General features: G+C 68.4%; 48 protein-coding genes and 3 tRNA genes (2 of these 51 running past the window's edge). 31 read left to right on the top strand and 20 right to left on the bottom strand.

Annotation, left to right across the window (positions count from 1 at the left end; all coding sequences use genetic code 11):
- Both ACWH95_RS05510 and ACWH95_RS05505 read right to left on the bottom strand, forming a co-directional pair.
- A protein-coding gene (locus ACWH95_RS05510) for a lactococcin 972 family bacteriocin (RefSeq protein ID WP_136033263.1) crosses the window boundary here: on the bottom strand, window positions 1–283 show its 5' portion. It extends 71 nt beyond the left edge of the window; only the first 283 of its 354 coding nucleotides appear in the window; the start codon lies at window positions 281–283; the stop codon falls past the left edge of the window.
- Between the two features lie 302 nt (window positions 284–585).
- Window positions 586–668 (bottom strand) — tRNA-Leu (locus tag ACWH95_RS05505).
- A gap of 144 nt (window positions 669–812) precedes the next feature.
- Here ACWH95_RS05505 and ACWH95_RS05500 point away from each other — a divergent pair.
- Genes ACWH95_RS05500 through pknB form a run of 7 tightly spaced genes read left to right on the top strand, consistent with a single transcriptional unit; the run spans window position 813 to window position 9,668 of the window.
- Entirely contained in the window at window positions 813–1,535 is a 723-nt protein-coding gene (locus ACWH95_RS05500) for an FhaA domain-containing protein (RefSeq protein WP_136035625.1), read from the top strand.
- Window positions 1,535–2,050 carry an FHA domain-containing protein FhaB/FipA gene (locus ACWH95_RS05495; protein ID WP_136033230.1) on the top strand — a complete coding sequence of 172 codons (516 nt, stop codon included), beginning with the start codon at window positions 1,535–1,537 and terminating at the stop codon, window positions 2,048–2,050. The genes ACWH95_RS05500 and ACWH95_RS05495 overlap by 1 nt, the downstream gene beginning before the upstream one ends.
- 7 nt (window positions 2,051–2,057) lie before the next feature.
- Window positions 2,058–3,362: a PP2C family protein-serine/threonine phosphatase gene (locus ACWH95_RS05490; RefSeq protein ID WP_136033227.1), complete on the top strand. Its 1,305-nt coding sequence runs from the start codon at window positions 2,058–2,060 to the stop codon at window positions 3,360–3,362.
- A complete protein-coding gene (locus tag ACWH95_RS05485) occupies window positions 3,359–4,744 on the top strand; it encodes an FtsW/RodA/SpoVE family cell cycle protein (protein WP_136033224.1) in 1,386 nt (461 codons plus the stop codon). Before ACWH95_RS05490 ends, ACWH95_RS05485 begins: the two co-directional genes overlap by 4 nt.
- A 1-nt stretch (window position 4,745) precedes the next feature.
- Window positions 4,746–6,200, top strand: a complete 1,455-nt coding sequence (locus tag ACWH95_RS05480; protein WP_136033222.1) for a peptidoglycan D,D-transpeptidase FtsI family protein — start codon at window positions 4,746–4,748, stop codon at window positions 6,198–6,200.
- A complete protein-coding gene (locus ACWH95_RS05475) occupies window positions 6,197–7,936 on the top strand; it encodes a serine/threonine-protein kinase (RefSeq protein WP_136033220.1) in 1,740 nt (579 codons plus the stop codon). The genes ACWH95_RS05480 and ACWH95_RS05475 overlap by 4 nt, the downstream gene beginning before the upstream one ends.
- Window positions 7,937–7,976: 40 nt before the next feature.
- On the top strand, window positions 7,977–9,668 hold the full coding sequence (gene pknB, locus ACWH95_RS05470; RefSeq protein ID WP_136035627.1) for a Stk1 family PASTA domain-containing Ser/Thr kinase: 1,692 nt from the start codon (window positions 7,977–7,979) through the stop codon (window positions 9,666–9,668).
- Between the two features lie 24 nt (window positions 9,669–9,692).
- Here the strand turns inward: pknB and ACWH95_RS05465 are convergent, their stop codons facing one another.
- Genes ACWH95_RS05465 through ACWH95_RS05455 form a run of 3 tightly spaced genes read right to left on the bottom strand, consistent with a single transcriptional unit; the run spans window position 9,693 to window position 11,298 of the window.
- On the bottom strand, window positions 9,693–10,325 hold the full coding sequence (locus tag ACWH95_RS05465; protein ID WP_454120321.1) for an anthranilate synthase component II: 633 nt from the start codon (window positions 10,323–10,325) through the stop codon (window positions 9,693–9,695).
- Window positions 10,322–10,477, bottom strand: coding sequence for a hypothetical protein (locus ACWH95_RS05460; protein WP_168387293.1), 156 nt, complete (start codon window positions 10,475–10,477; stop codon window positions 10,322–10,324). Before ACWH95_RS05460 ends, ACWH95_RS05465 begins: the two co-directional genes overlap by 4 nt.
- Window positions 10,478–10,503: 26 nt before the next feature.
- Window positions 10,504–11,298 (bottom strand): class E sortase, encoded by a 795-nt coding sequence (locus tag ACWH95_RS05455; protein WP_136035631.1) that lies wholly within the window; start codon window positions 11,296–11,298, stop codon window positions 10,504–10,506.
- A gap of 101 nt (window positions 11,299–11,399) precedes the next feature.
- On the opposite strand from ACWH95_RS05455, the gene ACWH95_RS05450 reads away from it, so the two are divergent.
- The 3 genes from ACWH95_RS05450 (at window position 11,400) to ACWH95_RS05440 (ending at window position 11,944) form a co-directional block, all read left to right on the top strand.
- Window positions 11,400–11,639 (top strand): cell division protein CrgA, encoded by a 240-nt coding sequence (locus ACWH95_RS05450; RefSeq protein ID WP_136033213.1) that lies wholly within the window; start codon window positions 11,400–11,402, stop codon window positions 11,637–11,639.
- A gap of 130 nt (window positions 11,640–11,769) precedes the next feature.
- Window positions 11,770–11,843: transfer RNA gene (locus ACWH95_RS05445), tRNA-Ile, on the top strand.
- A gap of 25 nt (window positions 11,844–11,868) precedes the next feature.
- Window positions 11,869–11,944 (top strand) — tRNA-Ala (locus ACWH95_RS05440).
- A 189-nt stretch (window positions 11,945–12,133) separates the two neighbouring features.
- Here ACWH95_RS05440 and ACWH95_RS05435 read toward each other — a convergent pair.
- The 3 genes from ACWH95_RS05435 to ACWH95_RS05425 all read right to left on the bottom strand — a co-directional run bounded on the left by ACWH95_RS05435 (window position 12,134) and on the right by ACWH95_RS05425 (window position 22,645).
- Entirely contained in the window at window positions 12,134–20,869 is an 8,736-nt protein-coding gene (locus tag ACWH95_RS05435) for a DUF7507 domain-containing protein (protein WP_454120319.1), read from the bottom strand.
- A 151-nt stretch (window positions 20,870–21,020) separates the two neighbouring features.
- A complete protein-coding gene (locus tag ACWH95_RS05430; RefSeq protein ID WP_136033712.1) occupies window positions 21,021–22,145 on the bottom strand; it encodes a M24 family metallopeptidase in 1,125 nt (374 codons plus the stop codon).
- A gap of 50 nt (window positions 22,146–22,195) precedes the next feature.
- A complete protein-coding gene (locus ACWH95_RS05425) occupies window positions 22,196–22,645 on the bottom strand; it encodes an iron chaperone (protein WP_136033714.1) in 450 nt (149 codons plus the stop codon).
- Window positions 22,646–22,782: 137 nt separating this feature from the next.
- Between ACWH95_RS05425 and ACWH95_RS05420 the strand changes: the two genes are divergently transcribed.
- Window positions 22,783–23,205, top strand: a complete 423-nt coding sequence (locus tag ACWH95_RS05420) for an NUDIX hydrolase (protein ID WP_136036487.1) — start codon at window positions 22,783–22,785, stop codon at window positions 23,203–23,205.
- Between the two features lie 10 nt (window positions 23,206–23,215).
- On the opposite strand, the gene ACWH95_RS05415 is transcribed toward ACWH95_RS05420, so the two are convergent.
- Both ACWH95_RS05415 and ACWH95_RS05410 read right to left on the bottom strand, forming a co-directional pair.
- The gene (locus tag ACWH95_RS05415) at window positions 23,216–23,671 is read right to left on the bottom strand and encodes an aminoacyl-tRNA deacylase (RefSeq protein WP_454120657.1); all 456 of its coding nucleotides are present in this window, start codon (window positions 23,669–23,671) and stop codon (window positions 23,216–23,218) included.
- A 23-nt stretch (window positions 23,672–23,694) separates the two neighbouring features.
- A complete protein-coding gene (locus ACWH95_RS05410) occupies window positions 23,695–24,192 on the bottom strand; it encodes a DNA helicase (RefSeq protein ID WP_136033719.1) in 498 nt (165 codons plus the stop codon).
- Window positions 24,193–24,338: 146 nt separating this feature from the next.
- Between ACWH95_RS05410 and ACWH95_RS05405 the strand changes: the two genes are divergently transcribed.
- On the top strand, window positions 24,339–24,896 hold the full coding sequence (locus tag ACWH95_RS05405) for a peptidylprolyl isomerase (RefSeq protein WP_136033721.1): 558 nt from the start codon (window positions 24,339–24,341) through the stop codon (window positions 24,894–24,896).
- A gap of 21 nt (window positions 24,897–24,917) precedes the next feature.
- Entirely contained in the window at window positions 24,918–25,808 is an 891-nt protein-coding gene (locus tag ACWH95_RS05400) for a rhomboid family intramembrane serine protease (RefSeq protein WP_136036486.1), read from the top strand.
- 158 nt (window positions 25,809–25,966) lie between these two features.
- Here ACWH95_RS05400 and ACWH95_RS05395 read toward each other — a convergent pair whose 3' ends face one another.
- The 3 genes from ACWH95_RS05395 to ACWH95_RS05385 are packed head-to-tail and all read right to left on the bottom strand — an operon-like array spanning window position 25,967 to window position 28,835.
- The gene (locus tag ACWH95_RS05395; RefSeq protein ID WP_247638039.1) at window positions 25,967–26,896 is read right to left on the bottom strand and encodes a DUF4097 family beta strand repeat-containing protein; all 930 of its coding nucleotides are present in this window, start codon (window positions 26,894–26,896) and stop codon (window positions 25,967–25,969) included.
- Complete coding sequence (locus ACWH95_RS05390; protein WP_136033727.1) at window positions 26,893–27,582, bottom strand: LuxR C-terminal-related transcriptional regulator; 690 nt, start codon at window positions 27,580–27,582, stop codon at window positions 26,893–26,895. The genes ACWH95_RS05395 and ACWH95_RS05390 overlap by 4 nt, the downstream gene beginning before the upstream one ends.
- Window positions 27,570–28,835: a histidine kinase gene (locus ACWH95_RS05385; protein ID WP_452312991.1), complete on the bottom strand. Its 1,266-nt coding sequence runs from the start codon at window positions 28,833–28,835 to the stop codon at window positions 27,570–27,572. Before ACWH95_RS05385 ends, ACWH95_RS05390 begins: the two co-directional genes overlap by 13 nt.
- A gap of 117 nt (window positions 28,836–28,952) precedes the next feature.
- On the opposite strand from ACWH95_RS05385, the gene ACWH95_RS05380 reads away from it, so the two are divergent.
- A complete protein-coding gene (locus ACWH95_RS05380; RefSeq protein WP_206252150.1) occupies window positions 28,953–29,663 on the top strand; it encodes a VIT1/CCC1 transporter family protein in 711 nt (236 codons plus the stop codon).
- Between the two features lie 65 nt (window positions 29,664–29,728).
- Here ACWH95_RS05380 and ACWH95_RS05375 read toward each other — a convergent pair whose 3' ends face one another.
- The 7 genes from ACWH95_RS05375 to dnaA all read right to left on the bottom strand — a co-directional run bounded on the left by ACWH95_RS05375 (window position 29,729) and on the right by dnaA (window position 39,698).
- On the bottom strand, window positions 29,729–30,133 hold the full coding sequence (locus tag ACWH95_RS05375) for a DUF3566 domain-containing protein (protein WP_136033734.1): 405 nt from the start codon (window positions 30,131–30,133) through the stop codon (window positions 29,729–29,731).
- Entirely contained in the window at window positions 30,130–32,688 is a 2,559-nt protein-coding gene (gene gyrA / locus ACWH95_RS05370; RefSeq protein ID WP_136033736.1) for a DNA gyrase subunit A, read from the bottom strand. The genes ACWH95_RS05375 and gyrA overlap by 4 nt, the downstream gene beginning before the upstream one ends.
- 51 nt (window positions 32,689–32,739) lie before the next feature.
- Window positions 32,740–34,821: a DNA topoisomerase (ATP-hydrolyzing) subunit B gene (gyrB, locus tag ACWH95_RS05365; protein ID WP_454120318.1), complete on the bottom strand. Its 2,082-nt coding sequence runs from the start codon at window positions 34,819–34,821 to the stop codon at window positions 32,740–32,742.
- Window positions 34,822–34,939: 118 nt separating this feature from the next.
- Window positions 34,940–35,443 (bottom strand): DUF721 domain-containing protein, encoded by a 504-nt coding sequence (locus ACWH95_RS05360; protein WP_136033739.1) that lies wholly within the window; start codon window positions 35,441–35,443, stop codon window positions 34,940–34,942.
- Window positions 35,436–36,629: a DNA replication/repair protein RecF gene (recF, locus tag ACWH95_RS05355; protein ID WP_136033741.1), complete on the bottom strand. Its 1,194-nt coding sequence runs from the start codon at window positions 36,627–36,629 to the stop codon at window positions 35,436–35,438. The genes ACWH95_RS05360 and recF overlap by 8 nt, the downstream gene beginning before the upstream one ends.
- A gap of 59 nt (window positions 36,630–36,688) precedes the next feature.
- The gene (gene dnaN, locus ACWH95_RS05350) at window positions 36,689–37,831 is read right to left on the bottom strand and encodes a DNA polymerase III subunit beta (RefSeq protein ID WP_136045157.1); all 1,143 of its coding nucleotides are present in this window, start codon (window positions 37,829–37,831) and stop codon (window positions 36,689–36,691) included.
- 478 nt (window positions 37,832–38,309) lie between these two features.
- Complete coding sequence (dnaA, locus tag ACWH95_RS05345; protein ID WP_136033745.1) at window positions 38,310–39,698, bottom strand: chromosomal replication initiator protein DnaA; 1,389 nt, start codon at window positions 39,696–39,698, stop codon at window positions 38,310–38,312.
- A 315-nt stretch (window positions 39,699–40,013) separates the two neighbouring features.
- Between dnaA and rpmH the strand changes: the two genes are divergently transcribed.
- The 17 genes from rpmH to ACWH95_RS05260 all read left to right on the top strand — a co-directional run.
- Window positions 40,014–40,151 carry a 50S ribosomal protein L34 gene (gene rpmH, locus ACWH95_RS05340; protein WP_022879826.1) on the top strand — a complete coding sequence of 46 codons (138 nt, stop codon included), beginning with the start codon at window positions 40,014–40,016 and terminating at the stop codon, window positions 40,149–40,151.
- Between the two features lie 6 nt (window positions 40,152–40,157).
- Window positions 40,158–40,508, top strand: coding sequence for a ribonuclease P protein component (gene rnpA / locus ACWH95_RS05335; RefSeq protein ID WP_454120317.1), 351 nt, complete (start codon window positions 40,158–40,160; stop codon window positions 40,506–40,508).
- The gene (gene yidD / locus ACWH95_RS05330) at window positions 40,505–40,855 is read left to right on the top strand and encodes a membrane protein insertion efficiency factor YidD (protein ID WP_136033749.1); all 351 of its coding nucleotides are present in this window, start codon (window positions 40,505–40,507) and stop codon (window positions 40,853–40,855) included. Before rnpA ends, yidD begins: the two co-directional genes overlap by 4 nt.
- Before the next feature lie 3 nt (window positions 40,856–40,858).
- Complete coding sequence (gene yidC / locus ACWH95_RS05325) at window positions 40,859–41,929, top strand: membrane protein insertase YidC (protein ID WP_136033750.1); 1,071 nt, start codon at window positions 40,859–40,861, stop codon at window positions 41,927–41,929.
- A complete protein-coding gene (locus tag ACWH95_RS05320; protein ID WP_136033753.1) occupies window positions 41,926–42,417 on the top strand; it encodes a Jag family protein in 492 nt (163 codons plus the stop codon). The genes yidC and ACWH95_RS05320 overlap by 4 nt, the downstream gene beginning before the upstream one ends.
- On the top strand, window positions 42,417–43,082 hold the full coding sequence (gene rsmG / locus ACWH95_RS05315; RefSeq protein WP_378803098.1) for a 16S rRNA (guanine(527)-N(7))-methyltransferase RsmG: 666 nt from the start codon (window positions 42,417–42,419) through the stop codon (window positions 43,080–43,082). Before ACWH95_RS05320 ends, rsmG begins: the two co-directional genes overlap by 1 nt.
- Window positions 43,083–46,240: 3,158 nt before the next feature.
- Window positions 46,241–47,113: a ParA family protein gene (locus ACWH95_RS05310; protein WP_378878037.1), complete on the top strand. Its 873-nt coding sequence runs from the start codon at window positions 46,241–46,243 to the stop codon at window positions 47,111–47,113.
- Window positions 47,113–48,081: a ParB/RepB/Spo0J family partition protein gene (locus tag ACWH95_RS05305; RefSeq protein ID WP_136045153.1), complete on the top strand. Its 969-nt coding sequence runs from the start codon at window positions 47,113–47,115 to the stop codon at window positions 48,079–48,081. The genes ACWH95_RS05310 and ACWH95_RS05305 overlap by 1 nt, the downstream gene beginning before the upstream one ends.
- 60 nt (window positions 48,082–48,141) lie before the next feature.
- A complete protein-coding gene (locus tag ACWH95_RS05300) occupies window positions 48,142–49,590 on the top strand; it encodes a sugar porter family MFS transporter (protein ID WP_454120316.1) in 1,449 nt (482 codons plus the stop codon).
- Window positions 49,591–49,599: 9 nt separating this feature from the next.
- On the top strand, window positions 49,600–49,935 hold the full coding sequence (locus tag ACWH95_RS05295) for a tryptophan synthase subunit alpha (protein WP_454120315.1): 336 nt from the start codon (window positions 49,600–49,602) through the stop codon (window positions 49,933–49,935).
- Between the two features lie 457 nt (window positions 49,936–50,392).
- Window positions 50,393–51,580, top strand: a complete 1,188-nt coding sequence (locus ACWH95_RS05290) for an exo-beta-N-acetylmuramidase NamZ family protein (protein ID WP_454120314.1) — start codon at window positions 50,393–50,395, stop codon at window positions 51,578–51,580.
- Window positions 51,581–51,693: 113 nt separating this feature from the next.
- Window positions 51,694–52,650 (top strand): GNAT family N-acetyltransferase, encoded by a 957-nt coding sequence (locus ACWH95_RS05285; protein WP_454120313.1) that lies wholly within the window; start codon window positions 51,694–51,696, stop codon window positions 52,648–52,650.
- Window positions 52,651–52,674: 24 nt separating this feature from the next.
- Window positions 52,675–53,979, top strand: a complete 1,305-nt coding sequence (locus tag ACWH95_RS05280) for an extracellular solute-binding protein (protein WP_136033767.1) — start codon at window positions 52,675–52,677, stop codon at window positions 53,977–53,979.
- Between the two features lie 66 nt (window positions 53,980–54,045).
- Window positions 54,046–55,020, top strand: coding sequence for a carbohydrate ABC transporter permease (locus ACWH95_RS05275; RefSeq protein WP_205812707.1), 975 nt, complete (start codon window positions 54,046–54,048; stop codon window positions 55,018–55,020).
- On the top strand, window positions 55,020–55,907 hold the full coding sequence (locus ACWH95_RS05270; protein WP_136033769.1) for a carbohydrate ABC transporter permease: 888 nt from the start codon (window positions 55,020–55,022) through the stop codon (window positions 55,905–55,907). Before ACWH95_RS05275 ends, ACWH95_RS05270 begins: the two co-directional genes overlap by 1 nt.
- A gap of 24 nt (window positions 55,908–55,931) precedes the next feature.
- Complete coding sequence (locus ACWH95_RS05265; RefSeq protein ID WP_136033771.1) at window positions 55,932–56,618, top strand: PIG-L deacetylase family protein; 687 nt, start codon at window positions 55,932–55,934, stop codon at window positions 56,616–56,618.
- On the top strand, window positions 56,615–56,988 hold the 5' portion of the coding sequence (locus ACWH95_RS05260; RefSeq protein ID WP_240744642.1) for a GNAT family N-acetyltransferase. Its footprint extends 277 nt past the window's final position; 374 of the gene's 651 nt are visible here — the first part of the coding sequence; the start codon lies at window positions 56,615–56,617; its stop codon lies beyond the right edge, outside the window. The genes ACWH95_RS05265 and ACWH95_RS05260 overlap by 4 nt, the downstream gene beginning before the upstream one ends.

Raw genomic sequence — 56,988 nt, 5'->3', positions numbered from 1 at the left:
CGTTCTGGTCTGAAGACCGAACGATGGAACCCGTGCTGTTCTTCACGCTCGACCGATGCTTCTTGGAGGCGTGGTAGTAGCTGCTGTCGTTGCCACGGTTCGACCCGTTCAGGTTCTCGTGCACGCCGTACCAGTGCTTGCCTCCGCCAGCAGCCGCTCCTTCCACCTTGGAGCTTGCGGCCCAGCCGTAGCCCAGGTCGTGGGCGCTCGCGGACACGGTTCCTCCGGCCACGATGCCGACTGCCAGCAGACCCGCCAGCAAGGATGCAGTGCGCTTCTTCATCGAAATAACCAATCTGTCATCACACACGGATGGCGATTTACCCCCCGGTCAGAGAACGGTCCCGCATGGCCACGCCGAAGTCTCGCGTAGCTCAGCTTCTCGCCTCGTGTGACGACTCTCCCAGGATTGGTGTCTTCCGCGGTCGGCACCGCTGGCCCCTTTTTGGGTGCTGCGACGAGTTCCTTACGAACCTTGTTGCACACCGGATCCATGTCGGTGGCGCCCGACAAGGCACGGTGAGCTCGCATAAACGTCGAAAGAGCCGGTCAAGAACAATGCCTGACCGGCTCTTTCACTCGCTGTGCGCGAGGGGGGACTTGAACCCCCACGTCCATACGGACACTGGCACCTGAAGCCAGCGCGTCTACCATTCCGCCACTCGCGCGAGTGTCTCGTTCCGAAGAACTCAACTTCCCGAGGATATCACGCGTTTTCGGTCGCGTTGCACACGCCCCGGGGGGCCGCGGCGGCGTTCCCCCAGGTCACCTGGCTACGATGTCCCTACCGGTCGGCATGCCAGAGGAGCCCAGTGGGACTACTTGACAGCTTTGAGAAGGGTCTCGAGCGCGCAGTGAACAGCGCGTTCGCGAAGACCTTCCGCAGCGGCATACAGCCGGTGGAGATCGCCTCGGCTCTGCGCCGCGAGGCCGACACGAAGGCCGCGGTCGTCAGCCGCGACCGCATCCTCACCCCCAACAACTACGTGGTGCGGTTGAGCCCCGACGACGCCGACCGCATGCGTGGTCTCGGCGGCGCCCTCACCGACGAGCTGCACGCACTGCTCACGACGCACGCGAAGTCCCAGGGCTACAGCTTCGCCGGGCCGCTGTCGCTCACGCTCGAAGCCGACGAGAAGGTCGCGACGGGCACGGTGCGCGTCAACTCCGGCACGGTCGAGGGCCGCGTCGACTGGCAGGCCGTGGTCGACGTCGACGGCCGCCGCCACGCGCTCACCCGGGCTCGCACGGTGATCGGCCGAGGGTCCGACGCCGACATCACGATCGCCGACGCGGGCTCGAGCCGCAAGCACGCGGAGATCCTGTGGGACGGCGAGCGCGCCATGCTCCGCGACATGGGCTCCACGAACGGCACGAAGGTGAACGGCCAGAAGCTGCGCGAGGCCGCGCTGCCCTCCGACACCACGATCACGATCGGCCGCACCGACCTGGTGTTCCGCATCGTCCCCGTCGCCGCCCCCTCGCGCCCCCCGCGCCCGGGCGACGACGCGACCAGGGCGTTCGGAGCCTTCTGATGAGTGAACTCGTCCTGCTCCTGCTCCGCATCGGCTTCCTCGTCCTGCTGTGGTTCTTCGTGTTCGGTGTCGTGTACTCCCTGCGCGCCGACCTGTTCGGGGTCAAGGCGCGCAAGCTGCCCGCCGAGGCCGCCGCCGGCGCTCCGGTCGCCGCCGCGCCGGCCGCCCCCGCGAAGCCCTCCTCGTCGTCGCGCCCGTCGTCCGGCCCCGCGACCGTGGCGACCGCGAAGCGTCTGGTCATCACGTCGGGGCCGAAGGCGGGGCTGGAGCTTCCGCTCGGCGCCGACTCGATGACGATCGGCCGATCCAGCGAGTCCGCCCTCGTCATCCGCGACGACTACACCTCCAGCCACCACGCCCGCCTCCTCCTGCGCGGGGACACATGGGCGATCCAGGACCTCGACTCCACGAACGGCACCTTCGTCGCCGGGCAGCGCGTGACCGGGGGACCGGTCGCCCTCAGCCTCGGCACCCCCGTCAAGGTGGGCGCCACGACGTTCGAGCTGAGGGCCTGACGCCGGCATGGTCTTCGAGGGCTCGAGCGTCGCGATCTCCCACACCGGGAAGGTCCGCTCCAACAACCAGGACTCCGGGTACTCCGGGGCGAACCTGTTCGTCGTCGCCGACGGCATGGGCGGTCACGCCGGTGGAGACGTCGCCTCGAGCATCGCGATCCAGCGCCTGGAGCCCCTGGACCAGCCCTACTCCTCGACGGAGGATGCGCAGGCCGCGCTGCAGGCCGCAGCGACGACCGCCGCGGGCGACCTGATCCGTGCGGCGAAGGACCGACCGGAGCTCGCGGGCCTCGGCACCACGCTCAGCGCGATCATCATGGTCGACGAGTACGCGGTGATCGGGCACATCGGCGACTCGCGCATCTATCTCTACCGTGACGACGCGCTCACGCAGATCACGGCCGACCACACGTTCGTGCAGCGCCTGGTCGACTCCGGTCGCATCACGCCGGAGGAGGCCCGCTACCACCCTCGCCGCTCGGTGCTCATGCGGGTGCTCAGCGACATGGACTCCGACCCCGAGCTCGACATGTTCGTCATGCACACGCAGCCCGGCGACCGGTGGCTGCTGTGCTCCGACGGACTGTCCGGTGTGGTCGACGAGGCGCGGATCCTCAAGGCCATGCAGCTGGGGCTCGCCCCGGGTCGCACGGCCGACAACCTCCTCAAGCAGGCGCTCGACGGGGGCGCGCCCGACAACGTCACGATCGTGCTGGTCGACGTGGGCGGGCAGCATCCCATCCACTCGGGCACCGCGACGATCGTCGGCGCCGCCTCCAACCCGTCCGGTGTGTACGTGCCGCCGGTGCGCGCACCGCGCAGCAACTGGCTGCACCCGGTGCGTCAGGCCGCGAACGAGCCAAGCCACTTCGAGCCGGCGCCCGAGTACCTGGAGGAGCTGATCGAGGAGGACCGGCGCCGTGCCAAACGCCGCCGCCTCGGCTGGATCGCCGGAGTGCTCGTGGTGATCGCGATGCTGGCCTTCGCGGCCTTCGCCGCCTACAGCTGGACGCAGACGCGGTACTTCATCGGCGCCGACGACGACAGCGTGGTGATCTTCCAGGGCGTGCAGCAGAACATCGGCCCGATCACGCTGTCCACCCCGGTGGAGGACACCGACATCCTCCTCGCCGACCTACCGCCGTATCAGCGAGCCTCGGTCGAGCGCACGATCTCGGCCCGCTCGCTGTCCGACGCGATGGCTATCGTCGACCGGCTGCGCACGGGCGCCGAGGCGAACGTGATCGAGCAGACCCCGCTGCCCACGCCGGCGCCCACCCCGAGCGACACTCCGGCGGGGGGTGACGGATGAGCACCGACGTGCAGGCCGACACCACCGTCATCAAGGCCCTGCGGCGCCTGCGCATGCCGCAGACGCAGCGCAACCGGGAGTTCTGGCTGCTCCTGTTCGCGTGCGCCATCAGCGGCGCCGCGCTGACCCTCGTGCAGCTGGGCGCCCTGGGCGTGATCGACCCGATGATCCTGGCGATCGGCGGCGGTCTGGCCGTGCTGGCGTTCGCCCTGCACATCGTGCTGCGCTTCGTGGCGTCCGACGCCGACCCCTTCGTGCTGCCGATCGCGACCCTGCTGACCGGGCTGGGCGTGGCGATGATCTACCGGATCGACATCGCGTTCAAGAACACCGGGTGGGACGCCTACTCCACCAAGCAGCTGGCGTGGACGGCGATCTCGCTCGCCGGTGCCATCGCGGTCGTGATCCTGCTGCGCAACTATCGTGTGCTCTTCCGGTACACGTACATCTTCGGCCTCGCGGGCATCCTGCTCCTGCTGCTGCCGTTCGTCCCCGGGCTGCGCATCGCCGACGCGAACGCGCAGGTGTGGGTGTCGCTCGGCGGCATCTTCGCGTTCCAGCCGGGCGAGCTCGCGAAGATCTGCCTCGCGATCTTCTTCGCCGGCTACCTCGTGCGCACGCGCGAGAGCCTCACGTCGGTCGGCAAGCGCGTGCTCGGCATCACGTGGCCGCGCATGCGGGAGCTGGGCCCGGTGCTGGTCGTGTGGGCCATCTCGCTGGGGATCATCGTGTTCCAGCGCGACCTCGGCACGGGAACGCTGATCTTCGGCATGTTCGTCGCGATGCTGTACGTCGCCACCGGCAAGACCAGCTGGGTGCTGATCGGGCTGGGACTCGTGGTCGCCGGTGTCGCCGTCGCCACGCAGATCCTCAGCTACGTGCGCGGCCGCTTCATCAACTGGCTCTTCCTGTTCGACTCGTCGCAGGTCGACCCCGACGTGGCCGGATACCAGCCGATGCAGGGCCTCTTCGGTCTCGCCCGCGGCGGCCTCATCGGAACCGGATGGGGCCAGGGACGCCCCGAGATCACGCCGCTCGCGCACAGCGACTACATCATCACGAGCCTCGGGGAGGAGCTCGGGCTGATCGGGCTGTTCGCGATCCTGTGCCTGTACATGGTGTTCGTGAGCCGCGGTGTGCGGATCGGTCTCGCGGGTCAGGACGACTTCGGCAAGCTGCTGGCGACGGGACTGTCGTTCACGATCGCGCTGCAGGTGTTCATCATGGTCGGCGGTGTCACCCGACTGATCCCGCTGACGGGTCTGACCACGCCGTTCCTCGCGGCCGGCGGCTCCTCGCTCGTCGCGAACTGGCTCATCGTGGCGCTGCTGCTGCGCATCTCCGACGGCGTGCGCCGTCAGCCCCGGGTGGTGATCGGCTGACATGACCAGGGAACTCCGCCGCCTCAGCATCATCATGCTGTTCATGTTCATCGCGCTGTTCGCCGCGACCAGCTGGATCCAGGTCGTCGAGTCCGACAGCCTCGCGCAGAACCCCCACAACAAGCGCACCCGTCTGGACAGCTTCGAGATCCAGCGCGGCGCGATCATCGTCGACGGCGCGGCGATCGCGAGCTCGACGCCCAGCGACGACCAGTACCGCTTCCAGCGCGTGTACACCGATCCGGCGCTGTGGGAGACGGTCACGGGGTACTTCAACCCCGCGCTCGGCTCGACCACCGGCATCGAGAAGGCGATGAACGCCGACCTCTCCGGCACCGGCTCCAACGCGTTCTTCTCCGAGATCGAGCGCATCCTGTCGGGTCAGCCGCAGCGCGGGTACAGCGTCGAGCTGTCGCTGAACACGGCCGCGCAGCGGGCTGCCGCCGAGGCGCTCGACGGTCTGCAGGGCGCGGTCGTGGCGATGGACCCGAAGACCGGGCGCATCCTCGCGATGGTGTCGACCCCCGGCTTCGACACGAACCTGATGGCGACGCACGACGCGAACGCCGCGAACGCCACCTATGACCAGCTGGTCGCCGACCCGGGCAAGCCCCTGTCGAACCGCGCGATCGCCGGCGACCTGAACCCCCCGGGCTCCACGTTCAAACTCGTCACGGCGGCCGCGGCATACGCGAGCGGCAAATGGACGCCGGAGTCCACGCTGCCCAACCCCGCGCTGTACACCCTGCCCGGCTCGTCCAACCGCGTGTCCAACGCGTGGGGCGGCACGTGCGGTCCCGGTGCGACCGTGACGATCGCCGAGGCCATCCGCCTCAGCTGCAACATCCCGATGGCGGAGCTCGCCGTGGAGCTCGGCGACGACGCGATCCGGGAGATGGCGGAGAAGTTCGGCTTCAACCGGAGCTTCGACACGCCGCTCGCCTCGACCCCGTCCAGCTACCCGCGGGCGCTCGACGACGCGCAGACCGCGCTCAGCGGTTTCGGGCAGGGACAGGTCACCGCGACACCGCTGCAGATGGCGATGGTGTCGGCCGGCATCGCGAACGACGGCGTGGTCATGAACCCGCAGATGGTGGATGCCGTGATCGGCAACGACCTGTCGGTGATCAAGGCCTTCCAGAACAGCGAGTTCGGGCGGGCGATGGAAGCCGATGTGGCGAACGAGATCACCTCCGCCATGGTCGCCAGCGTCTCAAACGGCGCGGCCCAGGGTGCAAGAATAGACGGGGTCGACGTGGCCGGTAAGACGGGCACGGCAGAGAACGGAAACAGGCCGCATACGCTGTGGTTCACCGGGTTCGCCCCGGCGGACGACCCATCGGTCGCCGTGGCGGTCGTCGTCGAGAACGGCGGCGGGCAGGGACAATCAGGGAGCGGTGACACCATCGCCGCTCCGATCGCGAAGAAGGTCATAGAGGCGGTGCTGGGCAGATGAGGCCGACGCAGGGTGTGTCGTTCGGTGGTCGTTACGAGCTGCAGTCGCGGATCGCGATCGGCGGCATGGGCGAGGTCTGGGAGGCGACGGATCACGTCATCGGGCGTACCGTCGCGATCAAGATCCTCAAGGACGAGTACATGGGGGACCCGGGGTTCCTCGAGCGGTTCCGCGCGGAGGCACGGCACGCCGCCCTCGTCAACCACGAGGGCATCGCCAGCGTCTTCGACTACGGCGAGGAGAACGGCAGCGCCTACCTCGTCATGGAGCTCGTGCCGGGTGAGGCCCTCTCCACGATCCTCGAGCGCGACGGCGCGCTGAGCGCCGACAAGACGCTCGACATCGTGGCGCAGACGGCGTCCGCCCTGCAGGCCGCGCACGCCGCCGGCCTGGTGCACCGCGACATCAAGCCGGGCAACCTGCTGATCACGCCAGACGGCCGCGTCAAGATCACCGACTTCGGCATCGCTCGCATCGCCGACCAGGTGCCGCTGACGGCGACCGGTCAGGTGATGGGAACCGTGCAGTACCTGTCGCCCGAGCAGGCGTCCGGCCACCCCGCATCTCCCGCGACCGACACGTACTCGCTGGGCATCGTGGCGTACGAGTGCCTGGCCGGCAAGCGTCCGTTCACGGGCGAGTCGCAGGTGGCGATCGCGATGGCGCAGATCAACGAGCAGCCGCCGCCGCTGCCGCCGACCGTGCCGATCCCGGTGCAGAACCTCGTGATGGCGATGATCGCCAAGAAGCCCGCCGACCGCCCGTCCTCGGCGGCGACCGTCGCGCGGGCCGCACAGGCGCTGCGGCGCGGAGACCTGAACTCGGCGGCGATCGCTGTTCCGGCGATCGCGACGGGCGGGATCGCCGGCGACGACGACGCCACGCGCATGCTGACGGCGTCGAACGACGGTGCCACGCGCATCCTCCCCACCACCGCGCAGCTGCCCACCGAGGAGGCCGTCGCGGAGGAGGAGAAGAAGAAGAAGAAGCGCAGCGCCTGGACCTGGCCGCTGATCGCCCTGATCGCCCTGCTGATCATCGTGCTCGTGGGCACGTTGTGGGCGATGTTCGGCAACCGGGGGGAAGATCCGAAGCCGTCCGACTCGCCGACCACCGCGCAGACCACGCCGCCCCCGTCGCCCTCCACGAGCCCGACGCCCGAGGTGACGCGCGTCGACGTGGCTGCGCTGAACCTCAACGGCATGGACTGCGCCACGGCGACCGCGACGCTGGCCGACGCGGGCTTCACGAACAACGTCACGTGCGCCGACGGCGACCCCGCCCCGAGCGACGCGGAGGTCGGTCAGGTGTACCGGGTTCAGCCCACCGGGAACGTCGAGACCACGACGCCGATCGCGTTGACCGTGTACGCCGCACGCACCCCGCTGCCCACGCCGACCGACACCCCGACGCTCACGGGCGACCCGGTCGCGGGCAGCACGGTCACGGTGGCCTGGGGCACCGGTTTCACGTGCCCGAGCGGCACCACCCTGTCGGGCTACGTCGTGTCGCTGCAGAACGGCTCGTTCGTCTCGGGCGGCCCGAACTTCCAGCCGACGCAGCGCAACACGCAGGTGAAGGTCGGCGACGCGGTGGGCCAGCAGCTCATCGTCACCTACCAGGCCATGTGCTCGGGCGGCGACCAGCGCACGTCGAACGCGTCGCCCCCGCTGTCGGTCACCATCACGGCCCCGGACGATGGCGAGGGTGACGGTGGTGGCGGCGCCGAAGGGTAGCCTGTAGTCCAGCTGTTTTGTAGTTTCAGGGGGGTCATCCGTGTCGACAGAGCCACAAGTCATCGCGGGCCGGTACCGCGTCGACGAGCTCATCGGGCACGGCGGAATGGCGAAGGTGTACCGCGGGTACGACCTGACCCTCGGTCGCGAGATCGCGATCAAGATCCTCGACCCCGAACTGGCCAGGGACACGAGCTTCCGCACGCGGTTCCGGCTGGAGGCGCAGGCGGCGTCGCGCATGTCCCACCCGTCGATCGTGCGGGTGTACGACGCGGGCGACCCGTCGACGAGCGACCCCTCGTCCGATGAGCCGCCGTACATCGTGATGGAGCTCGTCAAGGGCACCCTGCTGAAGAAGATCATCGCCGAGGGTCCGGTGCCCGTGGCCGACGCCGTCCGCTACGTCGACGGGATCCTCGAGGCGCTGGACTACTCGCACCGCGCGGGTGTGGTGCACCGCGACATCAAGCCCGGCAACGTGATGGTGACCGACAAGGGTCAGGTCAAGGTCATGGACTTCGGCATCGCCCGCGCGGTGTCCGACTCCTCCTCGACGGTCGCGGAGACCACGCAGATCATCGGCACCGCGGCGTACTTCTCGCCGGAGCAGGCCAAGGGCGAGCCGGTCGACGCCCGCGCCGACCTGTACTCCACCGGCGTGGTGCTGTACGAGCTGCTCACCGGGCGCCAGCCGTTCCGCGGCGAGTCTCCGGTCGCGGTGGCGTACCAGCACGTGAGCGAGACACCGATCCCTCCGTCCGAGGTGAACGAGGAGTCCCCGGCGGCGCTCGACCCGATCGTGCTGCGCGCGCTCGCGAAGGACCCGTACCAGCGCTTCCCCGACGCGGCGCACTTCCGCGCGGCCCTCGACTCGGCCGTGACCGGTGCCGCCCCGACGCGCAAGCAGATCGGCGCGCTCACCAGCGAGCTGTATGGCCCGAACCCGCGTCAGGCGCAGGAGACGGCGCGGTCGCTGCGGCAGCTCAGCAGCGACACCACCATGACCCGCACGCAGTCGGGCCCGCCGGTCGCGTGGATCTGGGCGGGCGTCGCGCTGCTGGCGGTGCTTCTGGCGTCGGTCCTGTTCTGGGTGGTCACCATCAGCATGCGGCCGTCCGAGGTGCCCAGCACGTCGAGGGTCGTGCCCGACCTGACCAATGTGGCGTCGGAGCGTGCGCAGGACGACCTGGCCAAGCTCGACCTCTCGTCGAAGATCGTCATCGAGTCCAGTCCCGACATCGCCGAGGGCAACGTGATCCGCACGGATCCGGAGAGCGGGGTGTCGGTCGAGCAGGGGTCCACCGTCACGCTCTACGTGTCGTCCGGCGAGGAGACCGTGGTGGTGCCGAAGCTCGAGGGCATGTCCCTGGCCGCGGCCACCGAGGCGCTGGAGAAGGCGGGGCTGCAGCTCGGCACGGTCACCCAGCGCAACGACAAGGGCCTCGCGGCGAACACCGTGATGACGGCCAGCGAGAAGGCCGACACCGAGGTGGCGCCGAACACGGTCGTGAACCTCGAGGTCGCCAGCGGCAAGGTCACCCTGTCGGATGTCGTGGGCTGGTCGGTCGATTCCGCATCGAAGGCGCTCACGGATCTCGGGCTCACCCCGGTGCCGATCGAGGAGAGCGACTGCCCCGCCACCGACCCGGCCACCGTGCACTCGATGTCGGTCGCTCCGGGCGACGTGCCGATCAACTCCTCGGTCGAGCTGCGCTACTGCACCGGTTCCTGACGCGCAGCCGTCCGACACCCGGGGTCAGCGCGTGAGCGGGTGCAGTCGTTCTGCTCGCGACACGGCGTCCGGGTCGCCGCACAGTCGCAGCCAGTTCGCCAGCAGACGGTAGCCGCCCTCGGTGAGCACGCTCTCCGGGTGGAACTGCACCCCGTGGAACGGGAGCGTGCGGTGTTCGAGCGCCATCACCGTGCCGTCCGCCGTCCGTGCGGTCACCGCGAGCTCGGCGGGCAGGTCGCGCTCCGCGAGGGCGAGGGAGTGGTAGCGGCCTGCCGTGAACGGCGAGGGGATGCCGTCGAACAGCGCCGAGCCGTCGTGCGCGACCGCCGACACCATGCCGTGCATGATCTCCGGGGCGCCGGTCACGGGGGCACCCAGGGCCGCGCCGATCACCTGGTGACCCAGGCACACGCCGAGCGTGGGAACGGCGGAGCGGGCGGCGAGGCGTACCGCATCGAGCGAGACGCCGGCGTCGTCGGGCGAGCCCGGCCCCGGCGACAGGAGCAGCGCGTCGTGCGCGGTGAGCAGTCCCTCGACCCGCGCCGCATCGACCTCGTCCGCCTCGACGATCGTGGTGTCGGCACCGAGCTCGTGGAGATAGCCGATCAGGGTGTGCACGAAGCTGTCGTGGTTGTCCACGACGAGCACGCGGGTCATTCGACGTCGACCTCACCCGGGGAGATGAACGGGCTGATCCAGGGGAACACGTACCAGAACAGGGCGTAGAGCACGGCGGCGACCACGACCAGCAGGATGAGCACACGCAGCCACCAGGGACCGGGCAGCAGGCGCCAGAGTGCGGCGTACATGGGTGGTGTCTCCTGATCGTTCGTGGTCACACCGACGGAGCGGCGGGAGGGGGAGGCGGGTCGGTCAGTGCGGACGGCGGCCCTTCGGCGCGCGGCTGGAAGCTCTCGAACACGCCGTAGGCGACGATCCGCTCGGCGAGCGAGTACAGGGGGGAGCACGCCGTGAGGGTGATGTACTGCTCGCCGGTCTGCTGTGCGGGCATCTGCGGCACGTCGGCCAGCACGTCGGTCTGCGTGGGCGTGACGTACTCGAGCGTGCGGAAGCGGTACGTGTACCAGCCGTCGGGGGTCTCGACCACGATCGCGTCGTTCAGTTGCAGCTTGTCGAGCTGGTTGAACGGCTTGCCCCAGGTGGTGCGGTGGCCCGCGAGGGAGAAGTTGCCGACCTCGCCGGGCATCTTCGAGTCGGTGTAGACCCCGATGCCCTTCTGGTCGAGCGTCCTGGCCCGGCTGGTCCCGCCGTAGATGCCGAAGTTGTACTCGGCGCCGAAGCGCGGGATGTGCATCTGCCCGAACCACGCCCCGTCGGCGGGGGCGGCGGGCACCGGCGCCTGGTACACCGTGGTGCCGTCGTCGGTCTCGACCTTCGGCGGCAGTGCGGGGGGATCGGCCGCCGCGAGCTGCTGCGAGATCGCCGCACCCTCGTCGTTCTTCTGGGCGGCGATGATGATGTCGCCGATCCACATCTGCCATGCGACGAAGAGGAGGACGAGGACCCCGGCGGTGAGCAGCAGTTCGCCGAGCACGCTCGCGAACGTGGCGCGCGACCGGGGCCGCTGCCGACGTCCGTGGCGCCCCCCAGGCACGGCGGATGCAGTCATGGCGTGATCTTATCCGTCGACACTGAACACGGGCTCGTGCGGAGGCACGCGTCTGTGACCGCCTCTCGTGGGCGCAGAGGTCTCCCGGGTACAATGACGGCATGGCACGTGACCGCAAGACCGAAGAACCCGTCGTCGAGCGCGCCGAGGGCGACGCCGCTCCCAACGCCGTCTGGTTCAAGCCGGTGATGATCGGCTTCATGCTTCTCGGTCTCGCGTGGATCCTCGTGTTCTACATCTCGGGGATGCAGTTCCCGATCCCGGGCCTCGACAACTGGAACCTCGCGATCGGTCTCGGCATCGCTCTCATCGGGTTCCTCATGACCACACGCTGGCGCTGACCAGCCCCTTCTCTTCCGAAGCCCCCTCGCCGCGCGAGGGGGCTTCGTCGTGCCGGCGGTGGTGTGCATCGGGCTCCTCGCGCTCGATTCGGATTTTCCGAGATTCTCCGGTAAAGTCTTGGAGGTTGACGGGGCTATAGCTCAGGCGGTTAGAGCGCTTCACTGATAATGAAGAGGTCCCAGGTTCAAGTCCTGGTAGCCCCACCGTTCAATTCAAGAAATCCCTCACGGGGCCTTAGCTCAGTTGGTAGAGCGCCTGCTTTGCAAGCAGGATGTCAGGAGTTCGAATCTCCTAGGCTCCACCACCTCGGGTCTCCTCTCTCCCGCGCACCGACCCCCTTCCGGTCGTGCTTCGGCATCGATCCTCACCACCGTGGCGTCGTGCTGCCGGTGTGCTCCGACTCATCCAGGCCGCGCCCCGTCGGAGCCCGGTCGGACCGCCCCACGATGTGGGTGCGCCCGACCGGGCCCCGTCGCTCGGCCCCCCGGTCGAGCTATCCGATGTCCGTCGGGCGGCGGCGCGCTCCCCTCCGGACGACGACCAGCGTGACTCCGCCCAGGATCAGGGCGAGCGCGAGCAGTGCCGCGGCCGTCTGATCCCGACCACCCGTCGTCGGCAGTCGTGCGGGTTCCGGTGTCTCCGGATCCGTGGGCGTGCTCACCGTCGACGGGTCGCTCGTGATCGGATCATCGGTCCCCGTACGTCCCGTGGCGGTAGCGACGTTGGTCAGGTCGCCACCGGTCGCTTCCGCCGCGGTCACGACATGGTCGGCCGTACAGAGAGCCTGCTCACCGGGCGCCAGAGGCACGAGCGGGCACGTGATGGCGTCGCCGCGCTCGTCCAGCATCGGGTCGTCGATGCCCAGATTCTCGATCGTGACGTTGCCCGTGTTCGCGACGGTGAAGGCGTAGTGGATCACTTCTCCCTCGTCGGCGGCGCGGTCCCGGTCGGCGTCGTCGATCACGGCCGTCTTCACGAGGGTCATCGACGGCACCTGATCAGTCGGCGTCACGACGGTGTCGGGTTCGGACGGGACGGGGTCGCCTCCGGGAGGCGTGCCGGTCGCGGTCGCGGAGTTCTCGACCCCGCCCGCGTCGACGTCGGCCTGCGTGATGACGTACGGCGCCGCGGTGCAAATCGCGACCTCTCCGGGGGCGAGCGTGGTGACGTCGCAGGTGACGGTGCCGACCTTCGGGTCGTTCACCCCGACATCGGCCAACGGGACGTTGCCCGTGTTCGTGATCGTGAACGAGTACGCGATCGTGTCACCCACATCGGTCAGGCCGTTGCCGTTGACATCCACGGGGGCGCCCGCGGTCTTGTCGATCGTCGAACTCGGGGCGGACGCGACAGCCGGGGTGGTCGTGCTGTCGGGGTTGGACGGGACCGGGTCGCCGTTCGGATCCGTCCCCGACGCGGTGGCGATGTTCGCCACCTCACCCGCCTGCTCATCGTCGGCCGTGACCGTGTAGGTCGGTGCGGTGCAGTTCGCGACCTCGCCCGGGGCAAGGGTCGTGACATCACACGTCACCGTCCCGACCTTCGGGTCGCTCACGGCGATGTCGGTCGCCGTCACGGTCCCCGTGTTCGTCACGGTGAAGGTGTAGTCGATCGTGTCGCCCTCATCCGTGATGCCGTTCGCGTTCACATCCACCGGAGCACCGGCGACCTTGTCGAACGACAGTGATGGCACCTGATCGACCGGCGTCACCACCGTGTCGGGCTCAGACGGCACCGGGTCCTCCCCGGAAGGTGTACCCGTCGCGGTCGCGGAGTTCTCGACCCCGCCCGCGTCGACGTCGGCCTGCGTGATCGTGTACGTCGCCCCGCAGGTCGCGACCTCACCCGGGGCGAGCGTCGTGACATCGCACGTCACGGTGCCGACCTTCGGGTCGTTCACACCCACATCCGCGAGGGGAACGTTGCCGGTGTTCGTGATCGTGAACGAGTACGCGATCGTGTCGCCCACATCGGTCAGTCCGTTGCCGTTGACATCCACCGGGTCACCCGCGGTCTTGTCGATCGTCACCCCCGGGGCCGAGGCCTCCGACGGGGTCGTCGTCGAATCCGGGTCGGAGGGGACCGGGTCGCCGTTCGGATCCGTCCCCGACGCGGTGGCGGTGTTCGCCACCTCACCGGCCCGCTCATCCGCCGCGGTCACCGTGTAGGTCGCCGCCGAGCAGCTCGCGACCTCACCGGGGGCCAGGGTGGCGACATCACACGTCACGGCACCGGCCTTCGGGTCACTGACCGCGATGTCCGTCGCAGTGACCGTACCCGTGTTCGTGACCGTGAACGTGTAGTCGATCGTGTCGCCCGCATCCGTGATGCCATTGGCGTTCACATCCACCGGGGCACCGGCGACCTTGTCGAACAGCAGCGACGGCACCTGATCGACCGGCGTCACGATCGTGTCGGGCTCCGAGGGGACCGGATCCTCCCCGGGAGGCGTACCCGTCGCGGTCGCGGAGTTCTCGACCCCTCCCGCGTCGACGTCGGCCTGCGTGATGACGTACGGCGCCGCGGTACAGGTCGCGACCTCGCCGGGAGCGAGCGTCGTGACGTCGCAGGTGACGGTGCCCACCTTGGGGTCGTTCACACCCACATCCGACAACGGGACGTTGCCCGTGTTCGTGACCGTGAACGAGTACGCGATCGTGTCGCCCGCATCGGTCAGGCCGTTGCCGTTGACGTCCACCGGGTCACCCGCGGTCTTGTCGATCGTCGAACTCGGCGCGGACGCCTCCGACGGGGTCGTTGTCGAATCCGGGTCGGACGGGACCGGGTCACCGCCGGGCTCCGTCCCCGTGGCGGTAGCGGTATTCGCGACCTCGCCCGCCGCCTCATCCTCGGCCGTGACCGTGTAGGTCGCCGCCGTGCAGCTCGCAACGGCCCCGGGCGCCAGGGTGGTGGCGTCACAGGTGACCGTCCCGACCTTCGGGTCGCTGACGGTGATGTCGGTCAGGGTCACGTTGCCGGTGTTGGTCACCGTGAACGTGTAGTCGATCGTGTCGCCCTCATCCGTGATGCCGTTCGCGTTCACGTCCACCGGAGCACCCGCGGTCTTCTCGAACGACAGCGCCGGCGCGGCCGGGACGGCCGGGGTGGTGGTGCTGTCGTCGTCGGTGGGTGCCGGGTCGCCCGCGGGGTCTGTCGCCGAGGCGGTCGCGGTGTTCGCGACCTCGCCGGCGGCCTCGTCATCCGTGGTGACGGTGTACGCCGGGGCGGTGCAGGTGGCGACCGCGCCCGGTGCCAGGGTCGTCACATCGCAGGTCACCGTGCCGACCTTCGGATCAGCGACCGCGACATCGGTCAGGGTCACGTTGCCGGTGTTGGTCACGGTGAAGGTGTAGTCGATCGTGTCCCCGGCGTTGGTGAGGCCGTCCCCGTTCACGTCGACCGGCGTGCCGGCCACCTTGTCCAGCTCGAGCGCCGGGGTCTGGTCGGTGGGGGTGGTCGTCGTGTCGGGCTCAGACGGAACAGGGTCCTCTCCGGGCGGGGTGCCCGTGGCCGTGGCGGAGTTGTCGACGGAGCCGTTGTCCACGTCGGCCTGCGTGATCACATACGGTGCCGCGGTGCAGTTCGCAACCGCACCGGGGGCGAGCGTGGTGACATCACACGTCACCGCGCCGACCTTCGGATCGTTCACCGTCACATCGGCCAGCGGCACGTTGCCGGTGTTGGTCACCGTGAACGTGTACGCGATCGTGTCGCCCACATCGGTGACCCCGTTGCCATTCACATCCACCGGGGAACCCGCGGTCTTCTCGATCGTCGAACTCGGAGCCGACGCCTGCGACGGCGTCGTCGTCGAATCCGGGTCGGACGGAACCGGGTCACCGTTCGGAGCCGTCCCCGACGCCGTCGCCGTGTTCGCCACCTCACCCGCAGCCTCATCCGCCGCCGTCACCGTGTACGGCGCCGACGCACACGAAGCGACCGCACCCGGCGCGAGCGTCGTCACATCACACGTCACCGCACCCACCTTGGCGTCCGTGACCGCGACATCCGTCACCGTCACGTTGCCGGTGTTCGTCACCGTGAACGTGTACGCGATCGTGTCACCTTCATCCGTGATGCCGTTCGCATTTACATCCACCGGCGTCCCCGCCGTCTTCTCAAACGACAGCGCCGGGGTCTGGTCGGTGGGGGTGGTCGTCGTGTCGGGCTCAGACGGAACAGGGTCCTCTCCGGGCGGGGTGCCCGTGGCCGTGGCGGAGTTGTCGACGGAGCCGTTGTCCACGTCGGCCTGCGTGATCACATACGGTGCCGCCGTGCAGTTCGCAACCGCACCGGGGGCGAGCGTGGTGACATCACACGTCACCGCGCCGACCTTCGGATCGTTCACCGTCACATCGGCCAGCGGCACGTTGCCGGTGTTCGTCACCGTGAACGTGTACGCGATCGTGTCACCCACATCGGTCACCCCGTTGCCATTCACATCCACCGGGGCACCAGCGGTCTTCTCGATCGTCGAACTCGGAGCCGACGCCTCCGACGGCGTCGTCGTCGAATCCGGGTCGGACGGAACCGGGTCACCGTTCGGAGCCGTCCCCGACGCCGTCGCCGTGTTCGCCACCTCACCCGCAGCCTCATCCGCCGCCGTCACCGTATACGGCGCCGACGCACACGAAGCGACCTCACCCGGCGCGAGCGTCGTCACATCACACGTCACCGCACCCACCTTCGGGTCCGTGACCGCGACATCCGTCACCGTCACGTTGCCGGTGTTCGTCACCGTGAACGTGTACCCGATCGTGTCACCCTCATCCGTGATGCCATTCGCATTCACATCCACCGGCGTCCCCGCCGTCTTCTCGAACGACAGCGCCGGCGCCGGCGTGACGACCGGAGTGGTCGTGCTGTCGGGGTCGGAGGCGACCGAGTCGCCGTCCGGGTCCGTGCCCGCGGCGGTCGCGGTGTTCGCGACCTCGCCCGCGGTCTCATCGGCAGCGGTGATCACGTACGGCGCCGCGGTGCAGTTCGCGACCGCACCGGGGGCCAGGGTGGTCACATCACACGTCACCGCGCCGACCTTCGGGTCGTCCACCGTGATCTCCGACACCGCCACATTGCCGGTGTTGGTCACCGTGAACGTGTACGCGATCGTGTCACCGGCGTTCGTGATGCCGTTGCCGTCGACGTCCACCGGGGCGCCCGCGACCTTGTCGATCGTGAGAGCCGCGGCCGAGGCGACGACCGGGGTCGTGGTGCTGTCGTCGGCGGTGGGGGCGGGGTCGCCGCCGGGGTCGGTGGCCGCGGCGGTCGCGGTGTTCGCCACCTCGCCCGCGGTCTCGTCCGCTGCGGTGACGGTGTAGGGCGCTGCCGTGCAGGTGGCCACGGCCCCGGGAGCGAGAGTCGTGACGTCACACGTGACGGTGCCCACCTTCGGGTCGTCGACGGCTACGTCGGTCAGTGTGACGGTGCCGGTGTTCGTGACGGTGAACGTGTACGCGATGGTGTCGCCCTCGTCGGTCAGGCCGTCCGCATTCACGTCGACCGGTGTGCCCGCGGTCTTGTCCAGCACGAGCGACGCGGTCTGGTCGGTCGGGGTGCTCGTGGTGTCGGGGTCGGAGGTGATCGCGGGTTCTCCGGGCGGGGTGCCCGTGGCGGTGGCGGAGTTGTCGACCGAGCCGTTGTCGACGTCGGCCTGCGTGATCGTGTACGTCGCGGCGGTGCAGCTCGCGACCGCACCGGGAGCGAGGGTGGTCGCATCACAGGTGACCGCGCCGACCTTCGGGTCGTCCACCGCGACATCGGCGAGCGGCACGTTGCCGGTGTTGGTCACGGTGAAGGTGTAGGCGATCGTGTCGCCGGCGTCGGTCACCCCGTTGCCGTTGACGTCGACCGGAGCACCCGCTGCCTTGTCGATCGTGAGACTCGGTGCCGAGGCGACGACCGGCGTCGTCGTCGTGTCGGTGTTCGACGGGACGGCGTCACCGCCCGGGTCCGTGCCTGCGGCCGAGGCGCTGTTCGCCACCTCACCCGCCGTCTCGTCCGCGGCGGTGATCGTGTACGGTGCCGCGGTGCAGCTCGCCACCGCTCCGGGAGCCAGCGTGGTGACGTCACACGTGACGGCGCCGACGAGGGCATCCGTGACCGCGATGCCCGCCACCGTGACGTTGCCGGTGTTGGTGACGGTGAAGGTATACGCGATGGTGTCGCCCTCGTCCGTGATGCCGTTGGCGTTCACATCCACGGGGGTCCCCGCGGTCTTGTCGAACGACAGCGCCGGCGCCTGGTCGGTGGGGGTGGTCGTGGTGTCGGGGGTGGTCACGACCGGGCCGCCCGTCGGGTCCGTGCCGTTCGCGGTGGCGGAGTTGTCCACCGAGCCGTTGTCCATGTCGGCCTGGGTGATCACGTACGGGGCGGCCGTGCAGGTCGCGACTCCCGTCGGCCCGAGCGCCGTGACATCACAGGTCACCGTGCCGACCTTGGGGTCGTTCACGGCGATGTCCGACACGGTGACGTTGCCGGTGTTGGTCACCGTGAACGTGTACGCGATGGTGTCGCCGACGTCCGTCGAGCCGTTCCCGTTGACGTCCACGGGTGTTCCCGCGGTCTTGTCGATCTCGAGGGCCGGTGCGGGTGCGACCACCGGAGTGGTGGTGCTGTCGTCATTCGACGGGACGGCGGTGCCGCCGGGATCGGTGCCGGTGGCACTCGCGGTGTTCGCGACCTCGCCCGCGTCCTGATCCGCGGCAGTGATCGTGTAGGCGGGCGCGGTGCAGCTCGCGACCTCACCGGGAGCCAGGGTGGTCACGTCACAGGTCACCGCGCCGATCTTCGGGTCGGTGACGGTGATGCCACTCATCGTGACGTTGCCCGTGTTGGCGACGCTGAACGTGTAGGCGATGGTGTCGCCCGCGTCGGTGATGCCGTTCGCATTCACATCCACCGGGGCGGCGGCCGTCTTGTCGAACAGCAGTGCCGGGGCCTGCTCGGTGGGTGTCGAGGTGGTCGACTCGTTCGAGGCGATGGGGTCGCCGCTGGGGTCGGTGCCCGCCGCGGTGGCGCTGTTGTCGACGGCGCCGGCATCGGTCTCCGCCTGGGTGATGACGTAGGGCGGCGCGGTACAGGTGGCCACGGCATCGGGTGCCAGGGTCGTGGCGTCGCACGTGATCGCGCCGAGCTTCGGGTCGGTGACGGCGATGTTCGCGATGGTGGTGTTACCGGTGTTCGTGACGGTGAAGGTGTAGGCGATGGTGTCGCCGGTGTCGGTGGTCCCGTTGCCGTTGACGTCGACCGGGGTGCCCGCGGACTTCACGAGATCGAGGGTGGACAGGGCCTGCACGGTGTCGGTCGTGCTGATCGGCGTCGGCTCCTGGGTGGAGCTGGCGCTGGCGGTGTTGGTGTACGAGTCGATCGTCTCCGGCGCGGGAGTGTCCACGGTCACCTGGTAGGTGACCACGAGCGATTCGCCCGGAGGGATCGTGAACGGATCCGTCGGTCCGACGAGCGACCCGGCGACGGGATCGCCGCCGACGAGGTCGGGGTTGGTCCCTCCCGCCGCGTTGTCGCGCACGGTGGTGCCCTGCGTGGCGACGGTGGACCCGGGCACATAGGTGACGCCCGCGGGGAGCACGTCGTCGACGGTGACGCCCGTCTGCGGGATCGTCCCGGCGTTGGTCAGCGTGATCGAGTAGGTCAGCGTCTGTCCGCCGTCGACGATCCCGTCGGCGTCGTCGTTCGTCTTCGCGATCTGCATCGCCGGGGGAAGCACCTCGATCGGTGCGGAGAACGAGTTCGCCGTCTCGCCCACGATGTTCGCGGAGAGAGCCCCCGGCTCGATCGTGTTGGTCTGGGCGCCGGGTGTGACGCCGATCACCGGCACGGTGATGGTGCAGCTTCCCGGCACGATCGCCCCGTTCGGCCCGGTGGCCGCGGGGATCGAAGCACCGCTCAGGCTGACGGTCGTCCCGCCGGGGGGCGCCGTGAGTGTTGCGGCGGTACATGTCGTCGTCGCCGTGCCCGTCGGTGCGATGCGGATGTTGGAGGGCAGGTTGTCGGTCAGCGCCGCCCCGGTGATGCCGGTGGTGGGGGCGAGGTTGGTGTTGTTGATCGTGATCGTCAGGGTGGTCGTCTCGCCCTGAGCGATCGGCGACTTGGCGAAGGACTTGGAACCCGAGAGCGGCGGCAGGCAGGAGAACGCGGGGGTGTGGCCGTCGGGAGCGTTCTGCAGGGCCGTCTGATTGGCGGTGTAGGTCCAGGTGGCCGGAGCCCCGGTGGTCACGAGCCGGTCCAGCGTGCCCGTGGGCGTGGAGTATCCGGCGATGTAGACCTCGTTGCTGATCGGCGAGGCCACGGGCACGCGCATGTTCGAGCCACCCGCGGTGAACGTCCGCAGCAGCGCCCCGGTCGACGCGTCGTACACGAACGTGTGTCCGGCCTCGCCACTGGCCACGAGGTAGTTGGTGTTGGGGACGAACGTGAGTCCGTGGATCTGCTCGGTGGTCGTGATGGTGCGCACGAGGGCCGACGGCGCGGTCCTGTTGCGGATCGGGATCGACAGGACGGTCTCGCTGGCGGCGGCGATGTACGTGGCGTTGACGGCGACCGTGTGCGCCGGAGCCGCTCCCGCGATGACGCGGGACGTCGTCGTCGAGGTGCTGCTCATGTCGATCACGGAGATCCCGCCGTTGGTGCCGTCGTCCTTGGCGACGAACAGCTCGTTTCCGTAGGCATCGACCCATCCCGGACGAGAACCGGCGGCGCCGACCGTGATCACGCGGGACACGGTGTTGGTCGCGGTGTCGATCACGCTGACGGTGTTGGACCCGATGTTCGAGATGAACACCTGCGAGCCGTCGGCGGAGCTCCACGCGCCGACCGACGCGGAGAACGACGGGTGGTTGATCGTCGTGACCGCGAGGGTCGCGGTGTCGATCACCTGTACGGACCCGTTGCCGTTCGCCACGTAGACCCGCGATCCGTCCGGGAGCGACGTCACACCGTAGGGGGTGCCGCCGACGGGGATGTTCCGGATGTTCGTGTCGGTGCCGGTGTAGATCATCGAGACGGAGCCGGAGCCCGTGTTGACGAAGTACCCGACGCCCTCCGTACTCGTACAGGAGAACTGGAACTGGGCTTCGGCCGGCTTGGGCGGCGCGACGACCGTCACGAGGAGGCTGGCGAGCAGCGCGAGCAGGGCGATGATCGCCCAGCGGCGTCTCGTCTCGTTCCGTCCTGCAGTCGGCGCGATGAAATTGTGGTGTTCTGAGGCGAACATCCGACCCTCCGGCAACCCCCGCCAGATGGAATCAGCAATCGCCGGAGCACGGGGCTCCAGCACTCAGCAGGCTAGCCCCGCCGGAAATGCGACGATAGGTGACTTTAGGAATTCACCGTGATGACTTTAGGTATTCGCTGATAGCCGAAGGTCACTGCCGAGCGGCGGAGACGAGGGCGTGCGGGGCCAGGTTCACCCGCTCCGCTCCGGTGTCCGTCACGATCACGATGTCCTCGATCCGGGCGCCCCACCGACCGGGGAAGTAGATGCCCGGCTCGATGCTGAACGCCATCCCCGGCCGCAGCACGAGGTCGTTGCCGGGAGCGATGTAGGGCTCCTCGTGCACCGAGACACCGATCCCGTGGCCCGTGCGGTGCAGGAACGCCTCGCCCAGTCCGGCCTCGGCGAGCACCGTGCGCGCGGCGGCATCGACCTCGGCGGCCGTCGCCCCGGGACGCACGGCATCGACCGCGGCCTGCTGCGCCCGCACGAGCACGGCGATGCGTTCGGCCTCCTCCGCGCCGGGGTCGCCGACGACGTAGGTGCGTGTGCTGTCGGAGTTGTAGCCGCTGGGCACCGCACCGCCGATGTCGACCACGACGATGTCGCCCTCCTCGATCACCCGGTCGGAGACCTCATGATGCGGGTCGGCCCCGTTCGGACCGGATCCGACGATCACGAACTCGACCGTGCGGTGGCCCTCCTCGACGATCGCGGCGGCGATGTCGCCCGCCACCTCGCGTTCCGTCCGTCCGGCGCGCAGCCACTCGGGCACGCGGCGGTGCACGGCATCGATGGCGGCACCCGCACGCCGGAGCTCCGCGATCTCCGCGTCGTCCTTGATCATCCGCCCCTCGCGCAGCACCGGGGTCGCGAGCTCCACCCGCACCCCCAGGCGTTCCGCGATCGGCACCACGTGGAGCGCGGGCAGCGCGTCGGAGACCCCGGCCCGCTGGACCTCGCCCGCCGCCGCGAGCACCAGGGCATACGGATCCTCCCCGTCCACCCAGTCGGCGATGGTCAGACCGAGTTCGCCGGCCGCGGTGCTGCGGATCTTCGCCAGCTCCATGCGCGGCACCACGATGGTCGCGCGCGCGTCGGGGGTGAGCACCAGCGCCGTGAGCCGTTCGATCGTGTCCCCCTCGACCCCGAGCAGGTACTGGAGGTCGGGCCCCGGTCCGACGACCACGGCGTCGAGTCCGGCGTCCGCGGCGAGCGCGGCTGCACGGGTGAGTCGGGAGGCGTAGACGGAGGCGGGGAACGGGGGAGTGCTCACGGTTCCACGGTAGTGCCGGGGTGCCGTCGCTGTCTCGGCTTCGGAGCGCTTCAGCTGATGGCCTGGCGCAGCCGGTCCGCGAGGAACTCCCGGTCCTTCGGCGTCAGGTCGATCACAGCGTACGCCGTGGGCCACACGGTGCCGTCGTCGAGGTTCGAGATCGGCTCGAACCCGAACGTCCCGTAGCGCACCTTGAACTTGCTCGCGGGCTGGAAGAAGCACAGCACCTTCCCGTCTCGACCCCACGCGGGCATGCCGTAGTACGTGCGCGGCACCAGGTCGGGGGCGACTTCGGAGACCAGGTCGTGCAGCTTCCGCGCCAGCGTCCTGTCGTGCTCGTCGAGCTTGTCGATGGCCTCCGTGATATCGGCTTCGCCGGCCGCCCTCAGCTCCTCGGGCGACTTCTTGGCACGCGACCGTCGGGTGCGGGCCTCCTTCGCGGCGGCCTGCATGGCCTCGCGCTCCTCGGCGGTGAAGTTCTTCTCGTTGTCGGCGGCCATGGTTTCCGTCCTCTCGGTGTGGCTGATCTCCACAGAATAGGAACCATCCGAGCGCCGTCGCTTCTCGATTCGTGATCGATGTGCGCCGGCCGACACGTGGTCGGAGCGTGGCGTGCCCGGCGGATAGGGTGTGAGCCATGGACCTGCGCGTCGCCGCATACGGGGTCGTCACCGATGAGGGTGGCCGGCTCCTCCTGGCGCGCTGGATCGAGGGGCGTCGCACGGCGTGGACCATGCCGGGCGGCGGGCTCGAGCCGGGCGAGGCCCCGGAGGACGCGGTCCGCCGGGAGTTGCGCGAGGAGACCGGGTACACCGTGCGGGTCGGCGCGCTGCTCGGTATCCATTCGCGGGTGATCCCGGCAGGGCGGCGGGTGCACAAGGCGGCGGAACCACTCCACACACTGCGCATCGTCTACCGCGCCGAGGTCACCGGCGGACGGCTGCGCTTCGAGACCGAGGGCTCGACCGATAGGGCCGAGTGGTTTCCGCTCGCGGCCGTCGCGGGGCTGCAGCGGGTCAAGCTGGTCGACATCGCCATCCGGATGGCGGGACTCGCCTGAGCGGTCGCGGTCAGCGCTCCTCGGGAATGGAGATGTCGGCGACGGTGGCGCCGTAGGCGGCGATCAGGTCGTCGGCGTCCACGAACAGGCTGTAACCGTGCGCACCCGCTCCCATGGCGATCCGCTGCCCGACGATGGACTCGTCGGCGTACACAGGCCAATCGGTCGTGCTGCCGATCGGGACGATCGTGCCCCGCTCATACCCCGTGGCCGCGAGGGCGAGCTCGGGTTCGGGCAGTCGCAGCTTGTTGACGCCGACCACGGCACGCAGCTTGGGCCACGAGATCGACCGACCGCCGGGGACCAGGGCGAACAGATAGGTGTCGTCGGAGCGCTTCACCACGAGGGTCTTCACGATGCCGGACGGCGGGATGCCCAGGATCTCCGCGGCCTCATGCAGGCTGCGCGCCTGCGGCCGCTCGCGGATCTTGATGTCGAGTCCGCGGGCGGCCGCAGCATCCCGCACCCGCGCGTGCGGGTCGGGGGTGGTCACGCGTCGGGAGCCGACAGCGGGTCGTCGGCGACCCAGAGCTCGTCGTCGGCGCGGAGGGCCTGCCAGGCGGCGTAGAGCACTCCGACGGCCGCAGCCGCACCCAGCACGATCGCGATGACCGAGCCGAGGCCGGGGCCCTTCTTCGGAGCGACGGCCTTGCGGGCCTTGTACTCGATGCCCTGACGCTTCGCGTTGGCGACATCCCACGCGGTGAGCGCGGTGCCGACGACGCCGCCGACGATCGGCACGACCTTGTCGTCGACGACGTGCCTGCCGACCTTCACGCCGCGGTCGACCACGGGGGCGACACGACGGTTGTAGGTGTCCTGGACGGCGGGGACGAGCTGTTCCCGATTGAAGTTGCCGAGCTGACGGCCGGCCTCTCGGGCGACGTCGGCGGCGTGGCCGACGAGCACCTGCTGGTCCTCCCACAGCTGGTTGGCGTCCTTCTGAAGACGACGAAGCTGCTTCTTCCGCTTGCGGCTGAGGCTCACGATGCTCTCCTGTCCATTGGAGTACGGGTTCCCCATCTTGCCACGACACCCTGGATGGGGGGAGGGAATCGCCCGCCCCTTGCATCATCCGCCGAGGGGATGTACAGACCCGGGCCACTCATCGGAAGCTCTGCGAGAATGAGGGCATGGTTCATGCTTCCCACGTCGCAACTCTGCACACCAACCACGGTGACATCGTCATCAACCTCTTCGGCGACCACGCTCCCAAGACGGTCAAGAACTTCGTCGGCCTGGCCGACGGCACCCAGGAGTGGACGCACCCCGCCACCGGCAAGCCGGGCGAGGGTCCTCTCTACAAGGACGTCATCTTCCACCGCATCATCCCCAACTTCATGATCCAGGGCGGCGACCCGCTCGGTCAGGGTGTGGGCGGCCCCGGCTACAACTTCGATGACGAGATCAACGGGGAGCTCGACTTCAACGAGCCCTACATCCTCGCGATGGCCAACGCCGGCCTGCGCCGCAACGCCATCACCGGCAAGGTCGAGGGCACGAACGGCTCGCAGTTCTTCATCACGACCGACCCGACCCCGTGGCTGCAGGGCAAGCACACCATCTTCGGCGCCGTCGCCGACGACGCCTCGAAGAAGGTCGTCGACGCCATCGCCGCCGTGCCCACCGCGGCCGGCGACCGCCCGGTCGAGCCGGTCGTGCTGCAGTCGATCGACATCGTCGCCGCCTGACGGAAGCCACGGCCGATCCGGATGTCGACGCCCGAGTTCACGAGTAATCGCGACAACTTCTGCTACCGGCATCCGGATCGGCAGAGCTTCGTGCTCTGCCAGCGGTGTCTGCGCACCATCTGCCCCGAGTGTCAGACCCAGGCCGCCGTCGGCGTGATCTGCCCGGAGTGCATGGCGGCCGAGCGCAAGAACCGCACTCCCGCCCAGAAGAAGGCCGCCCGACGCTGGGGGAACCGCGGCGGTGCTCTGGCGATGACCCGCGGCGGCAAGCCCGTCGTCACCTACGTGCTGCTGGCGATCACGTCGTTCATCGGCCTCGTGCAGCTCATCCCCGGGCTCAACCAGCCGATCACACAGGCGCTGGGCTTCTACGCACCGTTCCTCTACCCCAACCTGTTCGCGGTGCCGTTCGAGCCGTGGCGACTGCTGACGGTGCTGTTCGTGCACGGCGGCTTCGTGCACCTCGCGCTCAACATGCTGGCGCTGTGGATGCTCGGCCAGAGCCTCGAACCCATGCTGGGGCGGGCGCGCTACCTGGCGCTGTACCTGATCAGCGGACTGGGTGGATCGGTCATGGTCGCGATCCTCGCGCCGGGCTCATGGACGGTCGGAGCATCGGGCGCCATCTTCGGTCTCCTCGCGTCGCTGTTTATCATCGGCCGCCACATCGGGGCGAACGTGACCGGGATCCTCGTCATCCTCGCGATCAACTTCGCCTTCGGGTTCTTCGCCGGGGGGATCTCCTGGCAGGCGCATCTGGGCGGGGCGATCGTGGGCGCGATCGTGGCCTTCATCTATACGCGCACGAAACGCCGTGAGCAGCGCGTGTGGCAGATCGTTTTCCTCTCGGCCCTGGTGGTTCTCCTGCTCGTGATCGTGGCGTTCGTTCCGCCGCTGCTCCTTTTGGCCTGATCCCGAGTTGTTAACAGAGTTGTTAACGCCTGTGAATAACATCGGTGTAATTCTCCCCATGCTGTGGAGAGAACTGTGGATAACTTCGCCGACGCCGTGAGCGACGGCGCCGAGGGGCCGGCACTCTCCGAGTACCGGCCCCTCCGTGCTCCCTCGTCTCAGCGCCCGGGTCGGATCGTCACGTTCCCCGCTGCGAGAGAGACGTCGATCGTGTGTCGCGCGTTCGACCCCTGATCGACGGTGGCATCGAGCGAGCCGGCGCTCACGTCCTGGGTGAGGCTGTACTCCACGTCGGGCAGCGTGAGGTCGACCGATCCCGCGCTCGCATCGACCGATGTGCGCGCGGGCGCCGAGCCCGTGAGCTCCACCGTGAGATCGCCCGCCGAGATGCCCAGGTCGGCCTCGGCCACCGAGTCCAGCACGATGTCGGCGCGCCCGGCGTTCATCTGCACGTCGAGCGTCTCCGCCGCGCCCTCGACGTCGAGCGACCCCGCGTTCACGTCGAGCTCGAGGTCACCGAAGTCACCCGTCACATCCAGGCTGCCCGCGTTGAGCGTGAGGTTCGCATCCAGACCGGCGTCGCGCAGGCTCTCGGGCAACGTCAGCACCGCGACCTCCTCGTCGCCGAACCAGTTGCCGAACCACCAGCCGAACACACCCCGCGGGCTCTTCACGACGAGTTCGTCGCCCTCCCGCTCGAACGTCCAGGCCTGCCCGCGGCCGTTCGTGACCGCCAGTTCGGCGTCGTCCACGTCACCGAACTCCACCCGCACGCTGCTCGCGTCGGCATCGAGGTCGACGCCGTCGATGCCGTCCACGCCGACGGTCTGGACCGAGTCGGGTCGGCTCGATGACATCACGGAGCCCGCGGCTGCGGCCGCCGCCGTGCCTCCGGCGCCGAGCAGGGCGAGGCCGCCCACCACGGCGGTGATCACGAGGATCGCCGTGGCGCCCGAGGAACGTCGGGGCTCGGTACCGGAGCCGCCCGGCACCATCGGTGCGGGCTCGGCCGGGGCGTGAGGTGCCGTCGCAGGGGGAGGGGTGAGCGGCGTGTGGCCGCCCTGGGGGCCCTGATCTTCGGTGGTCATCGTGCCATTCCTGTCTGTCCGGTCGGCGGCGTGGGGCCGCCCGTGTTCTCGATGTGTGCCAGGGCCGCCAGCACGCGACGGTTTCCCGACTCGTCCTGCTCGAACCCCAGCTTCTGGAAGATGGAGGTGATGTGCTTCTCGACACTCGCCTCGGAGACGAACAGCAGTCCGGCGATCGCTTGGTTCGACTTGCCCTCCGCGATCAGTGCCAGCACGGTGCGCTCACGTTCCGTGAGGCGCAGCATCCGGTCGTCGCGGTTGCGTCGCGTGAGCAGCTGCGCCACGACCTCCGGGTCGAGCACGGTCGCTCCGTCGGCGATCCGCTGCACGGACTCGATGAACTCCGCGACGTCGGCGACCCGGTCCTTCAGCAGGTAACCCAGGGGCCCTCCCTGCGCCGCGATCAGGTCAGACGCGTAGCGCTCCTCCACGTACTGCGACAGCACGAGGATCGGAAGGGACGGATGCGTCGCCCGCAGCGCCAGCGCCGCACGGATCCCCTCGTCGGTGAACGTCGGAGGAAGCCGCACGTCCAGGATGCAGAGCTCCGGGTCGGCGGATGCCACGGCCTCCGCCACACCGTCGGTGTCGGTGAGCGCGGCCACCACCTGATGACCCGCGTCTTCCAGCAGACGCACGAGCCCCTCCCGCAGCAGGACCGAGTCCTCGCAGATCAGGATGCGCATGGCACGTTCACCTCCAGGCTGGTCGGACCACCGAGCGGGCTGTCCAGGCGGAACGTTCCGCCGGCGGCGAGGATCCGGTTCGCGATGCCGTCGAGGCCGCCGCCGGGGAGCACCTGCGCGCCGCCCACGCCGTTGTCCTCCACGCGGGCCCACAGCACGTTGCCCTCGCGCAGTCGCACCGTGACCCGGGCCTCGCTCGCGCGAGAGTGCTTGGCGGCGTTGGTGAGGGATTCCGCGATCGAGAAGTACACCGCGGCCTCGGCCTCACGACTGCACCGCCCGTCCATCCGCACGTCGAGGTGCACGGGGATGTGCGAACGGCCGGCGAGTGCGGACAGCGCCGCGTCCAGCCCGCGGTCGTCGAGGACCGAGGCGTGGATGCCCCGCGCGAGCTGCCGCAGCTCGGTGATCGCCGCCTTCGTCGAGGTGTGCGCCTCCGAGATGAGGTCCTTGGCCGCGTCGGGATCGGTGTCGATCTTCTGCTGGGCCAGGCCCAGGGTCATGCCGACCGAGACGAGACGCGGCTGCACGCCGTCGTGGAGATCCCGCTCGATGCGGGTGCGCTCCACGTCGGCCGCACGCACGGCTCCCTCCCGCTGCGCCGTCGAGGCACGCACCCGCTCCGTGAGCTCGGTCTCCCGACTGCGGGCGACGATCGCCAGGGACAGGGTGCGGTGCAGGAATGCGAGTCCGATGATGCCGGCCGCCGATGCGGCGACGCCCAAGATCCCGATGAGCGGAGCCCAGGCGACGGGGATCCCGGCACCGCCGAAGGGTCCCATGATGCTGTCGGCAGAGGTCAGGGGGGCGAAGGAGATGATGATCGACCACACGAGGCTCCAGGCCAGGCGGAGCACGACCCAGCCCAGCACTGCCGAGATGGCGAAGTTCGCGACGGCACGCCACATGCGTCCGTCGACGGCCTGTCGCCCGAGGGCGCGGAGCCAGCCGGCGAAGCCGGGACGATCGCGCGGCTGCAGTCGCAGGGGCGCGAGCGGGGTGCGGTAGAGACCGGCGACGCGCGCGACCTCGAACCAGCCGAGGCCGTAGAGCGCGTAGACGAGACCGACGAGCAGGACGATACCGATGCCGGCGACGAACACGAGGCCGATCCCCGTCCCGAGCAGTGCGCCGAGGGTGGCGAAGATCCCGCCGCCGAGGACGCCGATGCCCGCCAGATGCAGGACCGTGAGGAAGAGGCGCAGCGGTGGCTTCGCCGGAGCGGCGGCCGGAGGCGCAGGCTGAGTGGTCATGTTTCCACGGTACGGGGGAGGGTGCCACGCGGGCACCGAGGCAGCCGGACACTCCGGTTCGGGTTTTCCCTACCCGGGACCGCCCTCGCCACTGTCCTCGTCTGCTTCACTGGTGGCATGACAGCCCACGAGGGAGAACCGCACGGCACCGGAGTGGGTCAGCGCCTCAACTGGCTGCGCGCCGGTGTCCTCGGAGCGAATGACGGGATCGTGTCGGTGGCATCGCTGGTCGTGGGCGTCGCCGGTGCCACCACCGATAACGCCGCGCTCCTCACCGCGGGCGTCGCCGGTCTGGTGGGTGGGGCGATCTCCATGGCTCTGGGCGAGTACGTCTCCGTGAGCAGCCAGCGCGACAGCGAGCGCGCGCTCATCGCCAAGGAGAAGGAAGAGCTGCGCACGATGCCGGAGGAGGAGCTCGCCGAGCTCACCTCCCTGTACCGCGACCGGGGGCTCACGGAGGACACCGCGCGCCGTGTGGCCGAGGAGCTCACCGCGCACGACGCTCTGTCGGCACACCTCGAGGTGGAGCTCGGCATCGATCAGGACGACCTGGTCAACCCGTGGCACGCGGCGCTGTCCTCCGCGATCGCGTTCACGCTCGGCGCGCTGCTCCCCTTGCTGGCGATCCTGCTGCCCCCGCCCGACTGGCGAGTCCCGGTGACCTTCGTCGCGGTGTTGATCGCCCTGGCCGCGACGGGCACGATCTCGGCGAGGATCGGAGGATCCGCGCCGGGCCGAGCGGCACTGCGGCTCGTGATCGGCGGAGCGCTCGCGCTGCTCGCGACGTGGCTGATCGGCACGCTCCTCGGAACGACCGGGGTGGTCTGAGCCGCCGCGCCGTGCACACGACGAAGGGCGGGTGCCGCAGCACCCGCCCTTCGTCGTGACTCGCGTCAGTTCGACATGAAGCCGACGAGCAGGCCGCCCGTCACCTTCACGGCGAGGTTGTAGATGCCGGCGATCACGGCGCCGAGCACCGTGAAGACGATCAGGTTCAGGATCGCCACGACCGCGGCGAAGGCCATCACCTGCGGCAGGCCGACGACCTCGGACAGCACGAACGCGTTGTCCGTGATGCCCTGGAGGAACTCATCTGCGGTCGACATGATGCCCGTCGCCTGGAGCACCAGGAAGATGAGGAAGAAGGAGACCATCGTGACGACGGCGAGAGCCACGGCTCCCAGGAAGGAGAGCTTCACCGCTGACCAGAAGTCGACGTACACCAGGCGGAGGCGAACCTGCTTGCCACTGGTCTTGCGGGTCGACTTCTTCGCCAGCTTGTCGGCCACTGTGCTCATGCGTCTGTATCCTCGGGTGTCTCTGTCGTCTGGGGGGCCTCGGTGTCGACATCCGCTTCGGCCTCGTCTTCTGCGAGACCGCGCTCACCGTTACGGGCGATGGCGAGGATGCGGTCGGCCTCCGTCGTGCGGGCGAACACCACTCCCATGGTGTCTCGACCCTTCGCGGGGACCTCGGCCACGGCAGAGCGTACCACCTTGCCGCTGGACAGAACCACCAAGACCTCGTCGTCCTCCGCGACGATCAGACCACCCGCGAGAGTGCCCCGATCGTCGTTCAGTTTCGCGACCTTGATGCCCGTTCCGCCACGGCCCTGGACCCGGTATTCCTCGACCGCCGTGCGCTTCGCGTACCCGCCGTCGGTGACCACGAAGACGAACTTCCCGGCGGCCGCGACCGAGGCGGACAGCAGGCAGTCGCCGTCGATCTTGAACTTCATGCCGCGCACACCGGCGGTCGCGCGGCCCATGGGGCGCAGTGCCTCGTCGGTCGCCTCGAACCGCACCGACATGCCACGGCGGCTGATGAGGAGGATGTCGTCCTCGGCGTTGACGAGCAGCGCGCTGACGAGCTCGTCCTCCTCGTTGAGCCGGATCGCGATCACGCCGCCCTGACGGTTCGTGTCGTACGCGTCGAGTCGGGTCTTCTTCACCAGACCGTCGCGGGTCGCGAGGACGAGGTAGTCGGCGACCTCATAGTCGCGGATGTCGAGCACCTGGGCGATGCTCTCGTCGGGCTGCAGGGCGAGCAGGTTGGCGACGTGGGTGCCCTTCGCGTCGCGACCGGCCTCTGGCACCTCATACGTCTTGGCGCGGTAGACGCGGCCCTTGTCCGTGAAGAACAGCAGCCAGTGGTGCGTGGTGGTGACGAAGAAGTGCTCCACGATGTCGTCGGCGCGGAGCTGGGCGCCCTTGACGCCCTTGCCACCGCGGTGCTGCGAGCGGTAGTTGTCGCTGCGCGTGCGCTTGATGTAGCCCTCGCGCGTGACGGTGACGACCATCTCCTCTTCGGCGATGAGGTCTTCCATGGAGACGTCGCCGTCGAAACCGTGCAGGATGTGCGTGCGACGCTCGTCGCCGAAGCGGTCGACGATCGCGGTGAGCTCCTCGCGGATGATCGTGCGCTGCCGGCCCTCGTCGGCGAGGATCGCCTTGTACTCGGTGATCTGCGCCTCGAGCTCGGTGGCCTGGTCGATGATCTTCTGGCGCTCGAGGGCCGCGAGGCGACGCAGCTGCATCTGCAGGATCGCATCGGCCTGGATCTCGTCGATGTCGAGGAGCTTCTGCAGGCCCTCGTTCGCGTCGGCCGTGGTCTGCGATCGGCGGATGAGCGCGATCACCTCGTCGAGGGCATCGAGCGCCTTCAGGTAGCCGCGCAGGATGTGCATGCGCTTCTCGGCCTCGTTGAGGCGGAACTGGGTGCGCCGCACGATCACGTCGATCTGGTGCGCGATCCAGTTGGTGACGAAGCCGTCGATCGCGAGCGTGCGCGGAACACCGTCGACGATCGCGAGCATGTTCGCGCCGAAGTTCTCCTGCAGCTGCGTGTGCTTGTACAGGTTGTTGAGCACGACCTTCGCGACCGCGTCACGCTTGAGCACGACGACGAGGCGCTGACCGGTGCGGTCGGAGGACTCGTCACGGATGTCCGCGATGCCGGTGATCTTCCCGTCGCGCGCGAGGTCGCCGATCTTCACCGCGACGTTGTCGGGGTTCACCTGATACGGCAGCTCGGTGATCACGAGGCACGTGCGGCCCTGGATCTCCTCGACGTTCACGACCGCGCGCATCGTGATCGAGCCGCGTCCCGTGCGATAGGCCTCGTGGATGCCCTTCGTGCCGAGGATCTGCGCGCCGGTGGGGAAGTCCGGCCCGGGGATCCGCTGGATCAGACCGTCGAGCAGCTCCTCGCGGGAGATGTCCGGGTTGTCGAGGGCCCACAGCGCCGCGTCCGACACCTCGCGCAGGTTGTGCGGCGGGATGTTCGTGGCCATGCCGACCGCGATGCCGACCGAACCGTTGACGAGCAGGTTCGGGAACCGGGCCGGCAGGACCGTGGGCTCCTGCGTCTGACCGTCGTAGTTGTCGGTGAAGTCGACGGTCTCCTCTTCGATGTCGCGCACCATCTCGAGCGCGAGCGGAGCCATCTTCGTCTCGGTGTATCGGGGGGCCGCCGCGCCCATGTTGCCGGGGGAGCCGAAGTTCCCCTGGCCGAGCGCGAGCGGGTACCGCAGCGACCACGGCTGCACCAGGCGCACCAGAGCGTCGTAGATCGCGGAGTCACCGTGCGGGTGGTACTGCCCCATGACCTCGCCGACCACGCGGGCACACTTCGAGAACGACTTGTCCGGGCGGAATCCGCCGTCGTACATGCCGTAGATCACGCGGCGGTGCACGGGCTTGAGGCCGTCGCGCACGTCGGGGAGCGCGCGCCCGACGATCACGGCCATCGCGTAGTCGAGGTAGCTGCGCTGCATCTCCGACTGCAGGTCGACCTGGTCGATCTTGCCGTGGTCGTGGCCCTCGTTGATGTCGGGACGTTCTTCGTCAGTCATGTGTTCTCTTCAATTTCCGGTCGTTGAGCGAGCGAGGAGGCGAGCTCGCGCTCAGATGTCGAGGAAGCGGACGTCCTTGGCGTTGCGCTGGATGAAGCTGCGTCGCGACTCGACGTCCTCACCCATCAGCACGCTGAAGATCTCGTCGGCGGCCGCGGCGTCTTCGATGGTCACCTGACGCAGGGTGCGCGTGGTGTGGTCCATCGTGGTCTCCCACAGCTCCTTGGCGTTCATCTCGCCGAGACCCTTGTACCGCTGGATGCCGGCGTCCTTCGGGATGCGCTTGCCGTTGTCGAGCCCGTACTTCAGGAGAGCGTCGCGCTCGGCGTCGCTGAACACGTACTCGTGCGGGGCGTTCGACCACTTGAGGCGGTAGAGCGGCGGCATCGCGAGGTACACGAAGCCGGCCTCGATGAGCCCGCGCATGTAGCGGAACAGCAGCGTGAGCAGCAGCGTGGTGATGTGCTGACCGTCGACGTCGGCGTCGGCCATGAGCACGATCTTGTGGTACCGCGCCTTCTCGATGTCGAACTCCTCGCCGATGCCCGTGCCGAAGGCCTGGATCATCGCCTGGACTTCCTTGTTGCCGAGCGCCTTGTCGAGGCGCGCACGCTCGACGTTGAGGATCTTGCCGCGCAGCGCGAGGATCGCCTGCGTGTGCGGATCGCGGCCCTGCACGGCCGAGCCTCCGGCCGAGTCACCCTCCACGAGGAAGATCTCGCTGATCGACGGGTCCTTGCTCGTGCAGTCCTTGAGCTTGTCGGGCATGGCCGCAGACTCGAACACGCTCTTGCGGCGCGCGGTCTCGCGAGCCTTGCGGGCGGCGAGTCGGGCGGTCGCGGCGTCGATGGCCTTGCGGATCACGTTCTTCGCCTGGTTCGGGTTGCGCTCGAACCAGTCGCCGAGCTGGTCGCCGACGACCTTCTGCACGAAGGCCTTCGCCTCCGTGTTGCCGAGCTTGGTCTTGGTCTGGCCCTCGAACTGCGGCTCCCCGAGCTTGATGGAGATCACGGCCGTGAGGCCCTCGCGCACGTCGTCGCCGGAGAGGTTGTCGTCCTTCTCCTTGAGCAGGTTGTTGGCGCGGGCGTAGCGGTTGACCAGCGTGGTCAGTGCCGCGCGGAACCCCTCCTCGTGCGTGCCGCCCTCGTGGGTGTTGATCGTGTTCGCGTAGGTGAAGACGTTCTCGGTGTACGACGTGGTCCACTGCATCGCAACCTCGAGCGAGATCTTGCGCGTGGTGTCCTCCGACTCGAACGCGATGATCTCGTCGTTCACGACCTCGGCCTTGCGCACCTTGTTGAGGTACTCGACATAGTCGACGAGACCGCGCTCGTAGAAGAACACGTCGGACGGCTGCGTGGTGACGGCCTGCCCGTCCTCCTCCGTCTCGTACGCGGAGTCCGGGCGCTCGTCGGACAGCTCGATCCGCAGTCCCTTGTTGAGGAACGCCATCTGCTGGAAGCGCGTACGGAGCGTGTCGTAGTCGAACTCGACCGTCTCCTGGAAGATCTCTGCGTCCGGCCAGAAGGTGATGCTGGTGCCGGTCTCGTCGGTCGCGGCACCCTTCTCCAGCTTCTGCTGGGGGACACCGCCGTTCGCGAAGCTGTGGTTCCAGACGAAGCCCTTCTGCTTCACCTCGACGTCGAAGCGCGTGGAGAGCGCGTTCACCACCGAGGAGCCGACGCCGTGCAGGCCGCCGGAGACCGCGTACGCGCCGCCGCCGAACTTGCCACCGGCGTGGAGGATCGTGAGCACGACCTCGACCGTGGACTTCGACGGGTCGGACGAGTGCGGGTCCACGGGGATGCCGCGGCCGTTGTCGACGACGCGGACGCCCCCGTCGGCCAGCAGGGTCACCAGGATCGTGTCCGCGTAGCCGGCGAGGGCCTCGTCGACCGAGTTGTCGACGATCTCGTAGACCAGGTGGTGCAGACCGCGCGGTCCCGTCGATCCGATGTACATGCCGGGGCGCTTGCGGACGGCCTCGAGGCCTTCGAGGATCTGGATCGAGTCGGCGCCGTACTCTCCCGGCTGCTGCTTCGGGCGGTTGGCGGACGACTCGGTGGTTCCCTCGGGTGCGGGGGTTCCCCCGGTGTTCGATTCCGTCTCGTCAGCAGGGGATTCAGGCGTCATCAGAGGGCATTCTCCAGATCGATAGCTCGAACTCCCATTCTAGCCGGGTTTCGAGTCGATATGCCGCTCAACGGCCGCGTGTGGCCCTCTGAGCGTGTCAGACCCCTTGCATGGTGCCCTACCCGTAGGTATCGCGCGGGCCCCGTCCTGGAACGACTCTGGGACCCCATTTCCAGGAGGGGACGTCCGGTCCGATGAAGCGGAGGTTCTCGACGCCCGCTTCCGGATACCGTCTCCCGATCTCCGTCAGAATCGTCGCGCGCATGAACTGCAGGTTCTTCGCCCACGCGGTCGAGTCGCACTTCACCGTCAGCAGTCCACGCTCCAGCGACACCGGCTCGGAGTGCTTCGCGGTGTCGGCGCCGGCCAGGTCGGCCCATTGCCGGACGAGGTCCTCCCTAGCGAGCGTGGTCTCCCACCCCGCGTCGCGGCTGAGCCGGTCGAGCACATCGCCGAGCGTTCCGGGGTCGCGGCCCGGTGTGAAGGGGGCGTTGTCGTCGTCGACCGTGATCCGACGCTTGCGCTTCCAGTTCTTCGCACTCGGCGTCAGACCGCGCAGACGCAGGTAGGTGGCGACAGTCTCGGGAGCTTCGATCACGGCGTCGGCGGCCACGTCACTCATCCGGTGCCTCCCGCTCGTCGGTGATGGTGCCCGCCGTGATCCGCACCACGTGTGCGTGCAGCACCTCGGGGATATCCTCCTCCACGGCCGCGGTGACGACCACCTGTTCGTAGCCCGCGGTGAGGGACGCGAGGCGCTGGCGTCGATCCGCGTCGAGCTCGGCGAACACGTCGTCGAGGATCAGGACCGGATCACCCGCGGGTGACTCGCTGCGCAGCAGTTCGGCCGAGGCGAGCCTCAGCGCGAGGGCCACCGACCAGGACTCCCCGTGCGAGGCGTACCCCTTGACCGGGAGGTCCCGCACGCGCAGCACAAGGTCGTCGCGGTGCGGACCCGACAGCGTGAGCCCGCGGTCGAGCTCCTGGGTTCGCTTCGCTGTCAGGGACGCGCGGAACAGCTCGGCCGTGCGAGCGACGTCGATGCGCTGCTCGGCCGCGGCCGACGACACCTCCTGCTCCTCGGCGTCGGCATCGTCCTCCGGATCGGCACCGGCCACGGACAGCGCCCACTCCAACCGGGGCCGGTGGTCGGCGCCGGCGATCGCAGCGTAGGCCTCGGCCACGGGCTGCTGCAGATCCGCGGCGAGACGCTGGCGCGCGGTGATGATCTCGGCGCCGAGCGCGACCAGCTTGTCATCCCACACGTCGAGCGTGCTCAAGCCCTCGCCGCGGACGCCCCGCGCCCTGGCCGACTTCAACAGGGCGTTGCGCTGCTTGAGCACGCGGTCGTAGTCGCCGAGCACCGCAGCCATCCGGGGGGTGCGCTGGATCAGCAGCTGATCGACGAACCGTCGTCTGGCTGACGGATCACCACGGACGATCTGCAGGTCTTCCGGCGCGAAGAGGACGACGTGGGCGTAGCGTGGCAGCTCGTTCGCCTTCGATGGCGAGCCGTTGATGCGGGCTTTGTTGGATCCCTGCCGGTTCACCTGCACCTCGACCAGCACACGCCGTTCGCCATGGGAGAGCCGCGCGCGGATGACCGCGAAGTCCTGTCCGTCTCGCACCAGCGGCGCATCCGACGACACCCGGTGCGAGCCGAGCGTGGCCAGGAAGACGACGGCCTCCGCGAGGTTCGTCTTGCCCTGTCCGTTCCGTCCGACGAGGACGTTGGGGCCGCGATGAAGAGCCAGATCAGCGGTCGCGTAATTGCGGAAATCGACCAGGTTCAGGTGCTCCACAATCACGGAGCCAGCCTACCTTTCGGGTCGGACATCCTCCCCGCCGCCGGGGCGACGCGACGCGCTCAGCGCAGGAGCAGGTTCGGCTGCAGCAGGTACTTGAACGAGTCCAGGCCCGCCTGGTCCACCGACGTCTGGCTGGTGATCAGGACCGGGCTCAGCTTGTTGGCGTTGTCGCTCGACGTGAAGGTGACCCGCACGAACTCGCTCTTCACCGCGCCGAGCGCCTCGATCAGGTACTGCGGGTTGAGGCCGAGCGTGACCTCGTCACCGCCGGACAGGATGGCGTCGACCGATTCGGACGCGCGTGCGTGCTCGCTGCCGGACGCATCCATCGTGACGCCGTCGGCCGAGAAGGTGAAGCGCAGCGGGGCGGCGCGGTCGAGCACCAGGGACACGCGGCGGACGGCCTCGATCAGGTCGGCGGTGTTCACGACCGCGTAGTGATCCGTCTGCTCGGGGAACAGACGACGCACCGGCGGGAAGTTGCCCTTGATGAGCAGCGAGGTGACGGTCTTGTTGCCCGCGGTGAACGCGATGATCTCGCGGTCGCCCGCGCCGGAGAACGCGATCTGGATCGTGCCGGCGTGCCCGAACGTCTTCCCGACCTCGAGCAGGGTGCGGGCCGGGACCAGCGCGGTGGCCTCGACGGCTTCTCCGTCCCACGGCACATCGCGCAGCGAGACCCGGTAGCGGTCGGTGGCCACGAGGCTGAGCGTCTGGCCGGTCACCTCGAGCTGCACGCCGGTGAGGACCGGCGTGACGTCGTCACGCGAGGCCGCGAAGCCGACCTGGGCGATCGCGGTGCCGAACTCATCGGCGGGGACGACACCGGAGCTGCCGGAGACCTCGGGGATCGAGGGGTATTCCTCGACCGGCATGGCCGCGAGCGTGAATCGCGCAGAGCCGCAGGTGACCGCGATGCCCCCGTCGTCCTCGACGGCGATCTCGATCGGTGCGTTCGGCAGACGACTCGCGATGTCGGACAGGAGTCGGCCGTGCACCAGGATCGTCCCCGGGGTCTCGACCGTGGCCTCGATGGTCGTCCTGGCGGATGCCTCGTAGTCGAAGGCCGAAAGGGTGAGCCCTGAACCGTCTGCCTCGATCAGCACACCGGCCAGGATCGGCTGCGGGTTGCGCTGGGGGAGGAGCTTGACGACGAAGGACACAGCCTCGCTGAAGACATCGCGGTTGACCTGAAACCTCACGGGTGCTCCCTTGTCGTCGTCATGACGGGTCGTCGTCGGGTCCTGCCAGTGCAGGGCTTCCCATGCTAGCCCTACAGTCCCGCGGATCCCTACGCCGGAGCACCGGCGACGCACCTGTCGGGTTGTCCCCACCGTCTGGTGATCGGATCGCCCCTTGAATGACTTAACTCCTTAACGGTGTTAACCGCTGTGGATACTGTGGATAAGTCGGTGGAAAGCAGACGCGAGTAGGGAACTACACGACTGTCACTTGTGGAGACGCTGAGGAATCCGCGGGTTATCGAGGATGTGGAGACTCGAGGGCTCGTGACGGTTATCCACAGGTTTCCCCATTCGGCCCACATCCTGAGCGCCGCGATCACGAATCATCCACAAGTTATCCACATGTGCATAGACGCATTTATCGGAGACGTCCGGCCGTTGTCAAGAACGACGAAGGGCGCCGTCCTCGACGGACGACGCCCTTCCTCCGGTTCCGTCAGCGACGGCCGAGCTGCGTGGTGATCTCCGTGACCTGGTTGTAGATCGAGCGGCGCTCCTTCATGAGCTCACTGATCTTCTTGTACGCATACATGACCGTGGTGTGATCCCGGTTTCCGAACAGCTGCCCGATCTTCGGCAGAGAGAGGCTCGTGCGCTCACGGCACAGATACATGGCGATTTGCCGGGCGGTCGCGATCTGCTGCGACCGGCTGGAGCCATAGAGGTCGTCGACCGTGAGCTTGAAGTACTGGGCGGTCGCCGTGATGATGTCGGTCGGCGAGATGATGTTGTCTTCCGCCGTGTCGATGATGTCGCGAAGCACGGTCTGCGCCAGCGAGATGTCGAGCGCGGAACGGTTGAGGCTGGCGAACGCCGAGACACGGATCAGCGCACCCTCGAGCTCACGGATGTTGGACGACACCACGGTGGCGATGTACTCCAGCACCTCGTCGGGGATGTGGAGCGCTTCGCTCTGCGCCTTCTTGCGCAGGATCGCGATACGGGTCTCGAGGTCGGGCGCCTGGACGTCGGTGATCAGTCCCCACTCGAAGCGGCTGCGCATGCGATCTTCGAAACCGGTCAGGTGCTTCGGTGCCACGTCGCTCGTGATCACGACCTGCTTGTTGTGGTCGTGCAGCGTGTTGAACGTGTGGAAGAACGCCTCCTGCGTCTCGGCACGGCCCTGGAGGAACTGGATGTCGTCGATCAGGAGGATGTCGACATCGCGGTACCGGGCCTGGAAGGCGGCACCCCGGTTGTTCGCGATCGAGTTGATGAAATCGTTCGTGAATTCCTCGCTGGACACGTAGCGCACCTTCACGCCGGCGTAGAGGGACTGGGCGTAGTCGCCGATCGCGTGAAGGAGGTGGGTCTTGCCGAGTCCGGAGTCGCCGTAGATGAACAGAGGGTTGTATGCCTTGGCCGGTGCTTCGGCGACGGCGACCGCGGCGGCGTGGGCGAAGCGGTTGGACTGGCCGATGACGAAGTTGTCGAAGGTGTACTTCGGGTTCAGCCGTGACTCGTGGCGCAGCTGCGTCGGCTGCTCCATCGGCGACTCGCGCGGCTGCTCCTGGCGACCGAAGTCGGCGACGGCGATCGGCGCGGTCGGCTGATCGGCCAGTTCGTGGTTCACCACGACCCGGTACGACGTGACCTCGTCGCCGATGTGGGCGAGGGCTTCCATGATCGGCAGCCGGAGACGCTTGTTGATCTGCGCGGCGGTCAGATCGTTCGGCACCTCGAGATACAGCGTCGCGGCCATCACTCCCGCCGGGACGGCGAGGCTCAGGAACCCCTGCAGCTGAGGAGTGACGCGATCGTCGGCTTCCAGCAGCTCCTGCACCGTGGTCCAGATCGGGACGTCGGGCTGGGCTGGTGAGGACATGGTGCTCCGGACGACGGTTCGGGTCGCGGTCGACGTGCCGTGCCCCTGTGGATAACTTCGGATGCCACGGTAGTCACACCGGCCACGAACGGCAACCTGCCCTTGAAAACACGGGGGCGTGTTGTGCGCATCGGGCGCGTCCGGGTTGTGGATAATGGCTGTGCGGTTCGCGAGAGGACTCGAGCGTCGCAGGGCGCTAATTTGCCCTGTGCGCCGCCAAGACGTACCCTTAGTCGGTTGACTTATGCCTTTTTGGGCAGTTCCCCATGTCTCCGGTCGAAGTGAATCCGGTGGCAGCATTCCCGGAGTGATCTCATGAGCAAGCGCACCTTCCAGCCCAACAACCGTCGTCGCGCCAAGAAGCACGGTTTCCGTGCTCGCATGCGTACCCGCGCCGGCCGTGCCATCCTGTCGGCACGCCGCGCGAAGGGCCGCACCGAGCTCTCTGCGTAAGCAGCCGTGCTCGCCCGCCCGTTCCGTCTGACCCGCGGGAGCGACTACCGGATGGTCGTTCGACGCGGATCGCGTTGTGGCGGGGCGCGCGTCATCACCTCGATCCTGTCGACGGGTGAGCGGCGTGAGCCGCGGTTCGGTTTCATCATCAGCAAGCAGGTGGGCACCGCCGTGGTGCGCAATACCGTGCGTCGGCGTCTGAAAGCCGTCTGCGCGGAGGCGCTCCGGCGTGTTCCTCAGGGCACGGATGTCGTCATCCGTGCCCTTCCTGCATCCTCCGTGGCGTCGTTCGCCGAGCTGCGCACCGACGTCGAGAGGTGCCTGCAGCGTCTGGCTCCGAGCGAGGTCTCCTCATGACCGCGCTTCCCGCCTCGTCGGTCGGGACCGGGGAGATGCGCGGACGCGACATCGTGCGCAGCATCCCGCTGCTCCCGCGGAACGCGGTCATCGCCTTCCTGTCCGGGTACCGCAAGGTCATCTCCCCGCTCTATGGCGATGTCTGTGCGTACTACCCCTCCTGTTCCGCCTACGCTGTAGGTGCGGTGCAGCAGCACGGTGCCGTGCGCGGAGCCCTGCTCTCCGCGTGGCGCATCCTCCGCTGCAATCCCTGGACCAGCGGAGGCGTCGACGACGTCACGCCGCACCAACACTTCCGCTACGACCTGACCTCCCATGGTTTCGTCGTTCCCTCCCGAAAGGACTGACCGGTGGGTCTTGACCTCCTGCTCGCCAGCACCACCCCCAGCCCCGAACCGGCTGCCGGGGGGTTCGACCTGCTCGGCACGATCCTCTGGCCGCTGAAGTGGGTCGTCGAGCTCATCCTGGTCGCCTGGCACTGGCTGCTCACGGCCGTCGGCCTTCCTGCAGCCTCCGGTATCACGTGGGTGCTGTCGATCGTCGGCCTCGTCGTGGTGGTGCGCGCGGCGCTGATCCCGCTTTTCGTGAAGCAGATCAAGAGCCAGCGAAAGATGATGGAAATTGCTCCTGAACTGCGAAAAGTTCAGGAGAAGTATCGCGGGAAGAAGGATCAGCTCTCTCGCGAGGCCATGAGCCGCGAGACGATGGCGCTGTACAAGAAGCACGGCACGACGCCGATGTCGAGCTGTCTGCCGCTCCTCGTTCAGATGCCGATCTTCTTCTCGCTCTACAGCGTGCTGAGCGATGTCAGCAAGCACGCGCGAGACAACATCGGCGGTGTCGGTCTCCTCAGCCCCGAGCTGACGAAGGAGTTCTACGACGCGAAGCTCTTCGGCGTCGCCTCGTTGCACGAGACGCTGGGCAACGCGATCGATGCGCAGAACACGACGGCCATCATCATCCTGGTCACGCTCGTGGTGCTCATGATCGGGTCGCAGTTCTTCACGCAGCTGCAGATCATCTCCAAGAACCTGTCGCCCGAGGCCAAGACCGGCCAGGCGTACCAGATGCAGAAGATCATGCTCTACGTGCTGCCGCTGGGCTTCATCTTCTCGGGCGTCTTCTTCCCGCTCGGCGTCGTCGTGTACTGGTTCATCTCCAACCTGTGGACCATGGGGCAGCAGTTCCTCGTCATCCGTGAGATGCCGACCCCGGGTTCTGAGGCGGCGAAGGCCCGCGAGGAACGCCTGGCGCGCAAGGGCAAGGCCATCGATTCGTCGGGCAAGGTGGTGCCGATGTCGGTGTACGAGGCCGAGCAGCAGCGTCTGCTCGAGGAGGCCGAGAAGGCCAAGGCAGAGGCACCGAAGCGTCAGCAGCCCGTGGGTAAGAAGCGGGCGAAGAAGAAGGGAAGCGGTTCATGAGCGAGGTCGTGACCGGGAGCACGGAGCCGACGGTGGCGCAGCTGGAGCTCGAGGGCGACGTCGCCGCCGACTACCTCGAAGAGCTGCTCGACATCGCCGACATCGACGGCGATCTGAACCTGGATGTGCGTCAGGGCCGCGCCTATGTGTCGGTGGAGGCCGAGGGCGATGGACTGTCCGTGCTCTCTGCACCTGACACGGTCCAGGCGCTGCAGGAGCTCACTCGACTGGCGGTGCAGAACAAGACCGGTTCGTTCTCCCGGCTGATCCTCGATATCGGTGGTTCGCGCGACACCCGGCGTCGGCAGCTCGAAACGCTGGTCGACGCCGCGGCCGCGAAGCTCGACGAGGGGTCGTCGCAGGCGTCGCTTCCCTCGATGTCGAGCTACGAGCGGAAGCTGGTGCACGACATCGCTGCCGACCGCGGCCTCGTCTCCGAGTCGTACGGTGAGGGCGCGGACCGCCACACCGTGTTGCGTCGTCGGTGATGTCGGCGTCGGACTCGTCCACCGAACCCGGCGCACCCGAAACCGGTGTGGTCGAAGCAGAGCCGGCCGTCGCCGCTGAACTCTTCGGCGACCGTATCGACATCGCGCGACAGTTCACGGCCGCTCTTGCTCGTGAGGGTGAGGAGCGGGGCCTGATCGGACCCCTCGAACTCCCGCGGTTGTGGACCCGTCACATTCTGAACAGCGCGATCGCCGCGCCCCTCTTCCATGGCACCGTGGCGGACATCGGGTCGGGCGCCGGGCTCCCTGGTCTGGTCCTGGCGATCGCGCGACCGGATGTCACCTGGACACTGGTCGAGCCGATGGAACGCCGGATCACCTGGTTGAACGAGCAGGTCGCGGCTCTGGAACTCGACAACGTCACAGTGCTGCGGTCGCGCGCGGAAGACGTGAAGGCGGGCGATGGATTCGACGTCGTGACCGCTCGCGCCGTGAGCGCGCTTCGGACTCTCCTTCCCCTCACAGCTCCACTGGTCCGTGACGGAGGGGAGCTCGCCCTGCTCAAGGGTGCGAACGCGGCGAACGAGATCGAGGCTGCGCAGAAGCAGATCAAGAAGTACCGCCTTTCCGACGTGCGGGTAGAAGTCCTCGGCGAGGGAGTGCTTCCCGAGACGACTCGCGTCGTGCGTGCGCGCGTGCGGTGACATCGCCGTTTCACGTGAAACATCCGGCCTGACGAGGCGTACTCGGCACGACTATGCCGCGGAAGTTTCGGCGGTTGCCGGGGGGTGCGGGCTGCATCCGACGTGCGGGAGCGGGCGACTCTCGCCGCCGGGGAGGACCTGGCGCCGCCGTGTCTTCGTCACGCGCCGAGCGGCGTGTTTGACCGAGCGCGTCCAACACGGACAGCACGGCGACGGTCGGTCCGGTCGGGCGAGCGTGACGTCGGCGACTCGCGGTCGCGCGATGCGAAGCCTGCGATGGGTCCCGCCCGGTGTGGGGTGAGATCCTATGTGGCCACGTTTCCTCCCCTCGCGGTTAGAACGTGGTGCCCGACATGCGAACAGATCCCTGACCGCCGACGGAGCGTCAGCCGTTGGTGAGGGGTGTGACGGCGGCATTCGTAGACACACACGCCCAGCGCAGTTGCACGGCGGATCGACATCGTGTGCGATGCAGCTGGTGATTGACCGGGCGCGGGCTCGCGAGGTGGGGATGTGGTTGACCGCGCCACCAGCCGCTGGTTGCAGGCCCCGCGCCCTTCCCCGGTGCCTGACGTGCTTACGGTTCGAGCGCACCGGCAGCCCGTTTCACGTGAAACATCGACGTCAGCACCTCAGGCGGAGGCTATGTTTCACGTGAAACACGGCGAGGTCGGGCAGGTGACGGTGACGTGGCTTGCATCGCGACCGAGTGGTCTCGGTGCGGCCCTCGGTTGAGATCGATGGGCAGCGCGGTGCTGGTGGATTGATGAGCAGATCGGAGGGCGTATAGGGGGTGAGCACCGCTGTTCGTGCGCTGCGGATGAACTCCGGTCCGGTGGGTCGCAATCGTAGGGAGGGACTGGCCGCGGTGCCGACGGGGGCCGCGGGGTGGTGCGCAGCCTGTGCCCGCGGCGAGTCGTGTGAGAGTTTCCGCGGCCGCGGATTCACTGGGTGTCCCCAGAAGGAGCGGTGTCGGGGGAACGCAGGTCTACTTCGGCGCCCTGTATGTCGGGTGGTGCGGGCCTGACCGCGGTAAGACACTGCAACCGATGATCCGAGCGGATACGACGAGGAGCCCGAGTCCGGGAGTCATCGACGCGGGAGATGGCCATGTTGCGTGAGCTTCATGGTGGTCAGCTCCCGGGAGGGGAGGAGGCTTTGGGGTGGCGGGAGATCGGATGCGCCGGGCACGGCGCGGTGGCGCGCTTATAAACACAGCGGAACGGGCGGGGACTCGAGATGTGTGGGCGATCGGTGGCGCAGTCGGTAGGGCGCGAGGGAGTGCGCGGGTGCGTTCGTTGCGCAGCGTCAGGAACTCCGGTAGTCGGGGCGCTCCAGATGAGGGTGGTGAGGCGCCTCAGAAAGGGGCTGTCACGGGCCGAGGAGTCGAGGCGTCCCTGCGGTCGAACGGGAAGGTCGAACGGGAAGGTCTGATGGGCGCCGGGGGTGACGGCGGCGCGCCGACGAGGGGAAGACGATGGGGGGTTGCACCTCTGGTGCTGAGGGTTCGCTGAGCTGGGGTCGACAGTGACCCGTGTGGTGAGGCTTCGATGAGCTGAGGTCCACAGGGCTCCGTGTACTGAGGCTTCGATGAGCCGGGGGTCACAGTTCCCCGGTTGGGGGTGGGGGAGGGCAGGGACGAGCGCGAGGTGCGGCGGCCGGGTGGGACGACGTGGTGCGGGCGTGCAGGGTCGGGGTATTCCGCGCGTGCGGTTGCTCAGGTGAAAGGAGTGGGGCAGGGCGCGGATGACGATGGAGTGGGGGACGTGTGGGTGCGGTGCGGGGGTCGTGTGGGGTGTCCTCTGGGTGGGGAGAAGCATGAGAGTCGGTCGGAGAGGGACGCGGGGCTCAGCTGGGGATGTCGTGCGGGCCTTGCTTGCGTGAGGGGTGGGCGTGCGGTGCGGATGACGATGGCGTGGGGAGTGGAGGGCATGTGGCACCCGGCGGCACGGTGTCGGCGGAGTGCCCGGGTGCGGCGAGGGACATCAGGGGCCAGCTGCACGAGCCGTGAGTGCAGAGCATCTGCCCGAATCGGGCCGTTCCGCACCGGAAGCTGTGGGGCGAGGCACGGGGAGACGGGACTGCACGGCCATGAGCGGGGCTGCCGAGTCGGGAGCGGGGGCCTCCGACCGGGTGTCGCGGGCTGGTGGCGAGTCGTCGGTGAGCGCAAGACGGACGAGCGGGCGCGACCGTGGAAGGTGCGGTGTTTGTGCGGGGGAGGAGGTGGGCGTGAGGAGGAGGCGGGTCTGGGGAAGAGGCGGGCGTAGGGAGTAGGCGGGCGTAGGGAGGAGGCGGGCGTGGGGAGGAGGCGGGCGTAGGGAGGAGGCGGCCGTTGGGGACGAAGCGGCCGCTGGGGAAGAAGCGGCCGTCGGGTAAGAAGCGGCCGTTGGGAAGAAGCGAGCCTGGGGAAGAAGCGGGGTGGGGAAGAAGCGGGGTGGGGAAGAGGCGGCCGCCGAGGGTGGAGGCTGCGGGCCCCGACAACACGGAGGTCCGTCGGCTCACGAGACGCAGTGGACGACCGACCGCACCAGGGAAATGCGCGGACGTGCGGTGTTGGCCCGATGGGGGGCAAGCCCGGACGGAGACGGGACCGCGTGTGCTGGATCGCGGGGAGGGCTGGGTGAGCCGCGAGGTCGGGGCCATGAAGGGCGAGACGACGCGGTCGCTGACGGACCGACCACGCCGCGGAACAGGCGCGGTGTTTCACGTGAAACGGTGAAAGGCGCTCATGCGGGCGGCGTTCGCCGGGGGGGGGGTAGGTCGGCGCTTCTTCCAGAACCGTCGCGGGTGGGGAAGGAGGTGCTGAGGGGGCAGCTCACGCGGCGGTTCATGTAGACGTGATCCTGGATGCCCCTGGTCGGGGATCTCCGGCGCGAGCGAGGAGGCCCGGGAGCTGTCTCAGACAACCGATAGCGGCCATCGATGCGGCACCGGGAGCGCGCGCTGCTCGCTCGCTGCGCCGAGGAACTCCCGGAATCGATGCGGCTGCCGGTCGTGAGCCGGTACGAGCCGCGGACGGAAGTGCGCTCAGCGTCGATGCTGACGGGCGCGCGCGGTTCGAGGTCCGTCCCTGCGGTTAGAGTGGGATGCGGCCCCGAAAGGAGTGGATGTTTCACGTGAAACAGTCCGAAAAGACACCGGCTAACGACTCGTTCGGGATGGATACCCCGCTTGCTCGCGAACTCGCCGACCTCTCCGCGCGCCGCAGGGCCCTCGAAGCCGTTCACGTGGAGTTCACCGGGCAGACCCGGGTGCTCACCGTGTCGAACCAGAAAGGCGGCGTCGGCAAGACCACGAGTGCGGTGAACATCGCCTCCGCGCTGGCCGGACTCGGTGCCTCGGTTCTCGTGATCGACCTCGACCCCCAGGGGAATGCGTCCACGGCACTCGGGGTTCCGCACAACGCGGACACGCCGAGCGTGTACGACGTGCTGATCGATGAGTTCCCGCTCGCGGAGATCGTGCAGCCCAGCCCGGAGAACCCACGACTGTTCTGTGCTCCGAGCACCATCCACCTGGCGGGCGCCGAGATCGAGCTGGTGGCGCAGGTCGCGCGGGAGCATCGGCTCCGACGCGCTCTGCAGGACTACCTCGTCGACCACCCGGTGGACTTCGTGATCATCGATTGCCCGCCGTCGCTCGGGCTTCTGACGATCAACGCCTTCACCGCAGCCTCCGAGGTCTTCATCCCCATCCAGTGCGAGTACTACGCGCTGGAGGGTCTGAGCCAGCTTCTGGGAAGCATCCAGATGATCCAGAAGCACCTCAACCCGGCTCTGCACCTCTCCACCATCCTGCTGACGATGTTCGATGGCCGTACCCGGCTGGCGCAGCAGGTTGCGGAAGAGGTTCGGACGCATTTCCCCACCCAGGTGCTGAACACCGTCATCCCTCGGTCGGTCCGCGTGTCCGAGGCCCCCAGTTTCGGCCAGACGGTCATCGCGTACGACGGACAGTCCGCCGGCGCGATCGCCTACCGCGAGGCCGCTGTCGAGATCGCGTCGCGTGTGACGCAGAGCAAGGAGAAGTAATGGCGAAGCGCACTGGACTCGGCCGGGGCATCGGTGCCCTCATTCCGACCGCGGATCAGGCGGAGCGACCCGTCGACGTGTTCTTCCCCGGCGCGAGCCTGCGCCCGGACACGACCGACTCCGGCGCAGCCGCGGTTGCGGAAGCTACCCTCGAGGCGGTCCCCGGCATCCACCTGGTGCAGGTCGACCCGCACGCGATCGTGCCGAACCCGCGTCAGCCGCGGACGCACTTCGACCCGGAGGACCTGGCCGAACTCGTGCACAGCGTGCGGGAGTTCGGGGTGCTCCAGCCGGTGGTCGTGCGCAAGAACGGCGACGGCGACTACGAACTCATCATGGGGGAGCGTCGGACGCGGGCCGCACGCGAAGCCGGGCTCGACGCGATCCCGGCCATTGTGCGTGACACCGCCGACGAGGACCTCCTGCGCGATGCGCTCCTCGAGAACCTGCACCGCTCCGAGCTGAACCCGCTGGAAGAGGCATCGGCCTACCAGCAGCTGCTCGAGGATTTCGGCATCACCCAGGAAGAGCTCGCAACCCGCATCGGCCGGTCTCGTCCGCAGATCAGCAACACCATCCGCCTGCTCAAACTGCCCGTCCCCGTGCAGCAGCGCGTCGCCGCAGGAGTGCTGTCGGCCGGTCACGCCCGCGCGATCCTGAGTCTCGACACGCCGGAGGCGATGCAGCGCCTTGCCGACAAGGTCGTGAACGAAGACCTGTCGGTGCGCGCGACGGAGGTCGCCGCCAAGGCGCAGCCGAGCGCGGGGAAGACCCCGAAGGCCACGCCGGGAGCGCGACGGGCCTATCTGGACGAGGTGGCGGGCAAGCTCGGCGATCGCCTGAACACGCGGGTGAAGATCTCGCTCGGGACGCGAAAGGGCCAGGTCACGATCGATTTCGCGTCGATCCAGGACCTCAACCGCATCCTGGAGGAGCTGGGCGAAGAAGGGTACGGCTCCGCGCGCTGACCCCGCACGGTGTCAGGGAGGGCCTAGACTCGCGTCATCTTGACGATGCGGGGGTAGGTCATGAGCAGAGCAGCTGACGCGGCGAGCATCAAGCGCCGTGTGATCGCGGTCAGTATCGCCGCGGCATTGGGTGGCTTCCTCTTCGGCTTCGACACCGCGGTGATCAACGGTGCCGTCGACGCTCTCGCGGGCGACGTGTCCGGGTTCGACCTCGGTACCGGCCTCAAGGGCTTCGCCGTGTCGTCCGCGCTGATCGGTTGCGCGGTCGGCGCCTGGTTCGCCGGCCCGATCTCGAACAAGTTCGGGCGCATCCCGGTCATGGTCGTCGCAGCCGCCATGTTCTTCGTCTCCGCGATCGGCTCCGGTCTGGCCTTCAGCGTGGTCGACCTCATCATCTGGCGCGTGATCGGCGGACTGGGCGTGGGGGCAGCCTCGGTCATCGCTCCGGCGTACATCGCCGAGGTGTCGCCGGCCGCCATCCGTGGGAGACTCGGCTCGCTGCAGCAGCTCGCGATCGTCACGGGTATCTTCGCCGCCCTCCTCTCCGACGCGCTGCTCGCGGGAATCGCCGGCGAAGCGGATCAGCCGCTGTGGGGGCTCACCGCCTGGCGCTGGATGTTCATGGTCGCGGCCATCCCCGCGCTCGTCTACGGGCTCGTCTCGCTCCGGCTGCCGGAGTCGCCGCGTTACCTGGTGCGCAAGGGCGAGACGAAACGCGCCGCAGAAGTGCTCCAGACCGTCACCGGCACGATCGACACCGAGGCGAAGATCAAGGAGATCACCGGGACGATCGACACCGAGCGCGCCGAGTCGCTGCGTGACCTGCGAGGAAATCGCCTCGGGCTCAAGCCGATCGTCTGGATCGGCATCCTGCTGTCGGTGTTCCAGCAGTTCGTCGGCATCAACGTCATCTTCTACTACTCCACGACGCTCTGGCAGTCGGTCGGGTTCGACGAGTCCAGCGCGCTGCTGACCTCGGTGATCACCTCCGTGACGAACATCGTGGTGACGATCGTGGCGATCCTCCTGGTCGACAAGGTGGGCCGGCGGATCATGCTGCTCGTCGGTTCGGTCGGCATGACCGTCACCCTCGGACTGATGGCGGTCGCGTTCTCCTTCGGCACGCTGGACGCGCAGGGCACCGCGACGCTGCCCGACCCCTGGGCCACCGTCGCCCTCGTCTGCGCCAACGGATTCGTGGTGTTCTTCGGCGCCAGCTGGGGACCCCTCGTCTGGGTGCTCCTCGGCGAGATCTTCCCGAACTCGATCCGGGCTGGCGCACTCGCCGTCGCGGCCGCCGCGCAGTGGGTCGCGAACTTCTTCATCTCCACGACGTTCCCGGCCTTCGCGGAGATCGGACTCACCTTCGCCTATGGGTTCTACGCGTTCTTCGCCCTGCTGTCGTTCTTCTTCGTGTTCTTCAAGGTGCCCGAGACCAAGGGTCGGGAGCTCGAGGACATGACCGAGGACGCGAAGGTCGAGCGCCGACGGGGTCCGGCACGCGCGTAGGCTGGACGGATGACCGAGTCCGTCCCACGCCGCGCCAGCCTGGAAGTGCTGCGCGCCGAAGCGGCCGACGAACTCGCCGTGCTGATCCAGGAGCGGCTGCTGGGCGGGGAAGACCCGTGGGAGTTCATGGAGGAGCTGCCGAGCGTCGACGAGCTCGTGGTGTACCTGCTCCGCGCTGACAACATCGCCGCGAACGACGGTGTGCGACCCAACGCCGCGCGTCACTACCGGGTGCTGCGACAGATCGCCCTGGAGTACCCGGAGCTCACCCGGGCGGTGTGGGGGCTGCTCGACGAACAGCAGCGCCATCGCCGGTGGGATCCGCGCATCGCCGACGCCTCCTGACGGCTCTTTCGATTCCTCCGCGCGGCGTCCGCACGCACCGGCGGTGAGGCTCGACACGCGTGGATGCGTGGGGCGTTGCAACGGCGTGTGCGCGCGATGCGGCGGCGCGGGAAATGCGTGGGCTGGGCGGGCGAGGGGACGGCATCGGGCGATACACGGGCGTGCGGGCGCGACGTGGCGGGGCGGGCGATGCGTGAGGCGGGCGCGATGCGGCGGCGCGGGGGATGCGTGGGCCGGGCGCGCTGCAGCGCGGGGGGCGGTGTGGGGGCAGTGCGAGGTGGGTGCGCGGCCGGCGCCGGGGCGAGGGAGGCGGATGATCAGGGACGGGCGCGACGCACAAGACTTCTGAACATGATTTTCATAAATCGCTTCATGCTGGTAAAAAGGTGACAGCAACGCGGCGGGGCGGGCACTGACCGGCACTTCCGTGTGTTCATGAAAGACAAGGGAGTTCGCCATGACGTCACGCCTACGCATCGGAGCGGAGCGTGCAGCAGACCGGGCCGACCTGATCCCCGGGAGCAGGATCGGCCTGCTCACCAACTTCACCGGGACCATGCCCGACCTGTCCCGGAACATCGATGCGTTCACGACCGCGGGTGTGCGACTGCATCACCTGTTCGGCCCCGAGCACGGTCTCGACGGCTCGGTGCAGGCGGGGGAGAGCACCGCGATCGAGCGCGACGAACGCTCCGGGCTCCCGTTCAGCGACACCTACCTCACCGAGGGTGCGGCGCTGGACGACATGATCGCCGCGTCCGGCGTGGATGCCCTCGCCTTCGACATGCAGGACATCGGGGTGCGCTTCTACACCTACATCTGGACCATGTACGACGCGATGCGCAGCGCCGCGCGCCTCGGGCTGCCGTTCACCGTGCTCGACCGACCGAATCCTTTGGGCGGCGCCGTGCTCGCGGGCCCCGGGATCGAGGGCGAGCGCTTCACGAGCTTCGTGGGGCGCAGCGACATCCACCAGCGCCACGGCCTCACCGCCGGGGAGCTGGCACGCCTCTTCGCGCGCCGCGACCTCGCCGCGGAGGGCCTCGAGCTCGACCTGCACGTGGTGACGCTGACGGACTGGGACCCCACGCGGGACTGGACCGCCACCGGACTGCCGTGGGTGCCGCCGTCGCCCAACATCCCCACGCTCGACTCGGTGTACGCGTTCGCCGGCACCGGGCTCGTCGAGGGCACGACCCTGAGCGAGGGGCGCGGCACCACGCGGCCGTTCGAGACCATCGGCGCTCCGTTCCTGACGGCCGCGTTCGCGGAGGACATGCGCGGACGCGAGCTGCCGGGTGTGCTGTTCCGCGACATCGCCTTCCAGCCGACGTTCCACAAGCACGTGGGGGAGACCGCTCGGGGCGTGCAGCTGCACATCACCGACCACCGGGCGTATGACCCGGTGGGGACCGCCCTGGCGGTGCTGGAGGCCGCCCGTACGTCGGCGCCGGAGGACGTGCACAGCCTGGATGCGGGACAGCGGCTCGATCCAGGCGACTCCGGCTACGCGCTCGACCGCCTGTGGGGGTCCACCAGCCTCCGTGAGGCGCTGAACGCCGGGCGGGACCTGGCGGCGCTGTCCGCGGGGCCTCAGCGGGTCGCGGACGCGTACGGCGACGACGTGCTGCTCTACCCGCGCTGAAAACTATTTCCGTCATGTTAATCGTGACCAAAACTTATTGACATCGACGCGACGGTGAATGTACTTTCATTCCCATCGCGCTGCCGCACCCCCCTTCACCCGAGGAGATATCAATGGAGAGCATCGTCCGGACCTTCCGCGCGGGAGACGGCCCCGAGATCGCGCGAGCCTGGACCGAAGCGGCCCCCGCCGACGGCATCAGCTACGAGCGGTTCCGCGACCTGATCCTGCTCGACCGCAACTTCAACGCCGACGGACTCTTCCTCGCCGAGTCCGACGGCGACATCGTCGGCGCGGTCTACGCCGTCCGCCGCCAGATCGCGGCCGACGGCGACGACCTGGAGCCCACCTCGGGCTGGATCCCGTTCTTCTTCGTCGTCCCGTCAGCCCGACGCCACGGCATCGCCACCACCCTGATGGCCGCCGCGAAGGAGTGGCTGCGCGGGCACGGCGTCGAGACCGTCTACTTCTCGTCGTACACGCCCAACTACTTCCTCCCCGGGCTCGACGCCGACCGCTACCCCGAAGCCGACGCGTTCCTGCGCTCCGTCGGCTTCCAGACGCAGTACACCTCGGTCGCCATGGACCGTACGCTCAACGACTACGCCATGCCCGACGACGTGCGCGCCCGCATCGCCGAGCTCCGGGACCAGGGCTGGACGTTCTTCTCACCGACGGGCGACGACCTGGTCGACCTGATCGAGATCGCCGGCACCTTCAACGCCGACTGGTCGCGCGGTATCCGCGAGGGCGTGCTCGGCGGACAGTCGCTCGAGCGCATCATGGTCTGCCGCAACCCCGAGGGCGCCATGCTCGGCTGGGCCATGCACGGCACGTACGAGAACGTGCTGGAGCGCTTCGGCCCGTTCGGGGTGCTGCCGGAGAGCCGCGGCACGGGACTCGGGAAGATCCTGCTGCACCTCACGCTCGAGCGCATGCGTGCCCTGGGCGCCCACAGCGCCTGGTTCCTGTGGACCGAGGAGACCTCCGCCGCCGGACACCTGTACCTGAACACCGGGTTCGAGATCACTCGCACCTTCACGATCCTGCACGCCCCCACCGCCGCCTGACGCGGCCCACCCGAGAGGAATCACATGAAGTCTGCAGCACAGCGTCACCGCCGACGCCTGGTGACCACCGTCGCGCTCACGGGCGCGGCCGCGCTCGCCCTCGCCGGATGCACCACCGGGGCGGAAGGGGGCGGAGACGACGGCGTCGTGAAGCTCACCTTCCTCAGCCACTACGGCAGCGACCCGTTCAAGACCGGGATCGGCGACCTCATCGACCAGTGGAACGAGGAGAACCCCGACATCCAGGTGACCTCGCAGGCCGTCAACTTCGACGAGCTGCTCACCACCCTCAACGTGCGCCAGACCGGCGGACGCGGCGCCGACATCGTCAGCTCGTACTCCCTGTGGGGTGGGCAGCTGCAGGCCAACGGCGTGCTCTCCGCTCCGCCCAAGGACGTCGCGGCCGACATCACCGACAACTACAGCCCCGCGGCGCTCGCCTCGGTCACGACCGGTGACGGCGAGATCCTCGGATACCCGACCGAGTTCAACACGTACGCGCTGTTCTACAACAAGCAGCTCCTCGCCGACGCGGGCTACGACGCCCCGCCGGCGAACTGGGACGAGCTGGTCGAGGCCGCCAACGCCACCACGAAGAAGGACGGCTCGGGCAACACGATCGTGCAGGGCCTCTCCCTCATCCAGGACGGCGACAACCACACGGTGCACCCGTTCCTGTCGCTGCTCGACTCCGCCGGTGGCGAGTTCCTCGCGGCCGACGGGAAGTCCGCCATGGACGACAAGGCCGAGGACGTGATGCAGCTCGAGTCCGACCTGGCCGAGACCGGCGCCACCTCGACCTCGATCATGCCGACGAAGGCGTTCCCCACGGGCGGCGTGGCCATGGCCGTGCAGGCCGGCTGGTGGATCGGCAGCCTGAAGGCCTCGATGGGCGACGACTACGCCAACGTCGGCGTCGCCCCCGTGCCCGGCCCGGAGACCGGTGACGTGGGCTCCCTCGCCTACAGCTTCTTCACCGGCGTGAACTCCGGCAGCCAGCACCAGGAAGAGGCCTGGAAGTTCCTCAGCTGGCTCAACTCGCACGAGAACGAGGACGGCGTCACCGCCCTCGGCGACTTCCTCGCCACGCAGGGGCTGATCCCGCCGCGCACCACGGACGCGGAGATCCTCGGGCCGAAGTACCTCGCCGAGGAGCCGAACCTCGAGGCGATCTACGCCGCCGCCGACTACGCGATGGCCGAGTCGAACGCGTCGAACGCCTACGAGGCGAAGACCGCCACCAACACGGCGCTCAACGACATCATCGTCAACGGCGCCGACGTGAAGACCACCTTCTCGAAGCTGGTCAAGGAGATCGACGCCCAGTAGCACCACCGGAGGGCGGGGACCACGCGCGTCCCCGCCCTCCACCCCGAGACCACCCACGGAGGGCCGATGGCCAACCCCACTCTCATGACGGCGGCGCAGGAAGCCGCGGAGGACACGATCGCGGTGACGACGGTCGGGAAGAAGGCCAAGCCGCGTTCGCGTCGGTTCCGCCGCGAAGCCCGTGCCGGCTACCTGTTCCTCGCGCCCTCCCTGCTGTTCTTCACCGTCTTCCTGATCCTGCCCACGTTCTTCGCGATCTTCCTGTCGCTGTCGACCTGGGGCGGATACGACCTCACCAAGATCGAGTTCACCGGGTTCCAGAACTACCTGGAGATCCTGCAGATCGACAGCACGTTCGTGCAGCCGATCCTCATCAACACGTTCCTGTTCGCGATCATCGCCGTGATCCTCGCGGTCGGCGGCTCGGTCGTCGTCGCCCAGCTCATCGAACGCCTCAAGTTCCAGGGATTCTGGCGGTTCCTGTACTTCCTCCCCGTCGTGGCCACCGTGGTCGCGATCGGCAATGTGTGGAAGATGCTCTACCAGCCGGCCGGCCTCATCAACGCGGTGCTCAACGCCCTCGGCGTGAACTCCATCGGCTTCCTGTCCGACCCGAACCTCGCCCTCCCCGCGGTCGCCGTGGTGCAGGCGTGGGCCTCGATCGGCGCGGCCGTGCTCATCCTCACGGCGGGCATCAAGGGCATCGACAAGACCATGTACGAGGCCGCGGAGATCGACGGCGCGAACTCCTGGCGCACGTTCTGGAGCATCACGCTGCCGCTGCTGCGGCCCTCCCTGGTGTTCGTCTTCATCACCCAGTGCATCGCCGGCTTGCAGTCGTTCGCGCTCATCATCGTGATGACCAAGGACGGCGGACCCGCGAACGCCACGAACGTCGCCGCGTTCGAGATGTACCAGCAGGCGTTCAAGTTCGGCGCCTGGGGTACCGCGAGCGCCATGGCCATGGTGCTCTTCCTGATCATCTTCATCATCACGCTGCTCCAGCTCTGGATCAGCCGTCGCACCGGAGGAGACGACTGATGGGCGTCCGTCAGCGCAAGCGCCACCCGTTCCCGTGGATCTCCTACCTCGTGGTCGCCATCGGTGGCGTGATGATGGTGGTCCCGTTCTTCGACACGGTCTTCAGCTCGCTGAAGGGCCCCGGTGAGTACGGCATCTTCCCGTACCGGTTCTTCCCGGAGAACTGGACCTGGGACAACTACACCGCCGCGTTCGAGCAGCTGCAGCTGGACAAGCTGTTCTTCAACAGCACGGTCGTGACGCTCGTGGTCACCGCGTCGGTGCTCATCACCTCCGCGATGGCGGGCTACGCGCTCGCGAAGCTGCGGTTCCGCGGTCGCGACGTGATCTTCCGGTTCGTGCTCGCGACCATGATGCTGCCGCCGTTCCTGCTGCTGATCCCCGACTTCCTGATCATGCTGAACTGGCCGCTGGTGGGCGGCAACAACATCCTCGGCCAGGGTGGCTTCGGCGGTATGACGAACAACATCGTCTCGCTCATGCTGCCGTTCCTCGTCAGCGGGTTCGGCATCTTCCTGATGCGCCAGTTCATGGTGGGCGTGCCCGACGAGATGCTCGAGGCCGCGCGCATCGACGGTGCGGGGGAGTGGCGGCTGTTCTTCAACATCGTGCTGCCGCAGGCGACGCCGGTGGCCATCACCCTCGGCGTGATCACGTTCGTCGGCCAGTGGAACGAGTACATCTGGTCGTCGCTGATCGCCTCCGCCAACCCCGACCTGATGACGCTGCCCGTCGGCATCCAGATGCTGCAGAGCTTCATCGACCCGAACCGCACCATGCCGATCGTGATGGCCGGCATCGTCATCAGCACCCTCCCGGTGCTGCTGATCTTCCTCTTCCTGCAGAAGTACTACGTCCGCGGCGTCATGCTCAGCGGAATGAAGTGACCCCCACGAAACGGAGTGATGACAATGGGTAGGACCGTACTCGCCATCGGCGGGCACATCGGCGACATGGACCTCACGGCGGGTCCGACCCTCGCCAAGATGGTGCAGGAGGGGGACCGGGCGATCATCCTCGCGTGCACCTACGGCGAGCGGGGCCACCCCACGATCGCGCCCGACGAGTACCGGAAGCAGAAGGTGGCGGAGGGCGAGGCCTTCGCGGCGGCGATCGGTGCCGAGTTCCGCGTGCTGGACTACTCCGACGGCTTCCTGCCCGACGACGACTCCGCCGCGGAGCAGATCGCTGACATCATCCGGCAGGAGAAGCCCGAGATCCTCATCACGCACTGGACCACGAGCATCCACCGCGACCACGAGCGCGCGGCGATCCTCGCGGAGCGCGGCCGGTTCCTCGCGTCTCTCCCCGTGGACAGCCCGTACGGACGCCACGGCATCTCGCAGTTCCTGCACGCGGACAACTGGGAAGACGCGGAGGGTTTCACGCCCGACCTGTACGTCGACATCCCCGACGCCGCGTTCGAGACCTGGCGGGCGGCCATCCAGGGCCAGGCCTTCGCCCGCGGAGAGACCTACGGGTTCCGGTACATCGACTACTACAGCGCAAACATGCTCGCGAAGGGCTGCCTTGCCGGCACCACCCGGGCGTGCGGCTTCAAGCGCGGCGACAAGGGCGCCGAGCTGGCAGGGCCGTGAGCCCCGAGCGCTCGACCGAAGGGCCGGAGGTGCGTCTGCGCCTCCGGCCCTTCCGCGTGGGCGACGAGGACGACCTTGCCGCCGTGTGCCTGCGCACGGGGGACTCGGGCGCCGACGCCACGGGCCTCTACCGCTCGCCACGGCTGCTGGGGGAGGTGTTCGCGCTGCCCTACGCGGCGTGGAGCCCCGAGACGTGTCTCGTGCTCGACGCCGGCGACCGCGTACTCGGGTACGTGGTGTGCGCGCCCGACACGACCGCGTACGAGCAGTGGTTCCGGCACGCGTGGTGGCCTCCCCGCGAGGCGCGGCACCGGGGCGACCGTGCCGACGGGGGCAGGGATGCGACCATCGTCGCGTTCGCCCGGAGGAT

The sequence above is a fragment of the Microbacterium sp. NPDC055502 genome (assembly GCF_053643635.1).
This window is presented reverse-complemented; position numbering and strand designations above follow the sequence as displayed.

What these genes read in the sequence shown, in the direction of transcription:
- dnaA (WP_136033745.1), bottom strand. Translation starts at nt 39,698, where the DNA reads ATGTCCTCACCAGCCCAGCCCGACGTCCCGATCTGGACCACGGTGCAG.
- ACWH95_RS05380 (WP_206252150.1), top strand. Translation starts at nt 28,953, where the DNA reads ATGACAGCCCACGAGGGAGAACCGCACGGCACCGGAGTGGGTCAGCGC.
- ACWH95_RS05375 (WP_136033734.1), bottom strand. Translation starts at nt 30,133, where the DNA reads ATGAGCACAGTGGCCGACAAGCTGGCGAAGAAGTCGACCCGCAAGACC.
- ACWH95_RS05475 (WP_136033220.1), top strand. Translation starts at nt 6,197, where the DNA reads ATGAGGCCGACGCAGGGTGTGTCGTTCGGTGGTCGTTACGAGCTGCAG.
- ACWH95_RS05275 (WP_205812707.1), top strand. Translation starts at nt 54,046, where the DNA reads ATGGCCAACCCCACTCTCATGACGGCGGCGCAGGAAGCCGCGGAGGAC.
- ACWH95_RS05400 (WP_136036486.1), top strand. Translation starts at nt 24,918, where the DNA reads ATGTCGACGCCCGAGTTCACGAGTAATCGCGACAACTTCTGCTACCGG.
- ACWH95_RS05435 (WP_454120319.1), bottom strand. Translation starts at nt 20,869, where the DNA reads ATGTTCGCCTCAGAACACCACAATTTCATCGCGCCGACTGCAGGACGG.
- ACWH95_RS05425 (WP_136033714.1), bottom strand. Translation starts at nt 22,645, where the DNA reads ATGGCCGCCGACAACGAGAAGAACTTCACCGCCGAGGAGCGCGAGGCC.
- ACWH95_RS05490 (WP_136033227.1), top strand. Translation starts at nt 2,058, where the DNA reads ATGGTCTTCGAGGGCTCGAGCGTCGCGATCTCCCACACCGGGAAGGTC.
- rpmH (WP_022879826.1), top strand. Translation starts at nt 40,014, where the DNA reads ATGAGCAAGCGCACCTTCCAGCCCAACAACCGTCGTCGCGCCAAGAAG.
- ACWH95_RS05495 (WP_136033230.1), top strand. Translation starts at nt 1,535, where the DNA reads ATGAGTGAACTCGTCCTGCTCCTGCTCCGCATCGGCTTCCTCGTCCTG.
- ACWH95_RS05485 (WP_136033224.1), top strand. Translation starts at nt 3,359, where the DNA reads ATGAGCACCGACGTGCAGGCCGACACCACCGTCATCAAGGCCCTGCGG.
- ACWH95_RS05395 (WP_247638039.1), bottom strand. Translation starts at nt 26,896, where the DNA reads ATGACCACCGAAGATCAGGGCCCCCAGGGCGGCCACACGCCGCTCACC.
- ACWH95_RS05465 (WP_454120321.1), bottom strand. Translation starts at nt 10,325, where the DNA reads ATGACCCGCGTGCTCGTCGTGGACAACCACGACAGCTTCGTGCACACC.
- ACWH95_RS05450 (WP_136033213.1), top strand. Translation starts at nt 11,400, where the DNA reads ATGGCACGTGACCGCAAGACCGAAGAACCCGTCGTCGAGCGCGCCGAG.
- ACWH95_RS05460 (WP_168387293.1), bottom strand. Translation starts at nt 10,477, where the DNA reads ATGTACGCCGCACTCTGGCGCCTGCTGCCCGGTCCCTGGTGGCTGCGT.
- ACWH95_RS05270 (WP_136033769.1), top strand. Translation starts at nt 55,020, where the DNA reads ATGGGCGTCCGTCAGCGCAAGCGCCACCCGTTCCCGTGGATCTCCTAC.
- ACWH95_RS05300 (WP_454120316.1), top strand. Translation starts at nt 48,142, where the DNA reads ATGAGCAGAGCAGCTGACGCGGCGAGCATCAAGCGCCGTGTGATCGCG.
- gyrA (WP_136033736.1), bottom strand. Translation starts at nt 32,688, where the DNA reads ATGACTGACGAAGAACGTCCCGACATCAACGAGGGCCACGACCACGGC.
- ACWH95_RS05310 (WP_378878037.1), top strand. Translation starts at nt 46,241, where the DNA reads ATGGATACCCCGCTTGCTCGCGAACTCGCCGACCTCTCCGCGCGCCGC.
- ACWH95_RS05480 (WP_136033222.1), top strand. Translation starts at nt 4,746, where the DNA reads ATGACCAGGGAACTCCGCCGCCTCAGCATCATCATGCTGTTCATGTTC.
- ACWH95_RS05265 (WP_136033771.1), top strand. Translation starts at nt 55,932, where the DNA reads ATGGGTAGGACCGTACTCGCCATCGGCGGGCACATCGGCGACATGGAC.
- ACWH95_RS05295 (WP_454120315.1), top strand. Translation starts at nt 49,600, where the DNA reads ATGACCGAGTCCGTCCCACGCCGCGCCAGCCTGGAAGTGCTGCGCGCC.
- ACWH95_RS05420 (WP_136036487.1), top strand. Translation starts at nt 22,783, where the DNA reads ATGGACCTGCGCGTCGCCGCATACGGGGTCGTCACCGATGAGGGTGGC.
- ACWH95_RS05305 (WP_136045153.1), top strand. Translation starts at nt 47,113, where the DNA reads ATGGCGAAGCGCACTGGACTCGGCCGGGGCATCGGTGCCCTCATTCCG.
- rsmG (WP_378803098.1), top strand. Translation starts at nt 42,417, where the DNA reads ATGTCGGCGTCGGACTCGTCCACCGAACCCGGCGCACCCGAAACCGGT.
- yidD (WP_136033749.1), top strand. Translation starts at nt 40,505, where the DNA reads ATGACCGCGCTTCCCGCCTCGTCGGTCGGGACCGGGGAGATGCGCGGA.
- ACWH95_RS05280 (WP_136033767.1), top strand. Translation starts at nt 52,675, where the DNA reads ATGAAGTCTGCAGCACAGCGTCACCGCCGACGCCTGGTGACCACCGTC.
- ACWH95_RS05390 (WP_136033727.1), bottom strand. Translation starts at nt 27,582, where the DNA reads ATGCGCATCCTGATCTGCGAGGACTCGGTCCTGCTGCGGGAGGGGCTC.
- ACWH95_RS05320 (WP_136033753.1), top strand. Translation starts at nt 41,926, where the DNA reads ATGAGCGAGGTCGTGACCGGGAGCACGGAGCCGACGGTGGCGCAGCTG.
- gyrB (WP_454120318.1), bottom strand. Translation starts at nt 34,821, where the DNA reads ATGACGCCTGAATCCCCTGCTGACGAGACGGAATCGAACACCGGGGGA.
- ACWH95_RS05405 (WP_136033721.1), top strand. Translation starts at nt 24,339, where the DNA reads ATGGTTCATGCTTCCCACGTCGCAACTCTGCACACCAACCACGGTGAC.
- ACWH95_RS05385 (WP_452312991.1), bottom strand. Translation starts at nt 28,835, where the DNA reads ATGACCACTCAGCCTGCGCCTCCGGCCGCCGCTCCGGCGAAGCCACCG.
- ACWH95_RS05455 (WP_136035631.1), bottom strand. Translation starts at nt 11,298, where the DNA reads ATGACTGCATCCGCCGTGCCTGGGGGGCGCCACGGACGTCGGCAGCGG.
- ACWH95_RS05290 (WP_454120314.1), top strand. Translation starts at nt 50,393, where the DNA reads ATGACGTCACGCCTACGCATCGGAGCGGAGCGTGCAGCAGACCGGGCC.
- ACWH95_RS05285 (WP_454120313.1), top strand. Translation starts at nt 51,694, where the DNA reads ATGGAGAGCATCGTCCGGACCTTCCGCGCGGGAGACGGCCCCGAGATC.
- ACWH95_RS05360 (WP_136033739.1), bottom strand. Translation starts at nt 35,443, where the DNA reads ATGAGTGACGTGGCCGCCGACGCCGTGATCGAAGCTCCCGAGACTGTC.